Origin of the sequence: Streptomyces sp. NPDC048417, from assembly GCF_040651615.1 — a bacterium.
GTDB lineage: Bacteria > Actinomycetota > Actinomycetes > Streptomycetales > Streptomycetaceae > Streptomyces.
On the sequence record NZ_JBEZKI010000021.1, the window covers coordinates 78,650 to 136,320 of the forward strand.

Consider the following 57,671-nt stretch of genomic DNA (forward strand, 5'->3'; position numbering starts at 1 on the left):
CGTTGGTGACGTGGTGACGTGGTGACGTGGTGACGTGGTGACGTGGTGACGTGGTGACGTGGTGACGTGGTGACGTGGTGACGTGGTGACGTGGTGACGGAGGCGGTCGAAACGTGCGGGAAGGCGGTCATTCCCCAGTTAGCCCGGGCACCACGGCCCGGTGGATGACCCCCCACGCTGACGACCACCTATGGCCCCGGCCCTGCGCACCGGCTCGATCTCGGAAGCCCGGACAGCGCCACGAACTGAGCACCGGGACACGGGCCGGGTCCACTCCGCGCACCTTCGGGCACGGGCCACCGGAATTGATCTGCGACACTGGTAAGGCCATGCCTAAGCCCGGAGAACTTACTTTTGTCGCGCCGCGCGGAGCCAAGAAGCCGCCGCGGCATCTTGCTGACCTCACGCCTGCCGAGCGCAAGGACGCGGTGGCCGAGATCGGTGAGAAGCCGTTCCGCGCCAAGCAGCTCGCGCAGCACTACTTCGCGCGGTACGCGCACGAGCCCGAGCAGTGGACGGACATCCCGGCCGGCTCTCGTGACCGGCTGCGGGACGCGCTGTTCCCCGAGCTGATGACCGTCGTCCGGCATCTGTCGACCGACGAGGGGACGACGCGCAAGACGCTGTGGCGGTTGTTCGACGGCACGCTCGTCGAGTCCGTGCTGATGCGCTACCCGGACCGGGTGACCATGTGCATCAGCTCGCAGGCGGGGTGCGGGATGAACTGCCCGTTCTGTGCGACCGGGCAGGCGGGCCTCGACCGGAATCTGTCCACCGCGGAGATCGTCCACCAGATCGTGGACGGGATGCGGGCGCTCCGGGACGGGGAGGTGCCCGGCGGTCCGGCGCGGCTCTCCAACATCGTGTTCATGGGGATGGGCGAGCCGCTCGCCAACTACAAGCGGGTCGTCACCGCCATCCGGGCGCTGACCGACCCGGCCCCGGACGGGCTGGGTCTCTCGCAGCGCGGGATCACCGTGTCGACGGTCGGGCTCGTGCCGGCCATCCACCGGTTCGCCGACGAGGGCCTCAAGTGCCGGCTCGCGATCTCCCTGCACGCCCCCGACGACGAGCTGCGCGACACCCTCGTCCCCGTGAACACGCGGTGGAAGGTGCGCGAGGTGCTCGACGCCGGGTTCGAGTACGTCGAGAAGAGCGGGCGGCGGTTGTCGATCGAGTACGCCCTCATTCGCGACATCAACGACCAGGCGTGGCGAGGGGACCGGCTGGGCCGCCTGCTCAAGGGCAAGCCCGTGCACGTCAACCTCATCCCGCTGAACCCGACCCCGGGCTCGAAGTGGACCGCCTCCCGGCCCGAGGACGAGAAGGCGTTCGTCGAGGCGATCGCCGCGCACGGTGTGCCCGTCACCGTCCGGGACACCCGTGGTCAGGAGATCGACGGAGCCTGCGGTCAGCTCGCGGCCACCGAGCGGTAATCTGAGGGCCGTAGGTACATCTTCATATTCCGACAGGGGAGCGCCACAGCGCTGAGAGTGCGGCAATCGGGCCGCAGACCCTCTGAACCTCGCCCAGGTCATTCTGGGTAGGAAGTTCGGTCATCACTCAAGCTGTTGCGCCCTGTCCGCACACCGCGGGCAGGGCCGCGTCTCTTCCTGGTCCACCCCAGGAGGAAATCACCAGTGCACACAAGGACCTTCTTGGCCGCGGCCGTCGGGCTCGGTCTCGTCACGCTGTCCGCGTGTTCGTCGTCGTCGGGTTCCGAGGCCGACTCCAAGACCGTCACCCTGGTCAGCCACGACTCATGGGCCGTCTCCAAGACCGTGCTCCAGGACTTCGAGAAGCAGTCCGGCTACAAGGTGAACGTCCTCAAGGACGGCGACGCCGGCCAGGCCGTCAACAAGGCGATCCTGACCAAGGACAACCCGCAGGGCGACGTCTTCTTCGGCGTCGACAACACCCTGCTCTCCCGCGCCCTCGACAACGGTCTCTTCCAGCCGTACCGGGCCAAGGGCCTCGACCAGGTCGGCACGGACTACCAACTCGACGCGGGCAAGCACCGGGTCACCCCCATCGACTACGGCGACATCTGCGTCAACTACGACAAGGCCTACTTCAGCAAGCACAAGCTGACCCCGCCCGCCTCCTACGCCGACCTCGTCAAGCCGCAGTACAAGAACCTCCTCGTCACCGAGAACGCGGCCACCTCCTCGCCGGGGCTGGGATTCCTGCTCGGGAGCGCCGCCCAGTACGACGACGGCTGGCAGGGCTACTGGAAGAAGCTCAAGGACAACGGCGTCAAGGTCGTCGACGGCTGGGAGCAGGCCTACGACGAGGAGTTCTCCGGCTCGGCCGGCGGCAAGAAGGCGAAGGGCGACCGTCCGCTCGTCGTGTCCTACGCCTCCTCCCCGCCCGCCGAGGTCATCTACGCCGACCCCAGGCCCAGCACCGCGCCCACCGGAGTAGCGACCGGCACCTGCTTCCGGCAGATCGAGTTCGCCGGGCTGCTGAGCAACGCCAAGAACACCAAGGGCGGCAAGGCGCTCGTCGACTTCCTGGTCTCCAAGGAGTTCCAGGAGGACATGCCGTTGAACATGTTCGTGTACCCGGTGGTCAAGGGGGCCGCGGTGCCCGCCGAGTTCACGAAGTACGGTCCCGCCGCGAAGGACCCCGAGACCATGGCGCCCGACAAGATCGCCGCCAACCGTGACCAGTGGGTCAAGACGTGGACGTCACTCGTACTCAAGTAGCACGTACGCAAACAGCTCGTGCGCAAGCAGCCGCCAGGCGCGGGAGCGTGGCGCGGCTCGGCCTGATGGCCGTGCCCGTCGCGTTCTTCGCCGTCTTCTTCGCGTGGCCGGTCGTGGCGATCGTCACGCGCGGGCTGAAGGTCGACGGGGTGTGGCGGTTCGGGCGGATCGCCGACGTCGTCGGCGGGTCCGACATCCGGCACGTCCTGTGGTTCACCACCTGGCAGGCGCTCGCCTCCACCGCGCTCACCCTGCTGGTGGCGCTGCCGGCCGCCTATGTCTTCGCCCGCCTGGACTTCCCGGGCAAGCAGGTGCTGCGGGCCGTGGTGACGGTGCCGTTCGTGCTGCCGACGGTGGTGGTCGGTACGGCGTTCCTGGCGCTGGTCGGCCGCGGCGGACTGCTGGACGGGCTGTGGGGCGTACGACTGGACACCACCGTCTGGGCCATCCTGCTCGCGCATGTCTTCTTCAACTACGCGGTCGTCGTACGGACCGTGGGCGGGCTGTGGGCCCAACTGGACCCACGGCAGGAGGAGGCCGCGCGGATGCTCGGCGTCTCGCCGGTGGGCGCCTGGCGGAAGGTCACCCTGCCCGCGCTGGCGCCCGCCGTGGCCGCCGCCGCGCTGATGGTCTTCCTGTTCACCTTCACGTCCTTCGGCGTGGTCCAGATCCTCGGCGGGCCGACCTTCTCCACCCTCGAAGTGGAGATCTACCGGCAGACCTCCGAGATCTTCGACCTCTCCACGGCCGCCGTCCTCACGATCGTGCAGTTCGTCGCGGTCGGCGCGATCCTCGCCGTGTACGCGTGGACGGTACGGCGGCGGGAGAGCGTGCTGCGGCTGGTGGACCCGTCGGTGACGGCACGCCGGCCGCGCGGCGCCGGGCAGTGGGCGCTGCTCGGCGCGGTCCTCGCCACCATCACCGTGCTCCTCGTGCTGCCGCTGGCTGTGCTGGTACGGCGGTCGCTCGACGGGGGGTTCGGCTACTACAGGGCGCTGGGCGACGCCGACGGGGGCACCTTCCTGGTCGCGCCCGTCCAGTCGGTGGTCAATTCGCTCGAATACGCCGTCGCCGCCACCGCCATCGCCGTGGTGATCGGCGGGCTCGCCGCCGCCGCGCTGGCCCGGCGGGACGCGGGGCGGCTGGTACGGGGCTTCGACGCGCTGCTGATGCTGCCGCTCGGGGTGTCCGCGGTGACCGTCGGGTTCGGGTTCCTGATCGCCCTCGACAAGCCGCCGCTGGACCTCAGGCAGTCCTGGATCCTGGTGCCACTCGCCCAGGCACTGGTCGGGGTGCCGTTCGTCGTACGGACCATGCTGCCCGTGCTGCGTGCCGTGGACGAACGGCTGCGGGAGGCGGCGGCCGTGCTCGGGGCCTCGCCGTGGCGGGTGTGGCGGGAGGTCGATCTGCCGATGGTGCGGCGGGCGCTGCTGGTCGCGGCCGGGTTCGCCTTCGCGGTGTCGCTGGGGGAGTTCGGGGCGACCGTGTTCATCGCGCGGCCGGACAACCCGACGCTGCCGGTGGCCGTGGCGCGGTTGCTGTCCCGCCCCGGTGATCTCAACTACGGCCAGGCGATGGCCCTTTCCACGATTCTGATGGTGGTGTGCGCGGTGGCGCTGCTGGTGCTGGAGCGACTGCGGACCGACCGGACGGGGGAGTTCTGATGGCACTTCTCGAACTGGAGCAGGCCACCGTGCGGTTCGGCGGGCGGGCCGTGCTCGACGCCGTGGACCTCCAGGTCGCCGAGCACGAGGTGGTGTGTGTGCTCGGGCCCAGCGGGAGCGGCAAGTCGACGCTGCTGCGGGTGGTGGCGGGGCTGCAACCGCCGGACACGGGGCGGGTGCTGCTCGACGGGCAGGACCAGACGCGGGTACCGGCCCACCGGCGGGGGGTCGGGCTGATGTTCCAGGACCATCAGCTGTTCCCGCAGCGGGACGTGGGCGGGAACGTGGCCTTCGGGCTCCGGATGCGCGGCGACGGCAAGGGGCAACAGGCCGAGCGTGTCGGCGAGTTGCTGGAACTGGTGGGGCTGCCGGGGGCCACCCGGCGGGCGGTGGCCGGGCTCTCCGGCGGTGAGCAGCAGCGGGTGGCGCTCGCGCGGGCGCTGGCGCCCCGGCCCCGGCTGCTGATGCTCGACGAACCGCTGGGACAGCTCGACCGCTCGCTGCGGGAGCGGCTGGTGGTCGAACTGCGGGAGCTGTTCGGCAGGTTGGGCACGACCGTGCTCGCGGTCACCCATGACCAGGGTGAGGCCTTCGCGCTGGCCGACCGGGTGGTGGTGATGCGGGACGGCCGGATCGCCCAGTCCGGCACGCCCCTCGATGTCTGGCAGCGGCCGGCCGACGAGTTCGTGGCGCGCTTCCTCGGCTTCGGCAACGTGGTCCCGGCGACCGTCGAGGGCTCGGCCGCGGTGACGCCCTGGGGGAAGCTGCCGCTGCCCGAGAACGCGCCTCAGGGGCCGCGCACCGTACTGGTACGGCCCGCGGGCGTACGGCTCGTGGCGGCCGACGCGGGGCTGCCCTGCACGGTGACCGCCCGCACCTTCCAGGGCACCCATGTCACCGTCCACCTCCAGCCCCAGGACGGCCCGCGCCTCGAGGCGGCCTGCGCGCTGCGGGAGGCCCCGGAGGCCGGGGACGCGGTGGGCGTCGAGTTCGACGCGGCGGAGACCGTCGTACTGGACTGAGGCGTACAGGACTGAGGCGTACAGGACCGAGGCGTACAGGACCGAGGCGTACAGGACCGAGGCGTACAGGACTGCGGCCTACTGGGCCGAGGCTCTTCAGGACACGGCCGAGGCCCGTCCCCCGGGGATACGGGGACGGGCCTCGACGGTGTACGAAAGCGGTGTACGAAGGCGGGTGCGTCAGCTTCCGCTGTTCGCCCCACGACGGCGCATGCCGAACCACACGGCGCCGCCGCCGACCACGACCAGCGCGCCCGCGACGCCGGCGATCAGACCGGTGTTCGAGTTGGCACCGGTCTCGGCGAGGTTGGACTCACCGACCGCCGGGGACGGGGCGTTGTCCGACGCGCCCGCCGGAGCGGTGCTGCTGCTCTCCGAGGCCGACGGAGTCGGGGAGTCGGACTCGGCCGGGGTGGACGCGGACTCCGACGGCGACGGCGTGGCCGACTCCGACGGGGAGGGGCTGGAGCTCTCGTCGGACTTGCAGGCGGTCGACGGGGTCGTCAGGTTGGGCGTGATGTCCCTGTCGATGTGGATGTTACCGCTGTCGACCTTGACGCGGACGCGGTACGTCGCGTTGGGCGCCCAGTCCTCGGAGAAGGTGACCTTCGTACCTTCCTTGGAGCCCTTCACGGACTGCGCGTCGCCGACCTGCTTCGCGTCGGCACCGTTGCTCTCGAGGAAGACGCTGATGGTGGCCGGAGTACCCGAGGCGTCCTGGTCGGTGACCGTGATGACACCGTTGGAGCCGTCGCAGGTGGCTTCGGCGGAGAACTCGGAGATGTTGCACGCGAAGGCGCTGCTGGAGACGCCCAGGGCCAGCGCCGCGGACGCGGAGGCAACACCCAGGATGCGCACGGAACGACGTGCACTGCGGCGGGATATGGACACGTTTGTCCTTAATGAGTGCATAACTGCGGGGGGCTTGTGGGGGAGTTGACGCAACGCGAGGTGAGGCATCAGCAACCCCAGGAGGCTCACAGGTCTATAAGTGTGCCGTAAGTAGTGTCAATGCATATGCGGTCCACGGGCGTTGACTTTGCCTGCTTATTAATTGCTGAGACGTTTCAGTGCTTCAGAAGCCTGCTCGATCCGGTCAACCAGGGCGATACGGGACGCCATCGGCCGGTCCTGGGCAAGCGCGGTCAGCAGCTGCCAAGCCGGCAGCCACTCGCTCCAGTGCGCCTCGTTCACGAGCACCATCGGGGTCGGCTCGCCCCGTGACTCGTAGTAGTTGGGCGTCGCGTTGTCGAAGATCTCCTGGACGGTCCCGGCGGCGCCCGGCAGGAACACCACACCGGCGTTGGAGCGGGCCAGCAGGCCGTCCTCACGGGTGGCGTTGGCGAAGTACTTGGCGATGTGCGCGGCGAAGGCGTTCGGCGGCTCGTGGCCGTAGAACCAGGTGGGGATGCCGACCGACGGACCGCCGTCCGGCCAGCGCTCGCGGACCTCGAAGGCGGCGCGCGCCCAGTCGGTGACGGACGGCCGGAACGACGGCGCCTTGGCGAGGAGTTCCAGGGCCTCCTCCAGCATCCCGTCGTCGAAGGGGGCCGCGTACGCGCCCAGGTTCGCCGCCTCCATCGCGCCCGGGCCGCCGCCGGTCGCCACCGTGAACCCGGCCCGCGCCAGCTCCCGGCCGAGCCGGGCGGCACCGGCGTACTCCGCCGTGCCGCGCGCCATCGCGTGGCCGCCCATCACGCCCACCACCCGGGCGCCGACGAGGAGTTCGTCCAGTGCGTCGGAGACCGCGTCGTCGTGGATCGAGCGCAGCATCGAGCCGAATATGTCGCCGTCAGCCTTGGTCTGCTGGAACCAGGCGTACGAGCGGGCGTCCGGGGTCGCCTCGTAGCCCGCGTCGAGCGAGTCGAACAGTTCGTCGGGCGTGTAGACGAAGGCGCGGTAGGGATCGAAGGGGAGGTCCGGGACCGGCGGGAACACCAGGGCGCCGGACGCCCCGGCCCGGGCGGCGGCCTCGGGGGACATCGGGCACCCGAGGAAGACGGCGCCGGTGGTGTCGGTGGTCAGCAGGACGTCCGTACGGCCCGTCAGATCGACGGCCTGGACGCGGTACTGGGCGAGCGTGCCGTGCGCGGCGACGACCTCGTCGAACTCGGCGAGGGACTCGATCTCACGGTCGCGGGCGGCCCGGTGCTGCGGCGCGGGCCGGGGCTGCGGGGGGTTCGGCTGGGCGGGTGTCGGATGCACCCGCCCACTGTAGGTGTCAGCCCAGGACTGCCGCGGGGCCGTCCCGCATGCCCCTCGCTGCCCAGAGACGGACGTCTCTGGGCAGCGAGGGGCGATCAGTGGTGCTGGGCCGGCGTCACAGCAGCTGCCGGTTCAGCGCGTCGGCCTCCTCGGGGGTGAGGGCGTAGTTCCAGGCTTGGACGTGGCTGACGGCGCCGGATACGAAGTCGGTGGCTGCGCCGTTGTACTGGCTTCGGCCGACGGTGAAGGCACCGGAGGAACTCCAGGAGGTGGCACCGGTGACGGTGGCCGCGAGGACGCCGTTGACGTACAGCTCGGCTGTCTGGGTGGTGGCGTCGTAGGTGCCGAGGAGATGTGTCCAGGTGCCCGCGGTGGCGCCGGCGGCGTAGGCGTTCCAGAAGCCGGCGCCGGCGGTGTCGCTCTTGCTGAGGCTGAACGACCAGCCGGGGGTGCCGTTGTAGGTGTCGTTGTACTGGAGCATGAAGGGGCTGGTCTGGCTGCCGTCCTGGGCGGCGATGGTGGCGTTGTGGTTGGGCAGGGAGGACAGGTCGACCCACGCGGAGACGGAGTAGCTGCCGGTCGTGTTCAGCGCGCTGGTGCCGGAGGCGGCGTAGCCGCTGGTCCCGTCGAGGCTCAGCACCTCACCGTGGGTGGCGTCGGAAGTCCAGGTGGTGCCGCCGCTCAGGGTGAGCGGATTGTTGCCCACGGTGGGATCGGGCATCGCGTAGGCGGTGTCGGTGGGCGCGGTGTCGTTGGCGAAGGTGTAGCCGTCGCCGTCGTCCAGGTTCCAGGTGTTGTGCGGCGAGTCGTAGGCGCCGACGATGGCACCGATGCCCGCCGGCTTCGGGTTGACGTGGTCGAAGCTGTCCGCGCCGGGCGCCAACTTCTCCTCGCCGTTCGTGGTGTCGATCGTGGCCAGGGCCGAGTCGATGTCGGTGACGAAGACGGGCGGGGTGTCCCACCATCCACCGAGGTTGTAGCTGCGCAGCCAGTCGTTCACCGCCGAGCGGTACTGATCGACGGTCGTGGTGCAGGGGTCGTTCACAGGGGACGACGTCGATGAGCCGCCGCCCGTGTAGCCGTCGCACGGGGTGAGTGTGCTCACGGTCGTGCCTATGCCCCAGGCGGTCAGCTGCTGTACGAGGGCCGTGTAGCCGTTGGTCTCCAGGTCGACGTCTGTGCGACCGCCTTCGAGTACGTCTTCGAGTCCCTCGTAGAGGAGGACGCTGTTCATGCCGGGCTGATCGAGCAGGTCGCGGTCGATCCGGGACAGGAGCGAGGGGCCGGTGGTGGGGGGAGTGCCGTCGGCGTAGTCGCTCATGATCTGGTTCGAGGAGATGCTTTCGGTGATTTCGCCGTAGGACCGGCCGCTGGAGGCGTCGGCGCGCTGCAGCACGTCGTCGGTCTGCGTGCCGCTCGGGAAGGAGTTGGCGCGCGGTATGTCGATCTCGCCGTTCCCGACGATGCCGAGGGTGGCGGCGCCGGCGGTCGTGACGTCGACGCCGGTGAGCAGGTCCGTGACCGGGGTACCTCCCCACTTGGAGGTGGTGAACGGGGTCCCGGTCGTGTTGGCGGTGTTGTCGCCGGTGCCGGGGTCGGCCAGGTACTCGAGCCCGGAGTCGGCCAGCGAGTGCCCGACGATCGCGGTGATCGAATTCGTCAGGTAGTACGAGACGAGCAGGAATCTGTTCCGGGTCACGGTGAAGGGCAGCGGGTCGCTGTAGATCATGCCGCCGGCCGGCACGGTGACGCTCTGGCTGCCGGAGAAGGTCAGCGAGGTCGGGGTGGAGACGGGCACCGACGAGGGCTCGGCGGGATTGGGCGTGGTGTCGGACGACGTGGCGACGGTGGCGTGTCCGATGGCCAGCTTCGAGGACCCCAGCGCGTTGTCGAGCTTGATCCGCACGGTGTTGCCCGAGACGGAGGGGCGCAGCGCGATCCGGAAGGTCTGGTTGCCGTACGGCCCCATGGAGCCGTCCTCCCCCTCGATGGGGCTGGCCCAGGCGCCGGTCCAGGTCTGGCCGCTCGGTGCGGCCACGCTGGTGCCGTTGGACTCTGCCGTACGAGCCGTGGTGTTGCGCGTCGCGAGGGAGAAGATGTGCAGCGAGGGCGTGTGGTTGCCGATGCGGTTGCCGACGTCGGGCAGGGTGACTGACGCGATGGTCCTGGCCGGGTCGAGGGGCACGGAGAACGCGTACAGGCGCCGCTTGCTCGCGGTCTGTCCGCTGGGGTTGTTGCGGTGCGGAAGGATCACCGCGGCGATCGAGTCGTCAGCGACCGTCCAGCCGGGCACGGTCAGGGCGTACGAGGCGGAGGTGCCGTCCGTGTAGTTGATGGTGCCGGTCGCGGCGCACGGCCCGTCAGGTGTGGTCCCGGTGAAGCAGTAGCTGCCGGTCACGGAACTTCCGGCGGGCACGTACGGCGCTGTCGCCTGGCCGTCGATGGCGCCGGGGTCGGTGGCGTTGGAGTACGAGGACGAGGCCAGGAACTCCAGCGCGTTGCCGGAGCCGCTGTAGGTGACGGTCTGGTTGGCGGCCAGCACGTTGTCCCTCTGCCCGGACCCGAAGGCGGGCAGCGTGAACGTGGCGCCGTCGACGGTGACCTTCCCGCCGGAGGTCCAGCCGACGTTGTTCAGGTCGGTGGCGGAGTAGCTGCCGCCGGTGCCGTCCATGTCGGCCTGCGACGGGGTGGCGTCGGCGCTGATGCCGGTGTTGTTGTAGCAGGCGGTCAGGCTCGTGCAGGTGGTGGCGGTGTGGCCCGTGGCCAGGAAGCGGTACGGGTGGGTGGCGGAGAAGTCACCGGCCGCGTCGATGGCGTAGACGTACAGGGTGTGCGGGCCGGGCGCGTACGGAGTGACGGTCACCCTCGCCGCGTTGCCGCTGGCGGGGACGGTCTGGGAGGCCGCCGGGGTGACGGTGGGGTCGAGTCCGACGTCGAGCGAGTAGACGAACTTCGTCGCGCTGGCGCCGCCGCTCGTGGCCACGTCGAAGGTGCCCGCGGTGCCCGCCACCGCACCGGCCGCACCCCCGTTGTCGGTGTCGGGGTAGAGGCTGTTCTCCGAGGTGACGGTCGGCTCGTCGGGGGCGGTGGGCTGGGCGACGAAGTGGCAGATCGAGGAGTAGGCGGAGGTGTCCTCGCCGTCGGTGACCTTCGCCTGCCAGTCGACGATCTTTCCGTTCGTCAGGGCGCTGGTGAAGCTGGAGGGCAGCGAGAAGGTGGCGAAGCTGCCGCTGGCGAGGTTGTCGCCGCTGAGCCCGGTGGCCTTGGTGGTGGAGCCGTCGACCCAGTACTGGAAGGTGGTCCGCAGCTTGTCGCCGTCACCGTCGCTGACCTTGGCCTTGAGCACCGGCGGGGTGGAGGCGACGGTCTTGCCCATGTACGGGTACGGGGAGGTGGTGTCGCAGCCCGCCGAGTGCGCGCCGGACACCGCGGACATGGTGCTTACGGCCGGCACGCTCGGGATGGTGTTGTAGAAGATCTCCAGGCTGGGGTTGTCGGTGAAGCGCGAGAAGCCCGACGCGCTGTGGGAGCTCTCGGCGGAGTCCTCCTTCAGCGTGACGGCGAAGGTGGAGGAGTGCCCGGCCGCGTCGGACCTGATCGGGGTGAGCACGTTCAGCCCGTGGGTGACGTCGCCGTTGGACGGGCAGAAGGTGGGGTTCCAGGCGCGGGCGTACGAGGCCGAGGTGGAGTAGCTGTTGAAGCCGGGCCGGTTCGACCAGTCGGTCCCCTTGCCGAAGCCGCCGGACCAGTGCAGGTCGACGGTGTAGCTGCTGGAGCAGGAGGCGGAGTAGACCTCGGTGGCGTTCACGGTCGCGGTGTCGATGTGCGCCCCGTACAGGGTGGAGGACAGCTTCCACTGGTACAGCGCGTGCTCGCTGCCGGCGGCGCAGTCGCCCTCCGACCAGCCGTTGTAGCCCACGCCCAGCCGGCCGGAGTCGGACAGCGCGTCGGTCTTGTCGTAGAACGAGGTGTTGGGGCAGCCCTGTTTGATCTCGTCGAAGTGCGGGGCGGCCGGGTCGTACGGGTGCCAGTTGAACGTCGGGTCCACGTACACCGGGAACACGGTCCTACCGCCCCTCAGCAGCCGCGTGTCCGGTGTCAGGGTGAGCGCGTTGGCGGATGCGTGCAGGGCGACCGGCGCCTGGCGGGCGGCCAGTCCCGGATGGGCGGCGTCCGAGGCGTCCGCCGCGACCTTGGCGCCCGCGGTCCTGCGAGCACTGCTTCCCGTGGGCCGCAGGGTGGTGTCGGAGTCCCACATCTGCGCGGCCGGGGCGTCCATCACATCGTGGCCGTGGGTGTCCAGCAGGCTCAGCCCGCCGTCCGGGGCGCCGCGCAGCCGGCCTCCCCTGACCGTGGTGCCCAACTTCAGGGCCTTCAGCGCGGGATCGGCGGCCGCCGACCTGTTCTTGACCACCAGGGTGTCGGTGAACCCTCCGGCCTCGGTCGGCGCCACCACCAGGTCCACACCGGGAAGGACCGAGCGGTACGTGGCCGTGGTGCCCTTCACGACCGGGGCTGGCAGCCGTCCGGGCCAGGCGACGGACACGGTCGTGTCCCCGTAACGGGTGCTGACCAGCGGAGCGTTGCCGCCCGCGGAGAACGAGACACTGCCGTACGCGGTCGCGGTCGGTGCCAGGCGTCCGCCCGCGGCGGTGTGCAGCCGAAGGTCCACGGGCACCCAGCGGCCGTTCCGCTCGGTGCGTACGGGCTTGGGGTTGCTGTCCAGTTCGAAGCCGCCCTCGGGCAGCGCCCGCACCTGCTGCACCGGACTCGTCAACGCACCGACAGCGACCTTGCTCCCGCTCCGCCGCGCGGCAGCGCCGGCCCGCTCCATGGCCCGGCGCTCCGCCGGGGTGGGACCGAAGCCGTCCGGCAGCGTGGGGAGGTCGGGGTCCTTCACCGGATGACTGGCCCGTACGGCTCCGGGCTTGCCCGGCGGAGCGCCGCGACTGGCGGAGACTGCCTGCGCGGGCACGACGCCGACCGCGACGGCCAACGCCACAAGTCCGGTCAGTGTGGCCCGTCGTGCGCGGGACGATCTATGGCGGCCGCCGCGCATGCGGTGAAGTGGCATGAAGAATCCTTTGGTTGCTGATCCCGAGGGACAGCAGTCGAAAGTAGGAAGTGCCACCCCCTTCCGACCAGTGGAGAAGAGACCAGGATTGAGCGAACTTGACTGCAATACCGCCCATTTTCGATCTCATGGATTTCTCAAAGAAATGCCCATGAACAGGTTCGCGTGATCACGTCGGTATCGCCGCCGGGATACGTTCCCGCTCGTTTCGAACAGACAGCGGCAGCACAGGCGATGTGCGGGGGGCGGGACCGTGACAGGCACCAGAGCGTGGGCGATACCGGCCATAAGACCAGGACGCGGCGGGCAGTTCGGACGCGGCCGCATCGTGGCACTCGTGGCCGCCGTACTGGCACTCTCCCTGCCGGGTACGGGCCCGCTGGCGGCGGCAGCCACTCCCCGGCACGCCCCGACCCCGCCGCGCTCCAAGCCCGTTGCCGTGCACCCGGTGCACTCGCACTACCGTGCACCCCGGCACATGCCGGCCTACCGGACCCCGAAGGTCGGCTGGCCCGCCGGCACGGCCACCCTCGCCGTTCCGCAGACGGGCGGCAGGACCGCGGGCTCGCTCCCGGTACGGATCGGGCGAGCCGGCCACAGCGGTGCCCCCGCCCGGGTCCAGGTCCGGCTGCTCTCTCACCGGTCCGCCACCGCCGCGGGCGTGCGCGGCGTGCTGCTGAACCTCAGGAGCACCGCCCCCACCGCCGGTGCCATGGCCAGCCCGACGGGCGGCAAGGTCGCGGTGAGCCTGGACTACTCCGCGTACGCGGGAGCGTTCGGCGGCGACTTCGCCTCCCGCCTGCGCCTGGTGCAACTGCCCGCCTGCGCACTGACCACCCCCGAGGTCCGCTCCTGCCGCACCCAGACGCCGCTGGTCTCCCACAACGACACGCGCGGCCACACCCTGCACGCCGACGTGAATCTGCCGGGCGCGCGGACCACCGGCTCCCGGCAACTCACCGCGCCCGAAGCCGAGGCGGCCGCGCTGCAGACCCAGGGCGCGGTGCTGGCGGCGACCTCGGACAGCGGCGGCGGAGGCGGCGACTTCTCGGCCACCTCGCTGAGTCCGTCCGGTTCTTGGCAGGCCGGTGGCAGCTCCGACGCCTTCGAGTGGTCGTACCCGATATCCGTCCCCGGCGTGCCCGGCGGCATGGCGCCGAAGCTCGGGCTGAGCTACAACTCCCAGGCGGTCGACGGTCTCATCTCCTCCACCAACAACCAGGCCTCCGTCGTCGGTGACGGCTTCGGCCTCCCGGCCAGTTTCGTCGAGCGCTCGTACAAGTCCTGCAACGAGAACCCCGCGGGCAGCACCAAGACCCGGGACTACTGCTGGTCGGACGACAACCAGCTGACGCTCTCGCTCAACGGCCAGACGTCCACGCTCATCAAGGACGACAAGACGGGCACGTACCACCCGGCCGGCGACTCCAACGAGAAGGTCGAGTACCTCACCGGCGCGAACAACGGCGCGCAGAACGGTGAGTACTTCCGGGTCACCACCGACGACGGCACCCAGTACACCTTCGGCCTCGACGAGCTGCCCGGCTGGGCCACGGGCAACACCAAGACGAACTCCGTGCTGACCGAGCCCGTCTACGCCACCGCGTCGGGCCAGCCCTGCTACAACGCCACGTTCTCCAGCTCCTGGTGCCAGCAGGCCTACCGCTGGAACCTGGACTACGTGAAGGACACGCACGGCGACGTGATGTCCTCCTTCTACACGGTCGACACGGCCTATTACGCGCGCGATCTCGGCACCACCGCGAACACCCCGTACAGCAGGGACTCCCGCCTCACCCGCATCCAGTACGGCCAGCGCGACAACTCCGTCTACACGACCAGCCCCGCCGCACAGGTCAACTTCACCTACAACGGCCGCTGCAAGACGTCCGCGACCGGCTGTACGACCTCCACGCTGTCCTCGTCGACGGCCACGGACTGGCCGGACGTCCCGTACGACCTGAACTGCGCCAGCGGCGCCTCCTGCAGCGTCAACTCGCCCACCTTCTGGTCCGAGTACGAACTGAGCACGGTGCAGACGCAGGCGCTGTCCGGCACCACCGAGACCAACGTCGACAAGTGGGACTTCACGTACTCGTTCCCGGCGACGGGTGACTCGACCTCTCCGGCGCTGTGGCTGTCCACCCTGGTGCACACCGGCCAGGACACCACCGGCGGCGGCTCCACCGCGCCGATCGCCATGAAGCCCGTCACCTTCACCGGCACACCGCTGTCGAACCGGGTGAACGTCACCAACGGCTACCCGCCCATCACCCGCCACCGGCTCAACACGATCACCACCGAGACCGGCGCGATCATCAACGTCGGCTACTCCGCGCCCGACTGCGCCTCCGGCACCCCGTCCGACCCGAGCACCAACACCAAGCGGTGCTACCCGGAGTACTGGACGCCCACCGGGCAGACCAGCCCGGTCATGGACTGGTTCAACAAGTTCATCGTCACCGGCGTCACCCAGCAGGACCCCACCGGTGGCGGCGTCAACGACACCATCGCCACCCACTACACCCCCATCGGCGGCGGCGCCTGGCACTACGACACCAACCCGCTGACGAAGTCGTCGCAGCGCACCTGGAACCAGTGGCGCGGCTACCAGGGCATGACGGTCACCACGGGTACCGCCCCCGATCCCGTCACGCAGACCGACACCACGTTCTTCCGCGGCATGGACGGCGACACTCTGCCCGGCGGCGCGACCCGCTCGGTGAGCATCACGGACTCGCGCGGCGACGCCCCGGTCAAGGACTCCAACCAGTTCGCCGGCCAGACGTACGAGTCGATCACGTACAACGGCAGTGGCAGCGGCAAGGTGGTCAGCGACGCCGTCACCACCCCGTGGACGTCGGCCGCCACCGCCACCCACGTGGTCTCCGGGCTGCCCGACCAGCAGGCGTTCCTCACCGGCGCCGCGGACAGCAAGGTCTACACCCCGCTGACCGCCGGCGGCACCCAGGTGACCGAGACGGCCTTCACCCATGACGCGTACGGTCGCGTCACCAAGACCGACGACCGCGGCGACGTCTCCACCACGGCCGACGACCTGTGCACGACGACCAGTTACGCGGACAACACCGCGAAGTGGATCCTGGACACCGCCGACGAGGTCCGCACGGTGTCCGTCGACTGCGACACCACGCCGACACTGCCGAAGGACGCGGTCTCCGACACCCTGACCTTCTACGACCTCTCCACCACCCTGGGCGCGGCCCCGAGCGTCGGCGACCCGACCTCGACGCAGAAGGCCACCTCCTACACCGGTTCCACTCCCGTCTACACGACGATGGCCAGCAGCACCCTCGACCAGTACGGGCGCCCCGTCACCTCGACCGACGCCGACAAGCGCACGGTCCGCACCACATACGCGCCGACGACCGGTGCGGAACCGACCTCCATCACCGAGACCGACCCACTCGGCTACGCCACCGTCAAGACCTACGACCAGGTGCGCAACCTCCCGCTGTCGGTGACCGACCCGGCCGGCTACAAGGCCTCCGGCACCTACGACGCGCTGGGCCGCCTCACCCAGGTCTTCAACCCCGGCATCACCTCGCCGGTCACCAAGTACGTCTACACGCTGAGCAACACCGCCCCGTCGACGATCGCCACCCAGTCGCTCAACGACGACGGCACCTACCGCAGTGCCACCATGCTCTACGACGCGCTGCTGCGGGTGCGGGAGACCCAGACCCCCACGCCCGACGGCAGCCGGGAGGTCAGCGACACCGTCTACAACACCATCGGCCAGGTGGCCAAGACGGCCAGCCCGTACAACGCGAGCGGTGCCCCGGACGGCACCCTGGTCCAGGCGCAGGACGGCCAGATCCCCTCGGAGACCGGCTACACGTACGACCGAGCGGGCCGTAGGACGGTCGCCACCGCGTACAAGCTCGGCTCCGAGACCTGGCACACGACCACGGTCTACGGCGGCAACTTCACCACCACGATCCCGCCGTCCGGCGCCACGGCCCAGAGCCTGCTGACCGACGCCCGCGGCCGTGTCACGGACCTGTACGAGTACCACACCGGTGCGGCCGCCGATCCGGTGAACGACACCGCCTCGGACTACTCGGACACGAAGTACACCTACTACCCGGACGGGAACCGGGCCTCGGAGACCGACGCCGCCGGCAACACCTGGTCCTGGAAGTACGACCTGCTCGGCCGGCAGACCTCCGCCTCCGACCCCGACAGCGGCACGGGCACCACGGCCTTCGACGACGGCGGGCTGGTGCTCAACACCACCGACTCGCGCGGCAAGCAGGTCTCGTACAGCTACGACGGCGACGGACGCAAGACCGGCGCGTACGACACCACCGGAGGCGTCGCCCAGTCGACCGCGAACCAGATCGGCGCGTGGACGTACGACACCCTCAAGAAGGGCATGCCCACCGCCAGCACCTCCTACCAGATGGGCACCGGCAGCCCCTCGGTCACCACGACGGCCCTGGCGTACAACTCGCTGGGCAAGGTCGCCGCGGAGAAGACCACCCTGGCGAACCTGCCGGCCGACGAGGCGGCGCTGGCCCCCGCCGCCGGCTACACCACCGGCTACACCTACAAGCCGACCGGGTCACTGGCCACCGAGGCCGACCCGGCCGAGGGCGGTCTGCCGGCCGAGACACTCACCACCGGCTATGACACGGTGGGGGAGCCGACCAGCCTCAGCAGCAGCGGCACGAACGCCTGGACCTACGTCAGCGCCGTCGGTTACTCCGAGTCGGGCCAGCTGCTGCAGTACACCTTCGGCCCCTCCACCGACTGGGTCGCGCTGTCCCTCGGCTACGACGAGCAGACGGGCGCGCTGACGGACGCCCAGACCACGGACTCCACGAGCGGCACCGTGGTGGACCACACGCGCTACACCTGGGGCGATGCGCGGATCTCCAAGGGCGCGGGCCTGCTCACCGCGGTCAGCGACGCACAGGACGGCGGAGCCGTCACCGACACCCAGTGCTACGCCTACGACTACGCCGACCGGCTGAACAGCGCCTGGACCGCCACCGACGACTGCGCCGCCGTCCCCACCGCGGGCGCGAGCAGCACCGTCGGCGGCCCGAACCCGTACTGGCAGAGCTGGACCTACACCGCCGACGGCCTGCGCAAGACGCAGACCGACCACGCCACCACCGGCACCACCGCCGACGACACCACGACCACCTACAACTACCCGCCCGCCGGCTCCTCGACCGACCAGCCGCACACCCTCACCAGCACCACCGCCACCGGCCCCGGCGCCGCCGCGAACACCGCCTCGTACACGTACGACACGGCGGGCGACACCCAGAGCATCAGCGGCGGTGCGGCCGGGAAGCAGGACCTCACCTTCAACGACCAGGGCAAGCTCGCCACCGACACCACCAGCAGCGGCACGACCAGCTATCTGTACGACGCGGCCGGCGGTCTCCTCCTGCGCACCGACCCCGGCAAGGCCACGCTGTTCATCGCGAACGCCCAGATCGTCGAGGACACGACGACCCACACCCTCTCGGGCACCCGCTACTACTCGGTCGCCGGCCACACCATCGCGCAGCGCTCCAGCTCGGGCGACATCCAGTACCTCATCCCGAACCGGCAGGGGACCGACACCCTCGCCGTCGACTACCAGACCCAGTCCGTCACCCGCCGCCAGTACCTGCCCTTCGGCCAGACTCGCAGCGGCTCCGCGAGCACGTTCCCGAACGGCACGGGCTTCGTGGGCGGCACCCCGGACCCGGCGACCTCGCTGGTCAACCTCGGGGCCCGGGAGTACGACCCGTACACCGGCCGGTTCCTGTCGGACGACCCGGTGTTCGAGTCCATGGACACGAACGAGCTGCCCGGCTACGACTACGCGGGCAACGACCCCGTGACCCTGTCCGACCCGACCGGCGAGGACAACTGGTGGGCCGACCCCACGATGAATGTGCCGGTCACGCCGGACGCCCCGCCGATCTCGCAGAGCCTCGCCGACGAGCAGGGCTTCGGCAGCCTGTGCAACGCGCACAACTGCTCGAACTACCACCCGCATCCCGTCTTCATCTCGCCCCACTTCGGCTTCAGCGCGAACACCCCGAACATCAAGCAGCTGGCCGCGGCGTTCGCGAAGGAACTGAAGACGCACTACGACAAGATGTTCGACCCCCGTGCGGCGACGTACAAAATGCCCGACAAGCTGCTCACGTACGGCACCGAGGTCGGCACCTGGGACGACGTGTGCAAGGGGAAACCGGGCCTGTGCTCCAAGTCGTTCGCCGATGAGGTGAGCGGGCTGCACGCGGCACTCGACAAACAGGCCAAGGCGAACGAACGCGGCACCATGTGCATGTTCTTCGGTGAGTGCCACTGGTGGAAGGTGACGGCGGCCGGTGCCCTCTACTTCCGCACGATGCGTGCCGGGGCGGACGGAAAGCCGATGCTGGGCAACTCCGGACGCACCCTGGGAGGCCGGGCAGCGGACTATGAGGACAATCTGGACGAGGACGGGAACATCGTCGTCGACGACGACGGAGGCACGCCCCCGGGTCTCTCGACCACCCAGGACGATCTGATGAAGATGCACTACTCGAGACGGCCGAACTGGCTCCCGGGCGGTCAGTCCAAGGACCCGCTCTGGGCCATCAAGGGCAATGTGCTCTCCTCGCGCGGGCTGGACGCGCGGCCGGAAAGCGATAACAGGTTCCACGTCATGCTCGGGCCGGACGAGAACGGCGTGTCACCTGACGAGTACAACGCGCGGATCCAGTCCACCCAGGGCGACTGGATGGCCGTCGACGCCCAGTCCATGGAGGAGGTCCAGGCGTTCCTGACGGAAGTCGAAGGCATGGAAGAGTAGCGGCGCCGGGCAGACCGCCCGGTCGGACCCATGGGTGGTGAGGACTTGGTCTGGAGACTGGAAGACGGCATGGAGCTCAAGGATGTGCTGGCCGACTGGCTCGACGATGACGTCGCGGCGTACCGGCTCGGTGTCTTTCTGGGCGTCTTTCCGCGTGACCAGAAGTTCTCCTCGGTGAAGCGGATGTTCTGGATCGACGGATATCCGCTGGGAGACATGCTGTTGGACATTCTTGACCGCATGGCGCAGGCCGGAGTGCTGCTCAAGAACGAGGACGACGTGCAGTACAAGTGGAATCCGGCGCCGATCGACCTGTCGTGAAGGCGTCGTGAGCCGCATGGGCCGGGCTCGTCCGCTCGGCCCATGCCAGGCACAGGGATTCCGCTTTGCGGGCTCAGCCCTGGACCGCCGCCGGGTCCATCCACACGACCTCCCAGCTGTGGCCGTCCAGGTCCTCGAAGGAGCGGCCGTACATGAAGCCCTGGTCCTGGACGTCGTCGTTCGCCGTGCCGCCGGCCGCGACCGCCTTCTCCACCAGCTCGTCGACCTTCTCGCGGCTCTCCGCGCTCAGACAGATCAGCACCTCGCTGGTCTTCGTCGAGTCCGCGATCTCCTTCTTCGTGAAGTCGGCGTAGCGCTGCTTGCTCAGCAGCATCGCGATGATCGTGTCGCTGATCACGACACAGGAGCAGTCGTCGGTGCTGAACTGCGGGTTGATCGCGTAGCCGAGCTCCGTGAAGAACTTCCGCGACGCGGCGACGTCGTTGGTGGCCAGGTTCACGAAGATCATCTGCTGGTACATGGGGTCTCTCCCTCGAGTGTCGTGCCGTTCGGCGGGATAGACCGCGGGGTGCTTCGAAAGTCATCGGTGGTCTCGCGTTCCTGTGCCGCGACTTTCGAACGGCCTCTCAGCGCGCGAGGGGCAGCGCGGCGAGGTCGGCGACCAGCAGGGTGAGAGGGACGAAGAGGGCCAGCAGGGCGCCGGAGCGCAGGGCCGCGGCGCTGCGCAGCACCGTGGCCGGGGCGCCCAGGCGGAGCAGGGCCCGGGTGGTGTCGGCGCGGGACTGGCGGGCCTCCACGGCGGCGGTCAGAAGCGTGGCCAGCGCGCAGCCGGCGACCACGACACCGCCGAGGGTGGTGAGCGGGCCGAAGGCGAGGGTGTCGCCGTCGTCGTAGAGCGTGAGGGCCGCGAAGGCCGCCGACGCCACCGCGCAGACGACGCCGAGGGGGCGGCCGATGCGGGTGGCCTCCGCCATCAGGACACGGCCGGCCAGGAGACGGAGGGCGCCGGGGCGGGCGGTCTGGAGGAGGCGGCCGCAGAGGTGGGTGAGGCCGGGGGCGGCGAGGATCAGGCCGAGGGCGGTGAGGGTCCAGCCGGCGAGGGCCCCGACGGGGCCTACGGCCAGGCCCCCGGGGAGGGTGGTCACCGGGGTGGCTTCGGTGGCGCCTGCGTAGGACTCCACGGCGAGGCCCGCGGCGAGCACGGCGATGCCCCACGGGAGGCCGGTGGGGGACTTCGCGACCCCGAACAGCTCGGGGACGTCCGCGGGGGCCGGGAGGGGGGGTTCGCCTGCCGGCGCTTGCGACGTGCCTTCCCCGGTGGGGGCGTCCGCGGCGGCTGCCTGTGCCGTCTTGGTGGCGCGGCCGGCCGTGGTCGGCGGTGTCGGCCGGGGCGAGGTTGCGAAGAGGCGGGCGCCGAATCGGCCGTACGTTCCGAACGTCTCCCGCCCTGGCTTGGAGGCGTAGGCCCCGAAACGACCGTAGACACGCGCCCGGCCCGCCGGGCCCCGCAGGTCCCTCGGGCGGAGGGTCACCGCCACCGCCGTGGACGCGAGCACCGGGAGCACGGCCAGGAGCGTCAGGGCCGCCGGGACGGGCAGGGACCGGTTCGCCGCCAGGAAGTCCTTCGCCGCGCCGTCGAAAGGCATGCCCGTGAGGTCGCCGCGCAGGTGGAGGAAGACCAGGAGGGCCAGCACCGAGCCCAGGGTGCAGGCCAGGGCCGTGTTCAGGGCGGCGATGGCCATCAGCCGGGCCGGACCCAGGCCCAGGGCGGACAGGCCCGGGCGCGGTTTGGTGCCGGGGTCGGTGCGGGCCACCGCGATCGCTAGGTACACCGTGGCGGCGAGCGGGATCGCACACCACGACAGGCGCAGCAGGGCGGCCGTGGAGTGGGTCGGGTGGACCATCGCGTAGCCGAGGGCGGACAGCAGCAGGAAGCCCGTGCCGGCGGCCGCCGTGGTCACCAGGAGGCGGCGCAGGTGGACGGCCGGGCGGGCGGCGCGGGTCAGACGGAGAGCGAGCACTCGGCCCGGCCCTCCGCTTCGGGGACCGGCGGCAGGTGGACCGTGTTCACCCGGCGCCCGTCCAGGAGCGAGACCTTGCGGTCGGCCAGGGCGGCCGTTTCCGCGTCGTGCGTGGCCAGGACCACCGTGATGCCGTGCGAGCGGGCCGCCGTGGTGAGGGTGCGCAGCACGTGGGCGCGGTCGGCGCGGTGCAGCGGTGCCGTCGGCTCGTCCGCGAAGAGGATCGTGGGGGAGGGGGCGAGGGCGCGGGCGATGCAGACGCGCTGGCGTTCGGCCTGCTGGAGTTTCGCGGGGTGGCTGCGGGCCTTGTCGCCGACGTCGAGGCGCTCCAGCCACTCCAGTGCGGCCACCTTGGCCCGGCGGCGGCCGGTGCCACGCAGCATCAGGGGCAGGGCGGTGTTCTCCCAGACGTTCAGCTCGGGGACCAGCGTCGGCGCCGGGTCGATCCAGCCGAAGCGGTCGCGGCGGAGCCGTTCACGGGTGAGCGGGCCCATCCGGTGTACGGCCGTGCTGTTGAACCAGACCTCGCCGTGCTGCGCCGGGACCAGACCGGAAAGGCACCTCAGCAGCGTGGTCTTGCCGCTGCCGCGCGGCCCGCTGACGGCGAGGATCTCGCCCTCCCGTACGCCGAGCGAGACACCGGCGACACCGGGCGAGCCGTCCGGGTGGCAGAAGTGCAGGGAGCGTGCCCACAGCACGTCGTTGTCCGGCGGGGCCTCCATGGGCGTACACCTCGGTTCTGATCCGTTTTCCCGCATCCGATCCCCCGTCCGGGGGAACGAAGGCTGGGCCGATCGGTCACGTGCACGCTAGGCAGGTCGGCGGGCCGAGCCCGGACAGCACACGGCCCCGGGCCGCCGTTCTCACTCGAACGGACGGCACCGGGGCCGGATCGGACCGCTGATCCGATGATCAGAGCTTCGTCCACGCCTCCGTCAGCGTGGCGCGCAGGATCTGCTCGATCTCGTCGAAGGTCTCCTGGTTGGAGATCAGCGGCGGGGCGAGCTGGACGACCGGGTCGCCGCGGTCGTCGGCACGGCAGTACAGGCCGTTGTCGAACAGGGCCTTGGAGAGGAAGCCGTACAGGACGCGCTCGGTCTCCTCGTCGTTGAAGGACTCCTTCGTGGCCTTGTCCTTGACCAGCTCGATGCCGTAGAAGAAGCCGTTGCCGCGGACGTCGCCGACGATCGGCAGGTCGTGCAGCTTCTGGAGGGTGGACAGGAACGCGCCCTCGTTGTCGAGCACGTGCTGGTTGATGCCCTCGCGCTCGAACAGGTCGAGGTTGGCCAGGCCCACGGCCGCCGACACCGGGTGGCCGCCGAAGGTGTAGCCGTGCAGGAAGGTGTTGTCGCCCTTGTAGAACGGCTCGGCGAGCTTGTCGGAGATGATGCACGCGCCGATCGGGGAGTAGCCCGAGGTCATGCCCTTGGCGCAGGTGATCATGTCCGGGACGTAGCCGAACTTGTCGCAGGCGAACATCGTGCCGAGGCGGCCGAAGGCGCAGATGACCTCGTCGGAGACGAGCAGCACGTCGTACTGGTCGCAGATCTCGCGGACCCGCTGGAAGTAGCCGGGCGGGGGCGGGAAGCAGCCGCCCGCGTTCTGGACGGGCTCCAGGAAGACCGCGGCGACGGTGTCCGGGCCCTCGAAGAGGATCTGCTGCTCGATCTGGTCGGCGGCCCAGCGGCCGAAGGCCTCCGGGTCGTCGCCGAACAGCGGGGCGCGGTAGATGTTGGTGTTCGGCACCTTGTGCGCGCCCGGGACCAGCGGCTCGAACGGCGCCTTGAGGGCCGGCAGGCCGGTGATGGACAGCGCGCCCTGCGGGGTGCCGTGGTAGGCGACCGCGCGGGAGATGACCTTGTACTTGGTCGGCTTGCCCTTGAGCTTGAAGTACTGCTTGGCGAGCTTCCAGGCGGTCTCCACGGCCTCGCCGCCGCCGGTGGTGAAGAAGACCTTGTTCAGGTCGCCGGGGGCGTAGTCGGCCAGGCGCTCCGCCAGCTCGACGGCCTTCGGGTGGGCGTACGACCACACCGGGAAGAACGCCAGCTCCTGGGCCTGCTTGAAGGCGGTCTCGGCGAGTTCCGTGCGGCCGTGACCGGCCTGGACCACGAACAGACCCGCGAGACCGTCGAGGTAGCGCTTGCCCTTGTCGTCGTAGATGTAGGTGCCCTCACCCCGGACGATGGTCGGGACGGGGGAGTTCTCGTACGAGGACATGCGGGTGAAGTGCATCCACAGGTGGTCGTACGCGGTGCGGCTGAGGTCCTTCTCGGTCACGGTTATCGGGTTCCCCACATGTAGGTCTGCTTCTTCAGCTTCAGGTAGACGAAGCTTTCGGTGGAGCGCACGCCGGGCAGTGCCCGGATGCGTTTGTTGATGACGTCCAGCAGGTGGTCGTCGTCCTCGCAGACGATCTCCGCGAGGATGTCGAACGAGCCCGCGGTCATCACCACGTACTCGACTTCCGACATGGCGGTCAGCGCGTCCGCGATCGACTCGACATCGCCCTCGACGTTGACGCCGACCATCGCCTGCCGGCGGAAACCCACGGTGAGCGGGTCCGTGACGGCGACGATCTGCATCACGCCCTGGTCCAGCAGCTTCTGGACGCGCTGGCGCACGGCCGCCTCCGACAGGCCGACGGCCTTGCCGATCGCGGCGTACGGCCGGCGGCCGTCCTCCTGGAGCTGCTGGATGATGGCGAGGGAAACGGCGTCCAACTGGGGAGTGCCGTTCCTGGACTCGCGGGACGAGTCCCTCTGGTCTGCGCTTCGACTGGCCACGACCTCACTGTGCACGACGTCTCGACGGTTCCGCAAGGCCGCATCGATGAAATTCGTTGTTTGGGGTGCCCGGTATTGCGGATTTCGCAGACGCGGCGGCCGTGGGGGTGTTGAAAACGTGGGATCTCGGATTAGTGTGGGTGTCTCAGTCAATGGACACCCGAACTTGGAGGGCCGGCAGTGAGCACCGAGCTGCGTCGTCTGCGCAATTACATCGACGGTGAGTTCCGGGACGCCGCCGACGGACGGACCACGGAGGTGGTCAACCCGGCGACGGGCGAGGCGTACGCGACGGCGCCGCTGTCCGGAGCGGCGGACGTCGACGCGGCCATGGCGGCCGCCGCCGCGGCCTTCCCGGCGTGGCGGGACACCACACCCGCCGAGCGCCAGAAGCACCTCCTGAAGATCGCCGACGCGTTCGAGGAGCGCGCCGAGGACCTCATCGCGGCCGAGGTGGAGAACACGGGCAAGCCCATCGGGCTCACCCGCTCCGAGGAGATCCCGCCGATGGTCGACCAGATCCGCTTCTTCGCTGGCGCGGCGCGGATGCTGGAGGGCCGGTCGGCCGGCGAGTACATGGAGGGGTTGACCTCCATCGTCCGCCGCGAGCCGGTCGGCGTCTGCGCGCAGGTCGCGCCGTGGAACTACCCGATGATGATGGCCGTGTGGAAGTTCGCCCCGGCGATCGCGGCGGGCAACACGGTCGTGCTGAAGCCGTCGGACACGACGCCGGCGTCGACCGTCCTGATCGCGGAGATCATCGGCGGGATCCTGCCGAAGGGTGTCTTCAACGTCGTCACCGGCGACCGTGACACCGGCCGTCTGATGGTCGAGCACCCGACCCCGGCGATGGCCTCCATCACCGGTTCCGTGCGCGCCGGCATGTCGGTCGCCGAGTCCGCGTCCAAGGACCTCAAGCGGGTCCACCTGGAGCTGGGCGGCAAGGCGCCGGTCGTCGTCTTCGAGGACACGGACATCGCCAAGGCCGTCGAGGACATCTCTGTCGCGGGCTTCTTCAACGCCGGCCAGGACTGCACGGCCGCCACCCGCGTGCTCGTCCAGGAGTCCATCCACGACGAGTTCGTCGCCGCGCTCGCGAAGGCCGCGGCCGAGACGAAGACGGGCCAGCCGGACGACGAGGACGTGCTGTTCGGGCCGTTGAACAACCCGAACCAGCTGAAGCAGGTCTCCGGCTTCATCGAGCGGCTTCCCGCCCACGCCAAGGTCGAGGCCGGCGGTCAGCGGGTCGGTGACAAGGGCTACTTCTACGCCCCGACCGTCGTCTCCGGGCTCAAGCAGGACGACGAGATCATCCAGAACGAGGTCTTCGGACCGGTCATCACCGTCCAGTCCTTCACGGACGAGGACCAGGCCACCGAGTGGGCCAACGGCGTCGAGTACGCGCTGGCTTCCTCAGTGTGGACCAAGGACCACGGGCGGGCGATGCGGATGTCCAAGAAGCTGGACTTCGGCTGCGTGTGGATCAACACGCACATTCCGCTGGTCGCGGAGATGCCGCACGGCGGGTTCAAGAAGTCCGGGTACGGCAAGGACCTGTCGGCGTACGGGTTCGACGACTACACGCGGATCAAGCATGTGATGACGTCGCTGGAAGGCTGATTCTCTCGGCTGCGGCTGCGGCTGCGGCTGCGGCTTCAGCTGAGGGCGTGGCTGCGGGCGTGGGTGTGGCCGCAGGGGCGTGGGGGCTGGTCGCGCAGTTCCCCGCGCCCCTTTGGGTGGGTTGCGCTGCCCGGGGTTGGGAAGGCCCCCCGGTGACCGGGCGCGTAACGCCGTGTTGACCTAGGCCATCGACAAGGTGTCCGGTCCGCGTCAGGGGGCTCGACGCAGCGTCGATTGCCCGGCATCAGGTATGCGCGACATGCTTCAGGTGTGCCCCAGACCTCTCCTCGGACGCCCGCGCTCTCCCGTCGCTCCCTGCTGCGCGCGCTCGGCGGCACCGCCGCACTCGGCGCACTGGCCGGCTGTGGGGTGCCCGCCGCCTACGTCAAGGCCGGCGACCGCACCGTGACCGACCTGTCGGCCCAGGACCACAGGCTGGTCTTCGCGAACTGGCCGCTGTACATCGACGTCGACGACGACAACCCGAACAAGCGGCCCACCCTCGACGCCTTCGAGAAGCAGACCGGGATCTCCGTCGACTACATCGAGGAGATCAACGACAACGACGAGTTCTTCGGCAAGATCAGCCCGGCGCTGATGAACCACCAGTCCACCGGACGGGATCTGATCGTCATCAGCGACTGGATGTGCGCGCGGTTCGTCCGCCTGGGCTGGGTCCAGAAGATGGACCGCGCCCACCAGCCGAACGTGGCGAAGTACCTGGACCCGCTGCTCCGCTCGCCCGCCTTCGACCCGGGCCGCCTGTACACGGTGCCGTGGCAGTCGGGCATCACCGGCATCGCGTACAACCGCAGGAAGCTGGGCCGCGAGATCCGGCACGTCAAGGACCTGTGGGCGAGCGACCTCAAGGGCCGGGTGACCCTGCTCTCCGGCCTCGACGAGGCGTTCGCGCTGCTGATGCAGGGCAACGGCGTGGACATCACCAAGTGGACGGCCGACGACTTCTACGACGTCTGCGACGAGGTGGAGAAGCAGGTCGCCCGGGGCCAGATCCGCCGCTTCACCGGCAACGACTACACCAAGGACCTGGTCAGCGGCGACGTCCTGGCCTGCCAGGCGTACTCCGGTGACGTCATCCAGCTCCAGGCCGACAACCCCGACATCCGCTTCCTCGTCCCGGAGGAGGGCGCGGAGCTGTGGTCGGACTCCCTGATGATCCCGGACCGCGCCGACCACAAGGCCAACGCCGAACGCCTCGTCGACTACTACTACGAGCCCGAGGTCGCCGCCGAGCTGGCCGCCTGGGTCAACTACGTCTGCCCGGTCCCGGCGGCCCAGCAGGTCCTCGCCGCCTCCAAGGACAAGGACACCGCGGCCCTCGCCGAGAACCCCCTGATCTTCCCGAACACGGCGATGCGCAGGCGCCTCGCCATCGCCCGCGACATCACGTCGACCGAGCGCGTGGACTTCGCGAAGCGGTGGAACAAGATCGTGGGGCTGTAGGGCGCCGCGGCACTTGTGTGACGAGGATCCTTGGTTGGCACAGAAGAGGGCTGGTTGACACCGGTCGGACGTTCGATCCGCAGACCAGCGCGCCGACGGGCAGGCTGGGCGCCCACCGCCCTCCGGGGAGCGGAACCTGAGGTTTGCCGCAGAGGCGCCGGGATTCTGTCGGTCGCAGGCCTGGGACGGTGCGGCGTAGCGTTCCAGTAACTCCCTTGCCCGGGCTCAGGGTTACCGCGCGACGTGCGTGGGAGTCGGGAAAAGTTCTCGCATGGTTCTGGGGATTCGGTCACGGGAACGGAAAGATCGGGGGGCTCACTCGGCGCTCGCGAACAGGTCGGGCGCCGCTCCATGCGATGGGAGACCGATCAACGTGTTAACTCCGGTGCGGAACAGAGTACGGACGGCCGCGCTCGCGCTCTCGGCCGTTACGGCCCTCGTCTTGGGCGCGACCACCACGACCGGCGCGGCAGCGGCCCCCGCTGCCGCGAAACAGGGACCGACCTCGGTGGCGTACGTCGAGGTGAACAACAACAGCATGCTGAACGTCGGCAAGTACACCCTCGCCAACGGCGGCGGCAACGTCTTCGACGTCGCCGTGATCTTCGCGGCGAACATCAACTACGACACGGGTACGAAGGCGGCGACCCTGTACTTCAACGAGAACGTGCAACGCGTCCTCGACAACGCCGCCACGCAGATACGGCCGTTGCAGCAGAAGGGCATCAAGGTCGTCCTCTCGGTACTCGGCAACCACCAGGGCGCGGGCTTCGCCAACTTCCCGTCCCAGCCGGCGGCGTCGACGTTCGCGAAACAACTGTCGGACACCGTGGCCAAGTACGGCCTCGACGGCATCGACTTCGACGACGAGTACGCGGAGTACGGCAACAACGGCACCGGCCAGCCCAACGCCAGCTCGTTCGTGTACCTGGTGTCGGCACTGCGCGCCAACATGCCGGACAAGATCATCAGCCTCTACAACATCGGCCCGGCCGCGTCGCGCCTGTCCTACGGCGGTGTCGACGTCTCGTCCAAGTTCGACTACGCGTGGAACCCGTACTACGGCACCTGGCAGGTCCCCGGCATCGCACTGCCCAAGTCGAAGCTGTCGCCGGCGGCCGTCGAGATCGGCGGGACCTCGCAGAGCACGGCCGCCGCCCTCGCCACCCGCACGGTCAGTGAGGGGTACGGCGTCTATCTGACGTACAACCTCGACGGCGCCGATCGCAGCGCCGATGTCTCCGCGTTCACCAGGGTGCTGTACGGCAGTGACGCCCACTACACGCCGTAGGCCGACCGCACTCCCCGGCGTCCGGTGCCCCCTCGGGGCTTGCCGCATCCCGTAGGGCCGCGCCTCGGGCAGGCCACGCTTTCGACAACGATGTCGGAGGCGTGGTCGCCATGGGTACCGTGACCTGCGCGGCACCAAAGTGCCGACTGTCACTCTGGTTCTGCGCTTCCGGCCGCTGAAGCTGGTTGGCATCAGCGCAGGTCACGAACGTTGCCCGATGTCAACGAGCAATCTTCGTCACAACAGGTGCGACGAGGATTTTCGACCGGCACAAAAGAGCGACGGCCGGCATCAGGATCAGCGTCGCCTCTCAGCCAGGCTGCCGCCTTCTGCTCGGAGAAGCCGACGGGCTGGAGGCTGCGGCCCGGACCGGAGGGGCTCGATCTCATCACCGAACCGGTGATCGGCGAACCGGTCACCAGCGCCGCGCCCGTGCCCACGACGAGTCGGCCGCGGGCTGTTCCTGGTCGCCCGGCTCGCCGAGCGCCGGAGGTGTGGACCGAGCGCCGGTGCTCGGAAAGCACGACGTCCGGCCTACCCGATGAACGGCACGGCCGACACCTCCGGCGGCAGGTTGAGCGGTGTGACCACCTGGATCGCCGAGGGGAGGGTCGGACCGTCGTCCGGCAGGGCCTTGTTGGCCCGCATGATGGCCTGGCAGGAGCGGCGCACGTCCTGGCGCAGGTCGTGGTGGAGGACCGCGGACAGGCGGCGCTCCCGCAGCAGGCGGGTGTTGTCGTGGTCGAGGTCGTGCGCGATGAAGACCGTGCATGTCCTGCCCAGGGCATCGAAGGCGTCCAGAGTGGCGAGGTTGCCGCCGCCCATGGAGTAGACGGCCGTGATGTCCTCGTCGCGCTTGAGGGATTCCAGCACCAGATCGCGCTGCGTCGCGTCCAGGCCGTCGCTGTCCGTGACCTCCACCAGGGACCGCTTGGGAGCGCCCAGGCGCATCGCGCTGCGGAAGCCCATCTCACGCTCCTCCTCGCCACGGAAGGAGCCCCGGCTGATGGTGGTGAGCACGTTGCCGGGGCGGTCGCCGAGCCACTGCTCGAGCAGGTAGGCGGCGGTGGCCCCGGCCGCGCGGTTGTCGATGCCGATGTAGGCCTGACGTGCACTGTGGGGCAGGTCGGTCACCAGGGTGACGACGGGGATGCCGGTCGCGACCAGCCGTCCGACGGCGGCCGCGATCTCGGGTACGTCGGGGGCCTTGAGGATCACGCCCTGTGAACCGCGCTTGGCGATCTTGTCCAGGGTGCCGGCCAGGTCCTCGGGCGGGCAGGTCTCGCGGAAGTGGAAGCGTGAGCGCACGACGGCGGGATGCAGGGAGGGCAGTTCGGCCTCCAGCGCCTCGCGTATGGCCGTGGAGAACCGCTCCGGCGTCTGCATCACGATGTCGATCATGAAGGTACGGCCGCCGATGCGGACCTGGGTCTGCTGGCGGTCCAGGTCCTTGATCGCTTCCTGCACCTCCCTGATGGTGCTCTCCCGCACATTGCCCCGCTGATTGAGGACGCGGTCGACCGTGGCCGTGCTCAGCCCGGCCTGACGAGCGATTTCCCTGATCGGATAGGGGTGGCGCATGACGGTTCCCCGAGGGTGATGATGGACTTTTGATGTGGCGCTGAGGATTGAATGATGGGTTGAGGTTCTCAAGACTGACAGAAAGACAAGCACTGCGAAAGGACCCGGATGTCCTCCAAAGCCACCGCGGAGCGGACCTGGCTGACCGAGGCCGACTGCGATCTCGACTCGTTCCGCTCGCTCGTCGAGCGGGAGACCGACACCGCGGACTACTCCTCGGCGGAGCGCGTGGATCAGAACGTGCTCGTCTACGACAGCGGCCGGCTCCGCCACCTCACCGTCACCCCGGACGGCCGGCGCGACGTGCAGAGCGAGCTGATCCGGGCGCTGCTCGACGGACCCGGCATCGTCGTCCTCAAGGGCGCCTTCGCCGATCCGGACGTCGTCGAACGGGCCACCGAGGCCTTCACCGCGCTGATCGAGGAGGAGCGCGCGAGCGGTACCGCCCGCGGCGACCACTTCGCCAAGCCGGGGGCCAACGACCGGGTCTGGAACGCCCTGGACAAGATGGCCGTGCGGGCGCCGGAGGCGTTCGCCGACTACTACGCGAACGACATGCTGGCACTGATCGCCGAGGCCTGGCTGGGCCCCGCCTACCAGGTGACCTCGCAGGTCAACGTCGTCAACCCGGGCGGGGCCGCGCAGAGCGTGCACCGTGACTACCACCTGGGCTTCCTCACCCAGGAACGCGCGGCCGCCTACCCGGCGCACGTCCACCGCCTGTCCCCGGTACTGACGCTGCAGGGCGCGGTGGCCCACTGCGACATGCCCGTCGAGTCCGGCCCGACGCTGTACCTGCCGCACTCGCAGAAGTACGAGCCCGGCTACCTCGCCTGGCGACTCCCGCGGTTCGTCGAGTACTTCGACACCCACCACGTCCAGCTGCCGCTGGACAAGGGCGACGCGGTGTTCTTCAACCCCGCGCTCTTCCACGCAGCCGGGCACAACCGCTCGACGGGCATCCGGCGCATGGCCAACCTGCTGCAGATCTCCTCCGCCTTCGGGCGCGCGATGGAGACGGTGGACCGCGAGGCGATGGCCGCCGCCCTCTTCCCGGTGCTGCTGCGCCGCAAGGCCGAGGGTGTCTCGCAGGACTGGCTGCGCCGCGTGGTCGCCGCCACCGCCGAGGGCTACCCCTTCCCCACCAACCTGGACCTCGACCCCCCGGTCGACGGTCTTGCACCGCCCTCCCCGGCGGACACCGTCTGGCAGGCCGTCGTCGAGGGCTGGGCCCCCGAGCGGCTGCGCGAGGAACTGCAGGCGGCCGCCAAGCGCCGCCACAGCTGAAGGGAACACCGCAACTCATGGGACTGCTTGAGGACAAGGTCGTCCTCGTCAACGGCGGCAGCCAGGGCGTCGGCGCGGGCATCGTGCAGGCGGCCGTACGGGAGGGCGCGAGCGTCGTCTTCACCGGCCGCCGGGCCGAGGTCGGCGAGAAGCTCGCCGCGGACACGGGAGCCCGCTTCGTACGCGCCGACCTGGCCGATCCGGCCCAGGCGCGCGACAGCGTCGTACACGCCGTGGACGCTCACGGGCGTATCGACTGCCTGGTCAACGCGGCCGGGCTGACATCGCGCGGCTCGCTGCTCGACACCACGCCGGAGCTGTTCGACCAGCACATGGCGATCAACCTGCGGGCGCCGTTCTTCGCGATGCAGGCGGCGGTGGCCGACATGAGGGGCCGCACGGCGCCGGGCACCATCGTCAACATCATCTCCAACTGCGCCCACGGCGGGCCGGCCTTCCTGGCGGCGTACTCCGCGGCCAAGGCGGGACTCGCCGGGCTGACCCGCAACGCCGCCCACGCCCACCGCTGGGACAAGATCCGGATCAACGGCCTCAACATCGGCTGGACGGACACCGAGGGCGAGGACGCCACCCAGCGGGCCTTCCACGGGGCGGGCGACGACTGGCGGGAGAAGGCCGCCGCGGCCCAGCCCATGGGCAAGCTCGGCCAGGTCGACGAGATCGCCGACTTCGTCGTCTTCCTGCTGTCCGACCGCAGCGGGGTGGTGACCGGTTCGGTCATCGACTGGGACCAGATCGTCTTCGGCGGCCAGGACTGAGCCGCTCCGTCGAGGAGAAGGAAAGAAGATTCGCATGCGTATAGGGATCATGGGACTGGGCCGGATCGGCGCCTTCCATGCGGAGACCCTCGCCGGGCTGGACGCGGTGGACTCTCTGGTGGTCACCGACCCGGTGGCCGCGGCCACCGCCTCGGCCGCCGAGAGGTTCGGGGCCACCGCGGTGGACTCTCCCGAGGCGGTGTTCGCCGCCGGCGTCGACGGTGTCGTCATCGCCGCCGCGACCGACGCGCACCCCGAACTCATCCTGGCCGCCGTCAAGGCGGGCGTTCCGGTCTTCTGCGAGAAGCCCGTGGCCCGTGGCGTCGAGGAGAGCCTGGAGGTGCTGCGCGCGGTGCAGGGCAGCGGTGTCGAGGTGCACATCGGCTACAACAGGCGCTTCGACGCGGGCTGCGTGGCCGCGCGCCGGGCCGTGGTCAGCGGCGAGCTCGGCGACCTGCACACGGTCCGCTCGACCACCCTGGATCCCGCGCCGCCGCCGCCCGCCTACGTGGCCGTCTCCGGCGGCATCTTCCGCGACTGCAGCGTCCACGACTTCGACATCGTCCGGTGGGTGACGGGCCGCGAGGTGGTCGAGGTGTACGCGACCGGCGGCAACCGGGGCGCCGACTACATCCGTGAGGCGGGCGACGTCGACACGGCGTCCGCCCTGCTCACCCTGGACGACGGCACCATCGCCGTCATCTCCAACTCCCGGCACAACGCCCGCGGTTACGACGTGCGACTGGAACTGCACGGGATGAAGGACAGCATCGCGGTCGGTCTGGAGGACAAGCTGCCGCTGCGCTCCGTCGAGCCGGGCGCCACCTTCCCGGCCGGGACACCGCACCACTTCTTCATGGACCGCTTCACCGCCGCCTACCGCGCCGAACTCACCGCGTTCACCGAGGTCGTGGCCGGCACCCGTACCTCCCCCTGCACGGTGGCGGACGCCATCGAGGCGAGCTGGATCGCCGAGGCGTGCACCCTCTCGCTCCGCGAGCACCGGCCCGTACGGCTCGACGAGGTGCGCAAGGGATGACGAACGAACCTCTGCGGATCGGCGTCCTGGGCGCCGCGCGGATCGCCGAACTGTCGATCGTGGGGCCCGCTCGTGCGGGCGGCCACCGCCTGGTCGCGGTGGCCGCCCGCGACCGGGGCCGGGCCGAGGCCTTCGCCGCCACGCACGGCGTGGAGCGGGTGGCCGGTTCCTACGCCGACCTCGTCGCCGACCCGGAGATCGAGGTCGTCTACAACCCGCTGGCCAACAGCCTGCACGGGCCGTGGAACCTGGCCGCTCTCCGGGCCGGCAAGCACGTCCTCACCGAGAAGCCGTCCGCGAGCAACGCGGCGGAGGCGGCCGAGGTCCACGAGGCCGTCGCCAAGGTCGGCACGGTGTTCATGGAGGGCTTCCACTACCTGTTCCACCCGGTCACCCGGCGCCTGCACGAGCTGCTGGACAGTGGGGAGTTGGGCGACCTCCGGCATGTCGAGGCCATGGTCGCCATGCCCGCGCCCCCGGACAGCGACGTGCGCTGGTCACTGCCGTTGGCCGGCGGTGCGCTGATGGACCTCGGGTGCTACAGCCTGCACGCGTTGCGGACGCTCGCGCCGTGGGCCGGTGGCGCGCCCCGGCTGGTGGCGGCGCGTGGCGGGGAGAAGGCCGGCGCCGCGGGCCTCGACGAGTGGCTCTACGCGGACCTGGAGTTCCCCGGCGGGGCCACCGGCAGCGCCAACTGCCACATGGCGTACGACAGGTTCCGGATGAGCTGCCGTGTCGTGGGCACGCGCGGCGAGGCCACGGCGACGAACTTCGTGCAGCCGCACCTGGACGACCGGGTGGTGGTGCGCACGGCCGCCGGGGAGCGCACCGAGGAACTCGGCCGCCGGTCGTCGTACACCTTCCAGCTGGAGGCCTTCGCGGCCCACCTGCGGGAGGGCGCACCGCTGGTTCTCGACGCGGACGACGCGCTGACCACCATGCGTCTCATCGACGCGTGCTACCAGGCGGCCGGATTCCCCCTCCGGCCGCGTACGGTGCTTCCGGCCACCGGCTGAGAAGCGGCGGACACGGGAGAGGGGCGGTACCGGACCGGTACCGCCCCTCTCCCAATTGTGCGGGCGCCGCCTACTTGTACAGAGCGGGCCGCTCGATCAGCTCGACCCGGACACGCCGCCCCTCCCGCTGGGACAGCACCCCGGCCTCGCACACGGCCGCGGCCGCATAGCCGTCCCAGACGCTGGGCCCGGTCGTCTCGCCGCGCCGCGTGGCGTCCGCCCAGGCCTGGACCTCGCGGTCGTAGGCGTCCTCGAAACGCTCCAGGTAGTCCGGGGTGACACGGCCGCCCCAACGGCCGTCGGCGGTCAGCCGCGGGCCGTGCTCGTCGTCGATGCGTACGACGCCCCGCTCGCAGACCGCTTCGGCCTGCACCTGGTAGCCGTAGCCGCAGTGGCCGAAGATCTCGACGTCGACGAGGGCACCCGACTCGGTTTCGAAGAGCACGAGCTGAGGGTCGCTCATCCCCTCGGGGGCGTACGACGTCGGGGCCGGCTTGTGCACGGTGACCGCCGTGATCTCCTGGTCGAGGAGCCAGCGGGTCACGTCCATCTCGTGCACCACCGAGTCGTTGATCAGCATCTCCTCGGTGAACCACGACGGCATGGCCGGATTGCGGTGCCGCTGGTGCAGCATCAGCGTCCGGCCCAGCTCCCCGCTGTCCAGGAGCCGCTTGAGCTTCGTGTACTCGGCGTCGTACCGCCGCATGAAGCCCACCTGGACGCGTCGGTGGCCGAGCTTCTGTTCGGCCTCCACAACGCGCAGGGCGGAGGCCGCGTCGGGGGTGAGCGGCTTCTCGCACAGCACGGGCAGGTCACGGTCGAGGGCTTCGAGCAGGGCCGCCTCGTGGGCGGGCCCCGGGGAGGCGATGAGGACGGCGTCCACGTCCTGCGCCGCCATGGCCGCGGCGGGTTCGGTGTACGCCGTGCAGCCCTCGATCGCGTCCGCGAGGGTCCTGGCGCGCTCCGCATCGATGTCGACGACGGCGGTCACGCGAGCTCCGCTGACGACATGGTGCAGTCTGCGGACGTGGTCGGCGCCCATCCTGCCGGTGCCGACGACGGCGACGCCGAGTGCTCGCTCAGATGGCATGTTCTGATGTCTCCGTGGTGGGTGAGGTCAGCCGGCCTGGGGTGCGCCGACCTGGAGTTCGTCCGCTTCGGGGAGCTCTTCGACGTCGACTCCGCGGACCTGGGACAACTCGTGCTTGAGCGCGGCGAGTTCGGCGCCGCCGGCCATGTGGTTGGTCAGCTCGTCGAGCGTGATCTCGCTGCGGGAGGCGCTCAGTTCGAGGGTGCCCAGGCGCAGCACGCTGAAGTGGTCGCCGACCATGTAGGCGTGGTGCGGGTTGTGGGTGATGAAGATGACGCCGAGGCCGCGGTCGCGGGCGGCGGCGATGTACTTCAGGACCACGCCGGACTGCTTGACGCCGAGGGCGGCGGTGGGCTCGTCGAGGATGAGGACGCGGGCGCCGAAGTAGACGGCACGGGCGATGGCCACGCACTGGCGCTGGCCGCCGGAGAGCGTGCCGATGGGCTGTTCCAGGTCGTCGAGGACGATGCCCATCTCGCGCAGCTCGTGGTCGGCGGTCTTCTTCATCTTCTCGATGTCGAGGCGGCGCACGGGCCAGGGGCCCTTGGTCATCTCGGAGCCGAGGAAGAAGTTCCGCCACACGGGCATGAGGGGAACGGTGGCGAGGTCCTGGTAGACGGTGGCGATGCCCTTGTCGAGGGCCTGGCGCGGGGTGCTGAAGTGCACCGGTTCGCCGTCGACGAGGAAGTCGCCCTCGGTGTGCTGGTGCAGCCCCGAGATGATCTTGATCAGGGTGGACTTGCCGGCGCCGTTGTCGCCAAGGACGCAGGTGACCTTGCCGGGGTGGACGCTCAGGCTCACCCCGTGCAGGGCGCGGATGTTGCCGTACGACTTGCCGGCGCCGCGCAGTTCGACGGTGGCACTGTCCTTGTCCGCGGCACTGTCCGCGGCACTGTCCGCGGCATCGTCCGGGAGGATCGCGCCGTGCGTGCCGGATTCGTTGCTGGATGTCATGGGGTAGGTCACCTCCTGGTCGCCGACTGGCGGACCCACAGATTGATGAGGACGGCGCCGAGCAGCATCACGCCGAGGAAGGCCTTGAACCAGTCCGGGTTCCAGCCGGCGAACACGATGCCCTGGTTGACCATGCCGAACATGAAGGCGCCGAAGACCGGGCCGATCGCGCTGCCGTAGCCGCCGGTCAGCAGACAGCCGCCGATCACCGCCGCGGCGATGTAGATCAGCTCCTGACCCACACCCTCGCCCGACTGCACCGTGTTGAAGGTGAACAGCTGGTGCATCCCGACGAACCAGGCACCCACACCGACCAGCATGAACAGGGAGATCTTCGTGAAGGTCACCGGCACGCCGACCGCACGCGCGCTCTCCTTGTTGCCGCCCACCGCGAAGATCCAGTTGCCGTACCGGGTGCGCAGCAGCACCCAGGTGGCCAGTGCGGCGAAGACCAGCCAGTAGAACACGGTGATCTTCACCTGGACGCCACCGATGTCGAACGAGGAGGCGAAGATCTTCTGCGCCTGGCCGAAGCCGTCCATGTCGCTGATGTCGTCGGTGGCGACGTTGCCGGTGACCAGCTTGGTCACGGCCAGGTTGACGCCCTGGAGGATCAGGAAGGTGCCCAGCGTGACCAGGAAGCTGGGCAGGCCGGTCCTGACCACCAGCCAGCCGTTGAGGAAGCCGATCGCCAGCGACACGATCAGCGCCACGATCACGCCGGCCCACACGTTCAGGGTGAGCTGGTAGCTGAGCATCGCGGCGGTGAGCGACGAGCTGATCACCGCGACACCGGACGACAGGTCGAACTCACCGCCGATCATCAGCAGCGCCACCGGCAGCGCCATGATGCCGATCGTCGACGACTGGTACAGCACCGTGGCCATCGAACTGCCGTCGCGCACCGGCGGGGCGGCGATCAGGAAGAACACGTACACCGCGGCGGCACCGAGGAAGACACCCACCTCCGGACGCGCCAACAACCTGATGGCCAGAGGCCGTTCAGATGTGCGGCCGTCCTTTTCGTGCGTCGGGGGGGCCGGCGACGGGGTGTCCGTCGCCGGAGCCGTGGTCTGGGTCATGGTCATCACCGGGTGCCCTTCGCGGCGTATGCGGCGACCTTGTCGACGTTGGTCTTGTCGACGATGGCCGGGCCGGTCAGTACGGCCTGCTCACCGCCGCCGCTGTAGTTTCCGTTGTTCTTGTAGAGCCACAGGGCGTCGACCGACAGGTAGCCCTGCAGGAAGGGCTGCTGGTCGACGGCCCACTGGATCTTTCCGGACTGGATGGCGCCGACCGCGTCCTTGTTGAGGTCGAAGGTGGCGAGCTTGGCCTTGCTGCCCGACTCGGACACCGACTGTTCGGCGGTGAGTGCGATCGGGGCGGCGAGGGTCGCCACGAAGTCGATGGAGCTGTCCTGCTGGAGCTTGGCGGTCAGGGTCGACTTCACGGACGGCATGTCGGTGCCGTTGACGTAGAGGATGTCGGTCTTGCCGGAGAAGGTCTTCTTCAGTCCGTCACACCGCTGGGTGAGGCCGATGTTGCCCTGCTCCTGGACGACACAGACGGTGTGCTTGGCGCCGACCTCGTTGAGCTTCTTGCCGAACGCCTCACCGGCCACCGTCTCGTCCTGCCCGAAGAACTCCAGCAGGCCGAGCTTCTTCCAGTCGCTCACCCCGGAGTTGAAGCCGACGACGGGTATGCCGGCCTGCCCGGCCTTGGCGACGACGCTCTTGAGCGCGTCGGGCTTGGCGAGGGTGGTGGCGATGCCGTCGACCTTCTGGTCGATCGCGTTCTGCACCAGGTTGGCCTGGTTGCCCGCGTTCGGGTCGGAGGAGTAGACGAGCTTGATGTTGTCCTTGGCGGCGGCGGCCTGGGCGCCCTTGCGGACGATGTCCCAGAAGGTGTCACCGGGCGCGGCGTGCGTGATCATCGCGACTGTCATACGGGGAGTGGAGGCCTTGCCGGCCGAGATGTCGGTCCCGGTCTCGTCGGCCTTCTTGCCACCGGAGCCGCTGGAGCATCCGGCTACCAGCAGGGCGGCCGTGGCCGCCGCGGCGACGACGGGGATGACTCTGCGGGAACGGGGCTGGGACGAACGGTCCATCTTTCTGGCACCTCACTGTGCGGCAGGGGGATGGGAAAGGTTCTGCTCTGGGGCCGGCGGGGCCGGCGACGGGGAGTCCGTCGCCGGTGCCGTGGTCGGGGGCATGGCTGTCACCGGGTGCCGTTCGCGGCGAACGCGGCCACCTTGTCGACGTTGGTCTTGTCGACGAAGGCCGGCCCGGTCAGCACCGGCGCCTCGCCGCCGCCGCTGTAGTTTCCGTTCGTCTTGTAGAGCCACAGGGAGTCGACGGACAGGTAGCCCTGCAGATAGGGCTGCTGGTCGATGGCCCACTGGATCTTGCCGGACTTGACGGCGCCGACCGCGTCCTTGTTGAGGTCGAACGTGGCGAGCTTGGCCTTGCTGCCGGACTCGGAGATGGACTGGATGGCGGTCATCGCGAACGGGGCGCCGAGGGTCGTCACGTAGTCGATGGAGCTGTCCGTCTGGAGCTTGGCGGTCAGGGTCGACTTCACGGACGGCATGTCGGTGCCGTTGACGTAGAGGATGTCGGTCTTGCCGCTGAAGGTCTTCTTCACACCGGCGCAGCGGGCCTCCAGGGCGACCTGCCCCTGTTCCATGATCACGCAGACGGTGTGCTTGGCACCGGCCTGGTTGAGCCTGCGCCCGAAGGCCTCGCCGGCGATGGTCTCGTCCTGGCCGAAGTACTGGAGCAGACCCTGCTTCTGCCAGTCGTCGACACCGCTGTTGAAGCCCACCACGGGGATGCCGGCCTGTTCGGCCTTGGCCACCACGCCCTTCATGGCGTCCGGCTTGGCCAGGGTGACCGCGATGCCGTCGACCTTCTGGTCGATCGCGTTCTGCACCAGGTTGGCCTGGTTGGGGCCGCTGGGGTCGCTGGAGTAGATGAGCTTGACGTTGTCCTTGGCCGCAGCGGCCTGGGCACCCTTGCGGATGGTGTCCCAGAAGGTGTCGCCCGGGGCCGCGTGGGTGATCATCGCGACCGTCATGCGCGGGGTGCTCGCCTTGCCGGCGGAGACGGCGGACCCGCCCTCCTGGGCCTGCTTTCCACCCGAGCCGCTGGAGCATCCGGCGACGAGGAGCGCGGCCGCCGCCGCGGCTGCGAGGACAGGGGCGAATCTGCGGGAGCGGGGGTGGGACGAACGTTCCATCTTTCCGGCACCTCACTGTGCGGCTGGGGAGGGGAGAGGCGGCTGATCGGGCGAACACTCCGGATCACATGCCGTTAACACTGCTGTTGCCTATGACGGAGATGGAACCGTCACACCACCCCGGGGTCAACGCTTGTAATGACATCATTTATCCATCAGAGCAAGATGTCAGAACAATTGCTTGACGCTGGTTGCGCACGACCTCTACACCTGAAATGACGGCGCGTCCCGACCTCTTTCCCCGCACCTTCCTGGCGGCGCCGGAACCGCGTGCGCCGCATGCAGGAGAGCCTCGAATGAGCGGCCTTTAGATGTATTACCCACGGGTCGAACGGAACGGATATATATCCGTTACGGAATCGTGTGCCGCCGGAAAGAGGCGAAAGGCCGCCACGCCCGTGTCAGAGTCCGGCACCGAAAGGAAACCCGCACGCGATGCAGCACCTTCACCACTGGATCAACGGCAAGCCCGAAGAGGGTTCGTCCGACCGCTACGGCCCTGTCCACAACCCGGCCACGGGCCATCAGGAGAAGCAGGTCCCCTACGCGTCGGTCGACGACGTGGACGCGGCGGTAGCGGCCGCCAAGGACGCCTACGCGACCTGGGGTCAGTCGTCGCTGGCCAAGCGGACGGAGATCCTGTTCCGGTTCCGGGCTCTGCTGGACGCCAATCGGGACGCGATCGCGGAGCTGATCACCGCGGAGCACGGCAAGGTGCACTCGGACGCGCTCGGCGAGGTGGCGCGCGGTCTGGAGATCGTGGACCTGGCGTGTGGTATCAACGTGCAGCTGAAGGGTGAGCTGTCGACGCAGGTCGCGAGCCGGGTGGACGTCTCCTCGATCCGTCAGCCGCTCGGTGTGGTCGTGGGTATCACGCCGTTCAACTTCCCGGCGATGGTTCCGATGTGGATGTTCCCGATGGCCATCGCGACGGGCAACACGTTCGTGCTGAAGCCGTCCGAGAAGGACCCCTCCGCGTCGGTCAAGATCGCCGAGCTGCTGGCGGAGGCCGGGCTGCCGGACGGTGTCTTCAACGTCGTGCACGGTGACAAGGTGGCGGTGGACCGCCTCCTGGAGCACCCGGACGTCAAGGCCGTCTCCTTCGTCGGCTCGACGCCGATCGCCCGCCACATCCACACCACCGCCTCGGCGAACCACAAGCGGGTGCAGGCGCTGGGCGGCGCCAAGAACCACATGCTGGTCCTGCCGGACGCCGACCTGGACGCGGCGGCCGACGCGGCTGTCTCTGCGGCCTACGGCTCGGCGGGCGAGCGCTGCATGGCGATCTCGGCCGTGGTGGCGGTCGGCGCGATCGGCGACGAGCTGGTGGCGAAGATCCGCGAGCGCGCCGAGAAGATCAAGATCGGCCCCGGCAACGACCCGGCGTCGGAGATGGGCCCGCTGATCACGGCCGTGCACCGCGACAAGGTGGCGTCCTACGTCGCCGGCGCGGCCGCGGAGGGCTGCGAGGTCGTCCTGGACGGCACCGGCTACACGGTGGACGGCTTCGAGGACGGTCACTGGATCGGCATCTCGCTGCTGGACAAGGTGCCCACGTCCGCGAAGGCCTACCAGGACGAGATCTTCGGTCCGGTGCTGTGTGTGCTGCGCGTGGACACCTACGAGGACGGTGTGGCGCTGATCAACGCCTCGCCGTTCGGCAACGGCACCGCGATCTTCACCCGGGACGGCGGTGCGGCCCGCCGTTTCCAGCTGGAGATCGAGGCGGGCATGGTCGGCGTGAACGTCCCGATCCCGGTTCCCGTCGGCTATCACAGCTTCGGTGGCTGGAAGGACTCGCTCTTCGGCGACCACCACATCTACGGCAACGACGGCACGCACTTCTACACCCGCGGCAAGGTCGTCACCACCCGCTGGCCGGACCCGGCCGACGCTCCCGCCGGCGTCGACCTCGGCTTCCCGCGCAACCACTGACCATGTCCGGGCGCCGGAAAGCCGTCGGAGGTACGGCGGTGCTGGACATCGCCATCGACCGCCAGAGCCCGGTACCGCTGTACTACCAGTTCGCCCGGCAGCTGGAGCAGGCCATCGAGCATGGCCTGCTCCTTCCGGGCGCCCTGCTCGGCAACGAGATCGACCTCGCCGAGGGGCTGGGCCTGTCACGGCCGACCGTCCGGCACGGCATCAAGACGCTGGTCGAGAAGGGCTTGCTGGTGCGGCGGCGGGGCGTCGGCACGCAGGTCGCACACAGCAAGGTCAAGCGGCGGCTGGAGCTCAGCAGCCTCTACGACGACCTGGAGAAGGCCGGACGGGAGCCGAGCACGCGGGTGGTGTGCAACGACGTCGTGCCCGCGTCCGCCGAGGTCGCCGCGGCCCTCGGTATCAGGAAGGGTGACAGCGTTGTCAGGCTGGAGCGGGTCCGCTATGCCGAGGGCGTCCCCGTGGCGCTCCTGCGCAACCACCTGCCGACCGATCTGCTGCTGGACCTCGACACGGAGCTGCTGGAGGCCACGGGTCTGTACCGGCTCCTGCGGGCGGCCGGCATCGGCCTGCACAGCGCCCAGCAGACGATCGGCGCGCATGCGGCGACCGCCGAGGCGGGGGAGTGCCTGGGAGAGCCCGCGGGAGCGACGCTGCTCACCATGCGGCGGACGGCGTACAACGCCGACGGTGAGGCCGTGGAGTACGGCACGCACCTGTACCACGCCGAGCGGTACGCGTTCGAGTTCCACCTGTTGATGCGCAGGTAGGGCGGGGTCCGGGCACCCGTGCCGGAGGTGGGAAGCAGGGGTGGCGGGGACGACCGTGGTCTCGTCCCCGCCACCCCCGCCGCTTTTACCTCAGAAGCGCCGCGGCGGTCCGGTACGCCGCCTCCGCGGCCTCCCGCACCGGCAGCACGCGGTGTGCCTCCGAGAGGATCTCCACGCCCCAGGGGCCGTGCCAGCCCGCCGTACGCAGCGCGGCGATGATCCCCGGCAGGTCGAAGGAGCCCTCTCCGCACAGCCGGCGGCGCCGGACGGTGTCCTCGAAGAGGGTGCCGACGGCGTCGCTGTCGGCGTCGTCGAGCTCCACGCCCACAATGCGCGAGCCGGGTACCTTGGCGAGCTCGGCGGGGGGAGTGTGGGCGCGCTCGGTGTGCCAGACGTCGATGATCAGGCCGCCCGCCGGATGGCCGGCGGTCTCGACGAGCCGGAGGCCGTCGTGGACGGTCTTGATGTTGGACCAGGGCAGGAACTCGATCCCGAGCCGGGCGCCCACACCGTCGGCCTGCGCCGCCAGCGCGGCGAACTCCCCGGCCCAGACGTCGAGGTCCCACGGCTGGTCGTCGACGTCAGGCCCGATCTTGAGGTGCCGTGCGCCGAGTGCCTCGGCCGCTCGCAGCAGGTCCTGGCGTACCGCGTCCGACGCGCTACGCCGAGGCCCGTCGGCCCACCAGTCGGTCAGGAGTTCCAGCTCGATGTGGACGAGTCCGTTGTCCTCGAACAGGGTTCGGACGCCCGCGAGTCCGTACTCGCGCTCGGCCTCCACCAGATCCGAGTACAGCAGCCCGAAGCCCTTGAAACCGGCAGCGCCGGCGGCCTCCACCCGCTCCCGCAGGTTCAGGGGGCTCCGCTTGTCGTCCAGGTCGGGAGCGGTGTCGCCGGCGGTGGTCCAGCAAGTGGCCAGCAGATCCTCAGTATCCATTTCCCGCATTCCTAGTCTTCCCGCGATTTCTTAGCTGCATCGATACACCGAACAGAATGTGTGCGGGGCGAGCGAAAGGCCCTGCACGGCGAATGGAACTCCGAGATCGGTCACCGGATTTCCTCGGCATCCTTGAGTGGCCCGTCCCCGCAGTCAATCCTCAGTAAGCCATCAAAACAACATCATCGACACGTCCGGCAGAGAGGTGCCCGGAGTGGGAGGACGCCCGTGCGGCAGACGCCCCCCGATTCCGGGCGGGGAGGTGGTCCGTATGCGGTTACGCGACGTCTCGCAGCACCGCGCGCAGATGCTCGGCGCTCTCCCACACGTCCTCGACCGGCCCCTTCGCCCGGGGTTCCGCGGTGAGGACGGTGTCCTGCTCCAGGACGTACCAGCCGTCGTATCCGCGCGCGCTGAGGTGAGTCACGATCGCCTGCACGTCGACGTCACCGGCGCCCAGCGGGCGGTACATGCCCTCGCGCACGGCGTCGGTGTACGTGAGGCGGCCCGACTGGACCTTGGCGGCGAGGGAGGCGTCCACGTCCTTCATGTGGGTGTGCGCGATGCGTTCGGGTGCCTGCCGGGTCAGCTCGGCGGGATCCGTACCGCCGATGAGCAGGTGGCCGGTGTCGAGGCAGAGGGAGATCGCCGAGTCCTCCAGGACCCGCCGGACCTCGTCGCCGTTCTCGATCATCGTGCCGACGTGCGGGTGCAGGACCGCGCGTACCCCGCGCTCGGCGGCCAGCGCGGTCAGCCGGTCGAGGTTGGACAGCAGCAGCCGCCAGCCGTCGGCGCCGAGTTCGGGGCGGGAGTCGTAGCCGTCCTGGCCGGTGATGGCGGACAGGACGAGGACTTCGGCGTTCGAGGCGGCGTAGCTCTCCAGGAGCTGCTCCGCCTCGGGCAGCGGGTCGTGTCCGGGGACGTGCAGCAGGAGCGGGGTGAAGCCGCCGACGGCGTGCAGGTCGTGGTCGGCGAGAACCCGGGCCATCGCCTCCGGGGCGGCGGGCAGGAAGCCGTCGGGGCCCATCTCGGTGGCGGCCAGGCCGACCTCGCGCATCTCCTTCAGCACGCGCTCGGGCGTCAACTGGTAGCCCCAGCCGGGCACTTCGCACACGCCCCACGAGATGGGCGCGCCGGCGATCCTGTTGAGCGGTGGGGTGGTCATGCCGTGGCCTTTCGGTGGTTCCAGTCGGGGTCGGCGACAGCGGCCGGGGGCCGGCCTGCGAGGACGTCCGCGACACCGCGGGCGGCGTCGACGAAGGTCAGCGTCATCGCCCGACGGGTCATGCCCATCAGATGCGGGGTGAGCACGACGTCGGGGTGGTCGAACAGCGGGTGGTAGAGGGCCGGCTCGGGGTCGAACACGTCCAGTCCGACGCCCGCCAGCCGGCCCGACTCCAGGGCGGCCAGGGCGGCGTCCGCGTCGAGCAGACCGCCCCGGCCGCAGTTGACGAGGATCGCTCCCGGCTTGACGCGGGCCAGGAGTTCCGCGTCGACGAGGTGCCGGGTGTCCTCGGTGAGCGGGGCGTGCAGGGTGAGCACGTCGCTCGACTCGACGAGTTCGCCCAGGTCGGCGCAGGCGAACTCGGACGGCACAGGAGTGAACGGGTCGTAGGCGAGGGTCCGCATCCCGAACGCGGCGGCGAGTTCGCCGACCCGGCGGCCTATGCGGCCGTAGCCGACGATCCCGATCGTCGCGCCGTCCAGGTCGCCGACCGGCACGGTGCTCCGCTCGGCCCAGCTGCCGTCCCTGACCAGCTCGGTCAGCGGTTGCAGCCGCTTGGTCAGGTGCAGGGCCATGGCGAAGACGCCCTCGGCGACCGCACGGCTGCCGCTGTTCGGGGTGATCACCACGGGGATCCTGCGGTCGGAGGCCGCCGCCACGTCGACCAGGTCGACGCCGACGCCGGTGCGGGCGATGACCCGCAGCCTGGGGGTCCGCCGCAGGAGGTCCTCGTCGACACGCCGGTCGGCACGCACGATGGCGCCTTCGGCGACCGCGAGGTCCTCGGGGGTGGGGTCGGTGACGAAGGTGACCCGCTCGCCGAGGACCGGGGCCACGGTGTCGGCGTCGACCGGGCCTAGGGCCACCACGACATGATTGCTCATACGATCAACTCCGCACCGGATGGCCGAAGTTCGCGCCGGGCACCGCGAGCACCGACTGCCAGGAGCCGCTCTCCGCGGAGGCGGCGGCCGCCGCGATCACCTCGGCGACGGCGTGCGCGTCCTCGATCGTCGAGTTGTGGTGCTCGATGCCGGCCACGGCGGCGAGGAACTTCTTGGCCTCGATGACCTTCAGGTCGTCGTAGCCCATGCTGTTGCCGGGGCCGGGCTGGAAGCTTGCGTAGTCGCCCATGTGGCCGTTGCCGAGCACGGTGGTGTAGCCCTGGTCGGGGCCGCCGCGGCCGAGGGCGACGCGCAGCTCGTTCATGCGCTCGAAGTTCCAGGTCACCGAGCCGTCGGTGCCGTAGATCTCGAAGCCGATGCCGCACTGCGGGCCGACGATGACGCGGGACGCCTCCAGGGTGCCGACGGCTCCGCCGGTGAAGCGGACGAGGGCGGCGGTGTAGTCGTCGTTCTCGACCTGGGCCATCTCGCCGTCCTCGATCACCGCGAAGTGCGTCCCGGAGCCCATGGGCAGGATGGGGCGCTCGGTGTAGACGGTGCTGGTGAGGGCGGCGACCTCGTTGATCGGGGACACGACGTAGCTGACGAGGTCCACGACGTGGCTCATCAGGTCGCCGAGCGCGCCGTGTCCGGCCAGGTCCCGCTTGAAACGCCAGGACAGGGCGCCCTTGGGCTCGGAGGCGTAGCCGGAGAAGAAGGTGGCGCGCACATTGGTGATACGGCCGAGTCCGCCCTCGGCGATCAGCTGGCGGGCCCGCTCGACGGCGGGGGCGTGCCGGTAGTTGTAGCCGATGGAGGTGGCCACCTGGGCGGTGCGGGCGGCGGCGGCGACCTCGGCGGTCTCCTCGGCGCTGCGCCCGACCGGCTTCTCGATCCAGAACGGCTTGCCGGCCTTGGCGGCGGCGATGCCGATCTCGTGGTGCAGGATGTTCGGCGCGCAGATCGACACGACCTCGACGTCCGGGTCGTCGAGAACGGCACGGTAGTCGGTCGAGGCCTTCTCGTAGCCGAGGACGTCACGGGCGTAGGCCGCGCGGTCCTCGGCGGTGTCGGCGGCGTGCACGAGTCGGGGCTTGATGCCCAGCTCGGGGTAGACGGAGGGCAGCGCCTGGTAGGCGCGGCTGTGCAGCTTGCCCATCCAGCCGACGCTGATCAGTCCGACGCCGATCTCGCGTGCGGCGCCCGGGGTGGTGGGGGTCATCTGTGTCTCCTGAGGTCTCTAGGCCCGGGCTTGGTCCAGCGCGCCGGCGAGGGCGGCGGCGAGCAGGGTGGAGTCGGAACCGATGCCGATGAACGTCCAGCCCTCGGCCCGTTTGGCGGCCGCGGCCGCGCCGTCGGGGACAAGGAGCCCGCACGCCTTGCCGTGGTCGGCGGCCGCCTTGCGGACGCGCTCGAGCGCCTCCCGGTAGACCGGGGCGCTGAACTGGCCCGGCACACCGAGGTCGTGGCTGAGGTCGCGGGGGCCGACGAACAGCACGTCGACGCCGTCCAGGGCCGCGATGGCCTCGACCTCGTCCAGCGCGCTCGCCGACTCGATCTGGACCACGCCGAGGATCTCGCCCTCGCGGTCCAGGGCTGCGGGGTCGAGCCCGAAACGGCAGGCCCGGTTGTAGGTGGCCACGCCCCGATCCCCCGCGGGCGGGTACCTCAGGTGCCCTATCGCCTCTTGGACTTCGGCCGCCGTGTCGAGGCGCGGCAGCATCACCCCGGCGACGCCGAGGTCGAGGACGCGGCCGATGCGGATCCGGGCCGCGGACTCGACCCGTACGACGGTCGGCACCCCGTAGGCCGCCGCGGCGGGGACGGTCGTACGGACCTGCTCCTCGCCTCCGGCACCGTGTTCGAGGTCGAGCAGCACCCAGTCGGCTCCGGCGGCGGCGCACACCTCGGCGGAGACCGGGGAGGCGAGGCCGACGAACGTGCCCAGAGTGGCCTCGCCCGCCGCCAGTCGGGCACGCAGGCGGCCGTGGTCAAGGGGAGAGAGATTCATCCGTACCACCTCTGGGACGCCAGGCCTTCCTCGTACTCACCGCGCAGCTGGGCCACGGTCTCCTGCTCGGAGACCTCGGCCGGCGCCACGTCCCACCACACCCCCGCGCCGGGCAGATCGGCGTGCGGGATCACGGGGACGACGAGGACGACGGGACCGTCGTGGTCGCGGGTCGCGTCCAGCGCGGCGCGCACCTCGTCGGCGGTGGTGGCGCGCAGCGCACGGGCGCCCAGTCCCTCCGCCGTCTTGACGAGGTCGACCTGGAGGTAGTCGCCCTCGAGGCGAGCGGGCTTGCCGGAGCCGATCTCCAGGCTGCCGTCGCGGTAGCGGAACTCGTTGCCGAACTCGCGTCCGTTGCGGCCCATCTGGAGCCGGTGGATGACCTGGTAGCCGTGGTTCTCCGGGATCACGATCGTGACCGGGAGCTTCTCCTGTGCGGCGGTGACCAGTTCGGTCGGCGCCATCAGGAAGGTGCCGTCGCCGAGCAGGGACAGCACGCGCTTCGAGGGGTCCGGCTCGGCGAAGCGGACGCCGAGCGCGGCGGGCAGCTCGTAGCCCATGCAGGAGAAGCCGAACTCCAGGTGGGCGAAGCGGCCTTCGGTGGCGTCCCACACCTTCTGCAGGTCACCGGGCGGACCGCCGGCGGCGGCGATGATCGTGTCGCCGGACCGCGCGTGCTCCTGGAGCAGACCGATCAGCTGGCCCTGGGTGAGGACCGCGTCGGTGTCCCGGACGACGTCGGAGTCGTCGGCCAGCGACGTGAAGTCGAAGGCCGTGTCCGGGTCGAGCGCGGCGGCACGCTGCTGCTGCCACCGCTCGTCGAGGGCGCGCGCCTTCTCCTGCCAGGCGGCCGACGTGCTGGTGCCGTCCGCGCGTACGGCGTCGGTCAGCGCGGTCAGGGCCCGCTTGGCGTCGGCCACGATCCCGGTCGCGCCCAGGCGCCCCGCGTCGTGCACGTTGACGTTGATGCTCGCGAACCGCACGTCCGGGTTCTCGAAGACGGAGTGCGAGGCGGTGGCGAAGTCCGTCAGCCGGGAGCCCACGGTGAGCACCAGGTCGGCTTCCCGCGCCAGGGTGTTGACGGCCGGAGTGCCCTCCAGGCCGATGCCGCCGAGCTGCCACCAGGCGCGGCGCTGGACGGCGCCCTTGCCGGCGAACGTCTCCGCGACGGGGATCCCCGCCGCCTCGGCCAGCGCCTCCAGCTCCTCGCCGGCACCCGAGTACACGACCCCGCCACCGGCGATGATCAGCGGCTTCTCCGCCTCGGCGAGCAGCCGGGCCACCGCCGCGACCTCGTCGGCGTCCGCCGCCGGGCGGCGGATCGGCCAGTCGCGCTCGGCGAAGAACTCCGCCGGGTAGTCGTAGGCGTGGGACTGGATGTCCTGCGGGAGCGAGACGACCACCGCGCCGGTGTCCACGTCGGTCAGCGCCCGCATCGCCGCGGGCAGCGCGGTCAGCAGCTGCTCGGGCCGGGTGATCCGGTCGAAGAAGCGGGAGACGGGCCGGAAGGCGTCGTTGACGGAGGTGTCCGCCTCGACGGGGTGCTGCAACTGCTGGAGTACGGGGCCCTGGTGGCGGGTCGCGTAGGTGTCGCCCGGCAGCAGCAGCACGGGCAGCCGGTTGACGGTGGCCAGGCCCGCGCCGGTCACCATGTTCAGGGCGCCCGGGCCGATGGAGGCCGTGACGGCCAGTGTCGCGTGCCTGCGCTTGGCCTTGCCGAAGGCGGTCGCGATGTGGACGAGCGCCTGCTCGTTGCGGCCCTGGACGAAGGGCAGTCGGTCGCTGAGCTGGTCCAGGGCCTGGCCCAGCCCGGCCACGTTGCCGTGCCCGAAGATGCCCAGCGCGGCCGGTATGAGGCGCTGGCGGTGGCCGTCGGCCACGGAGTACTGCTGGGAGAGGTAGGTGACGACGGCTTGGGCGACGGTGAGGCGCACCGTGCGCTGTCGCGTCCGGTCAGTCATGAATCGGCTCCTGATCGGGGAGGTGTACGGGGACGCGGCCGGTCACCAGGGGCGGCCGTGCAGGATGATGGTCTTGACCTCGGTCATCTCACTGACCGCGGCGCGCGGGCCTTCCTTGCCGTAGCCGCTGCCCTTCAGACCGCCGTACGGCATCAGGTCGGCGCGCCACAGCGGCGTCCAGTTGATGTGGACGGAACCGGCGTCGATCTCCCGGATGGCGCGGACCGCGCCCGCGATGTCGGAGGTGAAGATGCCGGCGCCGAGGCCGTAGGCGGTGCCGTTGGCCTGCGCGATGGCGGACTCCCAGTCGGCGGCCGTGCTGACGGCGACGGCGGGCCCGAACAGCTCCTGCTGGCTGAACGGCGACGCGGGATCCACGTCGGCGACGACGGCGGGCCGCACCACGGCTCCGTCCCGCTCGCCGCCGGTCAGGACGCGCGCCCCGTCCGCGCCGGCCTGGGCGATGGCCCGCTCGACGCGCTCCGCCTCGGTGGCGGTGATGAGGGCGCCCATCTGTGTCTCCGGGGAGGCGGGGTCGCCGGTGCGGATGGCCTCGACCTTGGGCACGAGGGCGTCCAGGAAGTCACCGGTCACGGCCGGATGGGTGATGACCCGCTGGACGGAGATGCAGACCTGTCCGGCGTTGACGTACCCGCCGGCGGCGACGGCGCTCGCCGCCGCCTCGATGTCGGCGTCGGGCAGCACGACCACCGGGCAGGAGGCGCCGAGTTCCAGGGACAGTTTCTTCACCCCGGCGACCCGGGAGATGTGCTCGCCGGTGGCCGTCGAGCCGGTGAAGGAGATCTTCCGGACCCGCGGGTCGGTGACCAGGGCGTCGCCGAGCACCGAGCCCGAGCCGACGAGCACGGACAGCACGCCTTCCGGCAGGCCCGCGTCCACGAAGCACGCGGCCAGTTCCAGGGCGGTCAGCGGGGTGCTGGTGGCCGGCTTGAGGATCACCGCGTTGCCGGCGGCCAGGGCCGGGGCGAGCTTGTGCAGGACCAGCAGGGCCGGGTAGTTGAACGGCGTGATGGCCACGACGATCCCGCAGGGCTGGCGCAGCGTGAAGCCGACCTTGTCCTGCCCGGTGCCGCGGTTGGCGTCCAGCGGCAGCGTCTCGCCGTAGAGCTGGGTCCCCTCGAAGGCGGCGAGCCGGATCAGGTCGCCGGAGCGGGACGCCTCGCCGGTGGCCTCGGTGATGGTCTTGCCGGACTCCGCGCTGATGGTCTGTGCCGTCTTCGGGGCCCGCTCGTCGGCGAGTTCGGCGGCGCGCAGCAGGATGCGCATCCGCTCGTGGGCGGGGGTGCGGCGCCACACCGCGGCACCGCGCTCGGCCGCGGCCAGCGCGGCCTCCACGTCCTCGGTCCCGGCGAGCGCCACCGTGCCCACCGCCGAACCGTCGAACGGGGACCTGACCTCCCGGGTCTGCCCGGTTCCCCTGGCCGTCTGCCACCGACTGCCGATCAGCAACTCCACGGGCGCCATTGCCCTCTCCCTTCAGGAAACCGTCAGAACAAGGCCGTGGTGAACGCGAAGATCGATGCCGCACGGCCCACGGCCAGGCCGTTTACGTGCTCGCAACGCTAGGTTCGCGAAGGGAGTTACTGAAGCCCTCAAATCAATCATTTACCCATCATCAAGACCGTCATTTCTTCATCATCGCGCGGACCGGACACACGTCTGCCCTACCGTCGGAACATGGATCGGAACATGGACACGTCTCACGCGGCACCCCCCTCCATCGCCTTCATCGGCCTCGGCATCATGGGCGGCCCGATGGCGGCCAACCTCGTCCGTGCCGGGTATCAGGTCACCGGCCACAACCGCAGCCGCGCGGCGGTGGACCGACTCGTCTCGGCGGGCGGGCGCGGTGCGCAGAGCGTCGCGGAGGCGGTGGCCGACGCGGACGTCGTGATCACCATGCTCCCGGCGGACGCCGAGGTCACCGAGGTCGTCCTCGGTGAGGGCGGCGTACTGGCGCACGCCCGCCCGGGAACCTTGCTCATCGACATGAGCACCGTCGGCCCGCCCACCGCCACGGCACTCGCCGAGGCGGGCCGCGAGCGCGGCGTGCGGGTCCTGGACGCACCCGTCTCCGGTGGCGAGGCAGGCGCGGTGGAAGCCGTCCTGTCCATCATGGCCGGCGGCGACGCGACGGACTTCGAGGCGGCGGCACCTGTCTTCCGCGCCCTCGGTACCACCGTCGTACACGTCGGCCCGCACGGCGCGGGCCAGACCGTCAAGGCCGCGAACCAACTCGTCGTCGCCGTCAACATCCAGGCCCTGGCCGAGGCCGTGGTCTTCCTGGAGAAGGCGGGCGCCGATCTCCCCGCCGCACTCGAGGTCCTCGGCAAAGGCCTGGCCGGTTCGACCGTGCTGAACCGCAAGAAGGACAACATGCTCGAGCGGAGCTTCGCCCCCGGCTTCCGTATCGACCTGCACCACAAGGACCTCGGCATCGTCACCGACACGGCCCGCGACCTCGGCGCGATCCTGCCGACCGGCTCCCTGGTCGCCCAGCTCCTGGCGTCCTGCCGGGCGAACGGGGACGGAGGCCTGGACCACTCGGCGCTGCTGCGGGGGGTCGAGCGCCTCTCCGGGCCGCGGACCGGCTGAACTGGTGAACAACCGCGGGACAGGGCGAGTTGGCGATCTGTCAGGTGAAGGGAGCCGACGGCTCAGAAGCAGCGGCCGCCCGTCGGCACCGGCAGCGCGACGTGCTGCGGCTGACCCGTCCCCGACCCACCGGGGCGCCGGCGGGCCGGGTCAGCCGCGGCGTGCGGTGGCGTAGGCGCGCTCCAGCTCCGCGACCGTGGTCAGGAAGTCGGCGCCCGCCAACTTGTGCAGCGTGTCGGTGGCGAGTTGGTCGAGGGTGGTCCACAGGTCGGCGAGCGGCTCGCGGAGCGCCTCTCCGCCCTCGGTGAGTGAGACCACGAAGGCCCGGCGGTCGTGCTCGGCGCGGGCCCGGGCGACCAGGCCCGCGTCCTCCATGCGGCGGATCGACCGCGAGACCGTGGAGTGGTCGAGCCCGACCGCCTGCTGCAACTCGGCCTGGGTCTGGCCGTCCCGGTCGAAGAGCCGCATGAGGATCAGTTCCTGGCCGGGGTGCAGGCCGAGCCTGAGGAGGAGTTCGGCGCCGTAGCCGTGCAGCTCGCGGGCGAGCGCGAAGAGCCCGAAGCTGACCGGGGCGCGCTCGACGAGGCTGGGTCGAGGCATCACCGGGTCGGGCTTCGCGGCTGGCATGGCGCTCCTCGTCTGGCGGGCGATGGGGGTGGAATCTCCTCGCCCGGGCTGCTGCCTGGGCTGGGAATACTTTAGTCGCAGCGGGTGTTGGAGCGCGGTCCCGCAGGGTTGCCACTCGACTGGAGCCGGTCCGGCTCGACGGGAAGATTGCTTGCGCGCGCAAGCTATTCGGGGCTACCGTACTTGCGTTGCACCGGGCGGGAACCGAGGGGGCGGCTCGCCCCGGCCCTCCTGGAACTGTTCCGAAAGGAATCGACATGTCATCCAGCTCCGAATCCGGAACCGACCGCCGTTCGTTCCTCGCCAGAGTCGCCGCGGCCACCGCGGTGCCGGCGGCGGCGGCCCTGGTCGCCGGGGGTACCGCGACGACGGCCTCGGCGGCCACATCCCGTACCTCGTCCGCCGGTTCCTCCGGCGCCGGTCTGCCGGACTACGCGCCGGTGCCCGCGGGATCCCTCGGCCCGGCGGTGAACAGCCAGGGCTACTACGTCGGCCGGGTGAAGGACAACCTCTACTGGGTGACCGACGGCGACTACCAGGCCGCCTTCCTCACCACCCGCGACGGCGTGGTCCTCTTCGACGCGCCGCCCACCATCGGCCACAACCTCCAGCGTGCCGTCGACGAGATCGCCGCCGCCAACGGCACCAGCAACAAGGTCACCCACATCGTCCACTCGCACCACCACTCCGACCACGTCGGCGCGTCCGGGCTCTTCGGCCGTCACGTGGTGCGGATCGGCCACGAGGAGAACCGCAGGCTGCTGCGGCGCGACAACGACCCCAACAAGCCCGCGCCCGAGATAACGTTCGCCGACCGCTACACCCTGCACGTCGGCGGCGAGCGGGTGGAACTCGCGCACCACGGCAGCAACCACTCGCCGGACAACATCTACATCCGGTTCCCGCACCACGACGCGCTGATGCTGGTCGACATCAACATCCCGGGCTGGGCCCCGTTCGGCGCGCTCAACTTCAGCGAGGACATCCAGGGTTACCTCGCCGCTCCGGCCAAGGCGCTCTCGTACCCGTGGAAGTACCACATCGCCGGTCACATGGGACGGCTCGGCAAGCGTGCCGACGTCACGGTGCACCAGCAGTACATCGACGACCTGACCGCGTCGCTCAAGCAGGCGCTCGGGAGCGTGGACTACGGGGTCTACGCGGCGAAGTACGGGAACAACATCTGGGCTGTCGTGAAGACCTGGCTCGACGAGGTCTGCCGGCAGGCGGCGGCCCCGGTCGCGGCCAAGTACACCGGGACGCTCGCGGCCGCCGACGTCTTCACCGAGAGCAGTGCCTTCTCGCTGGTGGAGTCCCTGCGGCTGGACCTCGGACTGGGTAGCGCCATTCACGACTGACGGGTTTTCGCGGATTCTGGTAATTGCTTACGCGAGCAAATAAGAACGGTGCGGTACGTCGGGGGCCCGGGGTGGCGGCCGACGTACCGCACCGGCGTATTCACAGAAGGCGGCACCATGGAATTCGGCATCTTCGGCGTCGGCGACCTGACCCGCGATCCGGTGGACGGCACCCGTGTCTCGGAGCACGAGCGCATCAAGGCCATCACCCGGATCGCGGAACACGCCGAGCAGGCGGGATTCGACGTCTTCGCCATCGGCGAGCACCACAACCCGCCGTTCGTGAACGGGTCGGTGACCACCCTGCTCGCCCACATCGCGGCCCGGACCTCGCGCATCACGCTGTCGTCGGCCACCACGCTGATCACCACCAACGACCCGGTGAAGATCGCCGAGGACTACGCCATGCTCCAGCACCTGGCGGACGGGCGGGTCGACCTCATGCTGGGCCGGGGCAACACCGCCGAGGTCTACCCCTGGTTCGGGCAGGACGTCCGTCTCGGCATCCCGCTCGCCGTCGAGAACTACGCGCTGCTGCGCCGCCTGTGGGACGAGGAACAGGTCGACTGGGAGGGCAGGTTCCGTGCCCCGCTGGCCGGATTCACCTCGGTACCGCGCCCGCTCGACGGCGTACCGCCGCTGGTCTGGCACGGCTCCATCCGCAGCCCCCAGATCGCCGAACAGGCCGCGCGCCACGGCGACGGGTTCTTCGTGAACAACCTCTTCATGACCACCGAGTACTTCGCCCAGTTCGTCGACCTGTACCGCGAGCGGTGGGAGCACCACGGGCACGGGCCTGCCGACCGGGCGATCGTCGGCGCCGGGGCCGCGCTGTACGTCCGCCCCAACTCGCAGGACGCCTTCCGGGAGTACGAGCCGTACTACAACGCGCATCCCGTCCTCTCCAGCAGCGGCCCGCTCGCGGAGGCCGCGCGCACCACCGGCGCGCTCGTGGGCAGCCCGGACCAGGTGATCGAGCGCACCCTCTCCTTCCGGGAGCACTTCGGCCCGTACCGGCGGCAGTTGTTCGGCGTCGACATGGGCGGCCTGCCGGAGCGCGTCACCCACGAGCTGATCGACCTCGCGGGGCGGGAGGTACTGCCCGTCCTCAGGCGGGAGACCGCCATCGACACCACCATGACCAGGAGCACCTGATGCCTGAGAACTCCACCACACCCAGGGTCGCCGTCGTCGTGGGCGGCGCCGGGGCCATCGGCGGCGCCATCGTGCGCGAGCTGACCGGGACCGGACATGTCGTACGGGTCCTGGACCGGGCCGGCGACATCGTCTGCGACCTGTCCAGCGCCGAGGACGTACGGGCGGCGGCGCGCCGCGTGCTGGCCGAGCACGGGCGGTGCGACGTGCTGGTGCACGCCGCCGCCACCACCGGTCTGCAGGAACTGGAGAACGTGGACCTGGACGCCTGGCGCCGGGTCCAGGCGGTCAACGTGGAGTCCGCGCTGCTGCTGATCCAGGCGTTCGTGCCGGGGATGCGGGAACGCGGCTTCGGCCGGATCGTGCACATCGTCTCCGACACCTTCTGGAAGCCGCCGAGCCCGGACCTGCTGGCGTACGTGACCAGCAAGGGCGCGCTGATCGGCCTCACCCGGTCGCTCGCCGCGTCATTGGGGCGGTACGGGATCGCGGTGACCGGCGTGGCGCCGGGCCTGACCCGGACCGCGTCCACCGCGTACCAGCCGGACGCCGCCTTCGAGGCGTCGCAGGCCGGCCAGGCGCTGCCGCGTGCGCTCACGCCCGAGGACGTGTCGGCCACGGTCGGTTTCCTGGCGAGCGCCGCCGCCGAGGCGCTGACCGGCCAGATCCTGACCGTGGACGGCGGAAACCTCTTCACGTGAGACGCCCCCCTTGACTTATGTGGCCAGCCAAGTAATTATGTGTCTAGCCACATTATGTGGCCCACTTCGCGACAACATGATGGGAACGAACCATGACTGAGACCCTTGCCGCCGCCGACCTGGTGCGGCGTAGCCTCGACACCTTCCTCGCCAAGGACATGAAGGCCTGGGCGGACCTGTGCGACGAGAACGTCGTCGTCGAGTTCCCCTTCGCCCCCGAGGGCAGCCCCACCCGGCTGGAGGGTAGGGCCGCGGTCTACGAGTACCTGCGCGGCTACCCCGACCTCATCGACGTGCAGCAGATCACGTCGGCGACCATCCGAGGCACCGACGACCCGGACACGGCCATCGCCGACTGGACCGTCACCGGCCGGGTCCTGGCCAACGGGAACCCGTACGACATGAGTTACGCGACGTTCGTGACGTTCAAGGACGGCAAGATCGTCAAGTACCGCGAGTACTGGAACCCGCTCGCGTTCATCAAGGCCCTGGGCGGCGAGAGCTTCTAGGGTCTGTCTGACAATCGCCGTCGTCGCCCGGCGGGCGGCCTCACGGCGTCACGTGCATGGCGTCGTGAGGCAGATGGGAATTGTCAGACAGGCCCTAGGCTGCCGGGCGGATCAGCCCCGACTCGTAGGCGAACGCCACCGCCTGCACGCGGGCGCGGGCGCCGATCTTCGCGAGGACGTTGCTGACGTGGGTCTTCACGGTGGTCGGGGCGATGGACAGCCACTGCGCGATCTCGGCGTTGGACCAGCCGGAGGCCACGGCGACCAGAACATCGCGTTCGCGTTGGGTGAGGGCGCCGAGCCCCGAGGTGCGGGGGAGGGGGCGGACGGTGTGCTGCTGGCGGACGGCGTCGATGAGCGCGCGGGTCAGACCGGGCGTGATGACGGCGTCCCCGGCGGCCACCACCCGGATGGCCGCGGTCAGTTCGGCCGGGTCGGCGTCGTTGAGCAGGAAGCCGCCGGCGCCCGCGCGCAGGGCGGCCCAGGCGTCCGCCTCCTGGTCGGCCGCGGTCAGCACCAGGACCCCGGGGGCGGGGGCCTCCTCGCCGGGGAACCCGGGGGTGCGGGTCGCCCGGCGGGCGGGGCGGGCGATGTGCCGGATGCTCTCGATGCCGGCCGCCCCGGACAGGTGGCTGTCCATGAGGACGACGTCCGGGCGGAGTGCGGCGCTCGCACGGATCGCCTCGTCCCCGTCCGCCGCCTCCCCGACGACCGTCAGGCCGGGCTCGGCGGCGAGGAGCATGCGCAGGGCGAGGCGCTGGAGGGATTGGTCGTTGACGACGAGTACGGAGACCATGCCTGTCTTCTCCATGCGAGGTCCGTTCCGTGAACGAAACTGTTTCGTTCACATGCTACGCCTGGATCCGCCGCCTCGGGAGAGTGGGTCTGCTCAGTGGGTTCCGCTCTCGGCCGTGCTCTCTGGGCCGTGCTCTCCCGGCCGTGCTCAGCCCTGCTTGAGCGCGGCCATCGCGATCCGCTGCGCCACCGGGTTCATGTCCTCGCCCTTGGCGTCGGTCGAGTCGACCGAGTAGAC

At 70.1% G+C, this 57,671-nt stretch carries 44 protein-coding genes and 1 riboswitch (1 of these 45 cut by a window edge); of the genes, 20 read left to right on the top strand and 24 right to left on the bottom strand.

What is annotated here, in order from left to right; genetic code table 11:
* Positions 1 to 329: 329 nt before the first annotated feature.
* The 4 genes from rlmN to AB0D59_RS30755 all read left to right on the top strand — a co-directional run bounded on the left by rlmN (position 330) and on the right by AB0D59_RS30755 (position 5,394).
* Entirely contained in the window at positions 330 to 1,436 is a 1,107-nt protein-coding gene (gene rlmN, locus AB0D59_RS30740; protein ID WP_362572205.1) for a 23S rRNA (adenine(2503)-C(2))-methyltransferase RlmN, read from the top strand.
* 24 nt (positions 1,437 to 1,460) lie between these two features.
* Positions 1,461 to 1,568, top strand: a riboswitch (TPP riboswitch).
* 72 nt (positions 1,569 to 1,640) lie between these two features.
* Positions 1,641 to 2,708 carry a thiamine ABC transporter substrate-binding protein gene (locus tag AB0D59_RS30745; protein WP_362572208.1) on the top strand — a complete coding sequence of 356 codons (1,068 nt, stop codon included), beginning with the start codon at positions 1,641 to 1,643 and terminating at the stop codon, positions 2,706 to 2,708.
* A gap of 65 nt (positions 2,709 to 2,773) precedes the next feature.
* Positions 2,774 to 4,372, top strand: coding sequence for an iron ABC transporter permease (locus AB0D59_RS30750; protein WP_362572482.1), 1,599 nt, complete (start codon positions 2,774 to 2,776; stop codon positions 4,370 to 4,372).
* On the top strand, positions 4,372 to 5,394 hold the full coding sequence (locus AB0D59_RS30755; RefSeq protein WP_362572211.1) for an ABC transporter ATP-binding protein: 1,023 nt from the start codon (positions 4,372 to 4,374) through the stop codon (positions 5,392 to 5,394). Before AB0D59_RS30750 ends, AB0D59_RS30755 begins: the two co-directional genes overlap by 1 nt.
* Positions 5,395 to 5,574: 180 nt before the next feature.
* On the opposite strand, the gene AB0D59_RS30760 is transcribed toward AB0D59_RS30755, so the two are convergent.
* From AB0D59_RS30760 to AB0D59_RS30770, 3 genes are all read right to left on the bottom strand, one after another.
* Complete coding sequence (locus tag AB0D59_RS30760) at positions 5,575 to 6,285, bottom strand: LAETG motif-containing sortase-dependent surface protein (protein WP_362572213.1); 711 nt, start codon at positions 6,283 to 6,285, stop codon at positions 5,575 to 5,577.
* Between the two features lie 159 nt (positions 6,286 to 6,444).
* The gene (locus tag AB0D59_RS30765) at positions 6,445 to 7,599 is read right to left on the bottom strand and encodes an LOG family protein (RefSeq protein WP_362572215.1); all 1,155 of its coding nucleotides are present in this window, start codon (positions 7,597 to 7,599) and stop codon (positions 6,445 to 6,447) included.
* A gap of 115 nt (positions 7,600 to 7,714) precedes the next feature.
* Positions 7,715 to 12,601: a LamG-like jellyroll fold domain-containing protein gene (locus tag AB0D59_RS30770; protein ID WP_362572218.1), complete on the bottom strand. Its 4,887-nt coding sequence runs from the start codon at positions 12,599 to 12,601 to the stop codon at positions 7,715 to 7,717.
* 325 nt (positions 12,602 to 12,926) lie between these two features.
* On the opposite strand from AB0D59_RS30770, the gene AB0D59_RS30775 reads away from it, so the two are divergent.
* Positions 12,927 to 19,502: an RHS repeat-associated core domain-containing protein gene (locus AB0D59_RS30775; protein ID WP_362572220.1), complete on the top strand. Its 6,576-nt coding sequence runs from the start codon at positions 12,927 to 12,929 to the stop codon at positions 19,500 to 19,502.
* 69 nt (positions 19,503 to 19,571) lie between these two features.
* Positions 19,572 to 19,823, top strand: a complete 252-nt coding sequence (locus tag AB0D59_RS30780; protein ID WP_362572223.1) for a hypothetical protein — start codon at positions 19,572 to 19,574, stop codon at positions 19,821 to 19,823.
* A 73-nt stretch (positions 19,824 to 19,896) separates the two neighbouring features.
* Here the strand turns inward: AB0D59_RS30780 and AB0D59_RS30785 are convergent, their stop codons facing one another.
* The 5 genes from AB0D59_RS30785 to AB0D59_RS30805 form a co-directional block, all read right to left on the bottom strand.
* The gene (locus AB0D59_RS30785; RefSeq protein ID WP_362572226.1) at positions 19,897 to 20,304 is read right to left on the bottom strand and encodes a VOC family protein; all 408 of its coding nucleotides are present in this window, start codon (positions 20,302 to 20,304) and stop codon (positions 19,897 to 19,899) included.
* A gap of 106 nt (positions 20,305 to 20,410) precedes the next feature.
* Entirely contained in the window at positions 20,411 to 21,805 is a 1,395-nt protein-coding gene (locus AB0D59_RS30790) for a hypothetical protein (RefSeq protein ID WP_362572229.1), read from the bottom strand.
* Positions 21,787 to 22,527: an ATP-binding cassette domain-containing protein gene (locus AB0D59_RS30795; RefSeq protein WP_362572232.1), complete on the bottom strand. Its 741-nt coding sequence runs from the start codon at positions 22,525 to 22,527 to the stop codon at positions 21,787 to 21,789. Before AB0D59_RS30795 ends, AB0D59_RS30790 begins: the two co-directional genes overlap by 19 nt.
* A 190-nt stretch (positions 22,528 to 22,717) precedes the next feature.
* On the bottom strand, positions 22,718 to 24,100 hold the full coding sequence (locus tag AB0D59_RS30800; RefSeq protein WP_362572235.1) for an aspartate aminotransferase family protein: 1,383 nt from the start codon (positions 24,098 to 24,100) through the stop codon (positions 22,718 to 22,720).
* Positions 24,085 to 24,603: an Lrp/AsnC family transcriptional regulator gene (locus tag AB0D59_RS30805; protein WP_089098474.1), complete on the bottom strand. Its 519-nt coding sequence runs from the start codon at positions 24,601 to 24,603 to the stop codon at positions 24,085 to 24,087. The genes AB0D59_RS30800 and AB0D59_RS30805 overlap by 16 nt, the downstream gene beginning before the upstream one ends.
* Before the next feature lie 165 nt (positions 24,604 to 24,768).
* Here AB0D59_RS30805 and AB0D59_RS30810 point away from each other — a divergent pair, with 165 nt between their 5' ends.
* The 3 genes from AB0D59_RS30810 (at position 24,769) to AB0D59_RS30820 (ending at position 28,963) form a co-directional block, all read left to right on the top strand.
* Positions 24,769 to 26,208: a gamma-aminobutyraldehyde dehydrogenase gene (locus AB0D59_RS30810; RefSeq protein ID WP_362572238.1), complete on the top strand. Its 1,440-nt coding sequence runs from the start codon at positions 24,769 to 24,771 to the stop codon at positions 26,206 to 26,208.
* A gap of 270 nt (positions 26,209 to 26,478) precedes the next feature.
* Positions 26,479 to 27,672: an extracellular solute-binding protein gene (locus AB0D59_RS30815; protein ID WP_362572241.1), complete on the top strand. Its 1,194-nt coding sequence runs from the start codon at positions 26,479 to 26,481 to the stop codon at positions 27,670 to 27,672.
* A 373-nt stretch (positions 27,673 to 28,045) separates the two neighbouring features.
* Positions 28,046 to 28,963 carry an endo-beta-N-acetylglucosaminidase H gene (locus AB0D59_RS30820; RefSeq protein WP_362572244.1) on the top strand — a complete coding sequence of 306 codons (918 nt, stop codon included), beginning with the start codon at positions 28,046 to 28,048 and terminating at the stop codon, positions 28,961 to 28,963.
* 534 nt (positions 28,964 to 29,497) lie between these two features.
* Here the strand turns inward: AB0D59_RS30820 and AB0D59_RS30825 are convergent.
* Positions 29,498 to 30,544, bottom strand: coding sequence for a LacI family DNA-binding transcriptional regulator (locus AB0D59_RS30825; protein WP_362572247.1), 1,047 nt, complete (start codon positions 30,542 to 30,544; stop codon positions 29,498 to 29,500).
* A 108-nt stretch (positions 30,545 to 30,652) separates the two neighbouring features.
* Here AB0D59_RS30825 and AB0D59_RS30830 point away from each other — a divergent pair, with 108 nt between their 5' ends.
* Genes AB0D59_RS30830 through AB0D59_RS30845 form a run of 4 tightly spaced genes read left to right on the top strand, consistent with a single transcriptional unit; the run spans position 30,653 to position 34,665 of the window.
* A complete protein-coding gene (locus tag AB0D59_RS30830) occupies positions 30,653 to 31,831 on the top strand; it encodes a phytanoyl-CoA dioxygenase family protein (protein ID WP_362572249.1) in 1,179 nt (392 codons plus the stop codon).
* 17 nt (positions 31,832 to 31,848) lie between these two features.
* Positions 31,849 to 32,610, top strand: coding sequence for an SDR family oxidoreductase (locus tag AB0D59_RS30835; RefSeq protein ID WP_362572252.1), 762 nt, complete (start codon positions 31,849 to 31,851; stop codon positions 32,608 to 32,610).
* A gap of 34 nt (positions 32,611 to 32,644) precedes the next feature.
* Positions 32,645 to 33,649, top strand: a complete 1,005-nt coding sequence (locus AB0D59_RS30840) for a Gfo/Idh/MocA family oxidoreductase (RefSeq protein WP_362572255.1) — start codon at positions 32,645 to 32,647, stop codon at positions 33,647 to 33,649.
* Positions 33,646 to 34,665 carry a Gfo/Idh/MocA family oxidoreductase gene (locus AB0D59_RS30845; protein WP_362572257.1) on the top strand — a complete coding sequence of 340 codons (1,020 nt, stop codon included), beginning with the start codon at positions 33,646 to 33,648 and terminating at the stop codon, positions 34,663 to 34,665. Before AB0D59_RS30840 ends, AB0D59_RS30845 begins: the two co-directional genes overlap by 4 nt.
* Before the next feature lie 70 nt (positions 34,666 to 34,735).
* On the opposite strand, the gene AB0D59_RS30850 is transcribed toward AB0D59_RS30845, so the two are convergent.
* The 5 genes from AB0D59_RS30850 to AB0D59_RS30870 all read right to left on the bottom strand — a co-directional run bounded on the left by AB0D59_RS30850 (position 34,736) and on the right by AB0D59_RS30870 (position 39,946).
* On the bottom strand, positions 34,736 to 35,755 hold the full coding sequence (locus tag AB0D59_RS30850; RefSeq protein WP_362572260.1) for a Gfo/Idh/MocA family oxidoreductase: 1,020 nt from the start codon (positions 35,753 to 35,755) through the stop codon (positions 34,736 to 34,738).
* A 27-nt stretch (positions 35,756 to 35,782) separates the two neighbouring features.
* Positions 35,783 to 36,709 carry an ATP-binding cassette domain-containing protein gene (locus tag AB0D59_RS30855; protein ID WP_362572263.1) on the bottom strand — a complete coding sequence of 309 codons (927 nt, stop codon included), beginning with the start codon at positions 36,707 to 36,709 and terminating at the stop codon, positions 35,783 to 35,785.
* A gap of 8 nt (positions 36,710 to 36,717) precedes the next feature.
* Entirely contained in the window at positions 36,718 to 37,797 is a 1,080-nt protein-coding gene (locus AB0D59_RS30860; RefSeq protein WP_362572267.1) for an ABC transporter permease, read from the bottom strand.
* Positions 37,797 to 38,816: a substrate-binding domain-containing protein gene (locus AB0D59_RS30865; protein ID WP_362572269.1), complete on the bottom strand. Its 1,020-nt coding sequence runs from the start codon at positions 38,814 to 38,816 to the stop codon at positions 37,797 to 37,799. The genes AB0D59_RS30860 and AB0D59_RS30865 overlap by 1 nt, the downstream gene beginning before the upstream one ends.
* 110 nt (positions 38,817 to 38,926) lie before the next feature.
* Complete coding sequence (locus AB0D59_RS30870; protein WP_362572272.1) at positions 38,927 to 39,946, bottom strand: sugar ABC transporter substrate-binding protein; 1,020 nt, start codon at positions 39,944 to 39,946, stop codon at positions 38,927 to 38,929.
* Positions 39,947 to 40,381: 435 nt separating this feature from the next.
* On the opposite strand from AB0D59_RS30870, the gene mmsA reads away from it, so the two are divergent.
* Together mmsA and AB0D59_RS30880 are read left to right on the top strand one after the other, a co-directional pair.
* The gene (mmsA, locus tag AB0D59_RS30875; RefSeq protein ID WP_362572275.1) at positions 40,382 to 41,881 is read left to right on the top strand and encodes a CoA-acylating methylmalonate-semialdehyde dehydrogenase; all 1,500 of its coding nucleotides are present in this window, start codon (positions 40,382 to 40,384) and stop codon (positions 41,879 to 41,881) included.
* A 2-nt stretch (positions 41,882 to 41,883) separates the two neighbouring features.
* Positions 41,884 to 42,657: a GntR family transcriptional regulator gene (locus AB0D59_RS30880; RefSeq protein WP_362572278.1), complete on the top strand. Its 774-nt coding sequence runs from the start codon at positions 41,884 to 41,886 to the stop codon at positions 42,655 to 42,657.
* Positions 42,658 to 42,742: 85 nt separating this feature from the next.
* On the opposite strand, the gene AB0D59_RS30885 is transcribed toward AB0D59_RS30880, so the two are convergent.
* From AB0D59_RS30885 to AB0D59_RS30915, 7 genes are all read right to left on the bottom strand, one after another.
* Positions 42,743 to 43,591 (bottom strand): sugar phosphate isomerase/epimerase, encoded by an 849-nt coding sequence (locus AB0D59_RS30885; RefSeq protein WP_362572281.1) that lies wholly within the window; start codon positions 43,589 to 43,591, stop codon positions 42,743 to 42,745.
* 277 nt (positions 43,592 to 43,868) lie between these two features.
* A complete protein-coding gene (locus tag AB0D59_RS30890) occupies positions 43,869 to 44,756 on the bottom strand; it encodes a sugar phosphate isomerase/epimerase (RefSeq protein WP_362572284.1) in 888 nt (295 codons plus the stop codon).
* Positions 44,753 to 45,700: an NAD(P)-dependent oxidoreductase gene (locus tag AB0D59_RS30895; RefSeq protein ID WP_362572287.1), complete on the bottom strand. Its 948-nt coding sequence runs from the start codon at positions 45,698 to 45,700 to the stop codon at positions 44,753 to 44,755. The genes AB0D59_RS30890 and AB0D59_RS30895 overlap by 4 nt, the downstream gene beginning before the upstream one ends.
* 4 nt (positions 45,701 to 45,704) lie before the next feature.
* A complete protein-coding gene (locus AB0D59_RS30900) occupies positions 45,705 to 46,922 on the bottom strand; it encodes a Gfo/Idh/MocA family oxidoreductase (protein WP_362572290.1) in 1,218 nt (405 codons plus the stop codon).
* An 18-nt stretch (positions 46,923 to 46,940) separates the two neighbouring features.
* The gene (locus AB0D59_RS30905; protein ID WP_362572293.1) at positions 46,941 to 47,711 is read right to left on the bottom strand and encodes an aldolase/citrate lyase family protein; all 771 of its coding nucleotides are present in this window, start codon (positions 47,709 to 47,711) and stop codon (positions 46,941 to 46,943) included.
* Positions 47,708 to 49,672, bottom strand: a complete 1,965-nt coding sequence (gene iolD, locus AB0D59_RS30910) for a 3D-(3,5/4)-trihydroxycyclohexane-1,2-dione acylhydrolase (decyclizing) (protein WP_362572296.1) — start codon at positions 49,670 to 49,672, stop codon at positions 47,708 to 47,710. Before iolD ends, AB0D59_RS30905 begins: the two co-directional genes overlap by 4 nt.
* A gap of 42 nt (positions 49,673 to 49,714) precedes the next feature.
* Positions 49,715 to 51,157, bottom strand: coding sequence for an aldehyde dehydrogenase family protein (locus AB0D59_RS30915; RefSeq protein WP_362572299.1), 1,443 nt, complete (start codon positions 51,155 to 51,157; stop codon positions 49,715 to 49,717).
* A 225-nt stretch (positions 51,158 to 51,382) separates the two neighbouring features.
* Here AB0D59_RS30915 and AB0D59_RS30920 point away from each other — a divergent pair, with 225 nt between their 5' ends.
* Positions 51,383 to 52,288 carry a 2-hydroxy-3-oxopropionate reductase gene (locus AB0D59_RS30920; protein WP_362572302.1) on the top strand — a complete coding sequence of 302 codons (906 nt, stop codon included), beginning with the start codon at positions 51,383 to 51,385 and terminating at the stop codon, positions 52,286 to 52,288.
* A 150-nt stretch (positions 52,289 to 52,438) separates the two neighbouring features.
* Here AB0D59_RS30920 and AB0D59_RS30925 read toward each other — a convergent pair whose 3' ends face one another.
* Positions 52,439 to 52,915 (bottom strand): MarR family transcriptional regulator, encoded by a 477-nt coding sequence (locus AB0D59_RS30925; protein ID WP_362572305.1) that lies wholly within the window; start codon positions 52,913 to 52,915, stop codon positions 52,439 to 52,441.
* Between the two features lie 257 nt (positions 52,916 to 53,172).
* Between AB0D59_RS30925 and AB0D59_RS30930 the strand changes: the two genes are divergently transcribed.
* From AB0D59_RS30930 to AB0D59_RS30945, 4 genes are all read left to right on the top strand, one after another.
* Positions 53,173 to 54,273 carry an MBL fold metallo-hydrolase gene (locus AB0D59_RS30930; RefSeq protein WP_362572308.1) on the top strand — a complete coding sequence of 367 codons (1,101 nt, stop codon included), beginning with the start codon at positions 53,173 to 53,175 and terminating at the stop codon, positions 54,271 to 54,273.
* A gap of 117 nt (positions 54,274 to 54,390) precedes the next feature.
* Positions 54,391 to 55,428, top strand: coding sequence for a CE1758 family FMN-dependent luciferase-like monooxygenase (locus tag AB0D59_RS30935; protein WP_362572311.1), 1,038 nt, complete (start codon positions 54,391 to 54,393; stop codon positions 55,426 to 55,428).
* Entirely contained in the window at positions 55,428 to 56,129 is a 702-nt protein-coding gene (locus AB0D59_RS30940; RefSeq protein ID WP_362572313.1) for an SDR family oxidoreductase, read from the top strand. Before AB0D59_RS30935 ends, AB0D59_RS30940 begins: the two co-directional genes overlap by 1 nt.
* 92 nt (positions 56,130 to 56,221) lie before the next feature.
* Positions 56,222 to 56,638 (top strand): nuclear transport factor 2 family protein, encoded by a 417-nt coding sequence (locus tag AB0D59_RS30945; RefSeq protein ID WP_362572316.1) that lies wholly within the window; start codon positions 56,222 to 56,224, stop codon positions 56,636 to 56,638.
* Positions 56,639 to 56,732: 94 nt separating this feature from the next.
* Here the strand turns inward: AB0D59_RS30945 and AB0D59_RS30950 are convergent, their stop codons facing one another.
* A complete protein-coding gene (locus AB0D59_RS30950; RefSeq protein WP_362572485.1) occupies positions 56,733 to 57,434 on the bottom strand; it encodes a response regulator transcription factor in 702 nt (233 codons plus the stop codon).
* A 147-nt stretch (positions 57,435 to 57,581) separates the two neighbouring features.
* Positions 57,582 to 57,671: the 3' portion of a serine hydrolase domain-containing protein gene (locus tag AB0D59_RS30955; protein ID WP_362572319.1), read on the bottom strand. It continues 1,080 nt past the right edge of the window; the window shows 90 of its 1,170 coding nt (coding positions 1,081–1,170); the start codon falls outside the window, past its right edge; it ends in the stop codon at positions 57,582 to 57,584.

Coding starts and splice junctions, on each gene's coding strand:
- rlmN (WP_362572205.1), top strand. CDS start 330: ATGCCTAAGCCCGGAGAACTTACTTTTGTCGCGCCGCGCGGAGCCAAG.
- AB0D59_RS30750 (WP_362572482.1), top strand. CDS start 2,774: ATGGCCGTGCCCGTCGCGTTCTTCGCCGTCTTCTTCGCGTGGCCGGTC.
- AB0D59_RS30755 (WP_362572211.1), top strand. CDS start 4,372: ATGGCACTTCTCGAACTGGAGCAGGCCACCGTGCGGTTCGGCGGGCGG.
- AB0D59_RS30780 (WP_362572223.1), top strand. CDS start 19,572: ATGGAGCTCAAGGATGTGCTGGCCGACTGGCTCGACGATGACGTCGCG.
- AB0D59_RS30785 (WP_362572226.1), bottom strand. CDS start 20,304: ATGTACCAGCAGATGATCTTCGTGAACCTGGCCACCAACGACGTCGCC.
- AB0D59_RS30795 (WP_362572232.1), bottom strand. CDS start 22,527: ATGGAGGCCCCGCCGGACAACGACGTGCTGTGGGCACGCTCCCTGCAC.
- AB0D59_RS30825 (WP_362572247.1), bottom strand. CDS start 30,544: ATGCGCCACCCCTATCCGATCAGGGAAATCGCTCGTCAGGCCGGGCTG.
- AB0D59_RS30830 (WP_362572249.1), top strand. CDS start 30,653: ATGTCCTCCAAAGCCACCGCGGAGCGGACCTGGCTGACCGAGGCCGAC.
- AB0D59_RS30835 (WP_362572252.1), top strand. CDS start 31,849: ATGGGACTGCTTGAGGACAAGGTCGTCCTCGTCAACGGCGGCAGCCAG.
- AB0D59_RS30840 (WP_362572255.1), top strand. CDS start 32,645: ATGCGTATAGGGATCATGGGACTGGGCCGGATCGGCGCCTTCCATGCG.
- AB0D59_RS30845 (WP_362572257.1), top strand. CDS start 33,646: ATGACGAACGAACCTCTGCGGATCGGCGTCCTGGGCGCCGCGCGGATC.
- AB0D59_RS30850 (WP_362572260.1), bottom strand. CDS start 35,755: ATGCCATCTGAGCGAGCACTCGGCGTCGCCGTCGTCGGCACCGGCAGG.
- AB0D59_RS30855 (WP_362572263.1), bottom strand. CDS start 36,709: ATGACATCCAGCAACGAATCCGGCACGCACGGCGCGATCCTCCCGGAC.
- AB0D59_RS30860 (WP_362572267.1), bottom strand. CDS start 37,797: ATGACCATGACCCAGACCACGGCTCCGGCGACGGACACCCCGTCGCCG.
- AB0D59_RS30865 (WP_362572269.1), bottom strand. CDS start 38,816: ATGGACCGTTCGTCCCAGCCCCGTTCCCGCAGAGTCATCCCCGTCGTC.
- AB0D59_RS30870 (WP_362572272.1), bottom strand. CDS start 39,946: ATGGAACGTTCGTCCCACCCCCGCTCCCGCAGATTCGCCCCTGTCCTC.
- mmsA (WP_362572275.1), top strand. CDS start 40,382: ATGCAGCACCTTCACCACTGGATCAACGGCAAGCCCGAAGAGGGTTCG.
- AB0D59_RS30880 (WP_362572278.1), top strand. CDS start 41,884: ATGTCCGGGCGCCGGAAAGCCGTCGGAGGTACGGCGGTGCTGGACATC.
- AB0D59_RS30885 (WP_362572281.1), bottom strand. CDS start 43,591: ATGGATACTGAGGATCTGCTGGCCACTTGCTGGACCACCGCCGGCGAC.
- AB0D59_RS30890 (WP_362572284.1), bottom strand. CDS start 44,756: ATGACCACCCCACCGCTCAACAGGATCGCCGGCGCGCCCATCTCGTGG.
- AB0D59_RS30895 (WP_362572287.1), bottom strand. CDS start 45,700: ATGAGCAATCATGTCGTGGTGGCCCTAGGCCCGGTCGACGCCGACACC.
- AB0D59_RS30900 (WP_362572290.1), bottom strand. CDS start 46,922: ATGACCCCCACCACCCCGGGCGCCGCACGCGAGATCGGCGTCGGACTG.
- AB0D59_RS30905 (WP_362572293.1), bottom strand. CDS start 47,711: ATGAATCTCTCTCCCCTTGACCACGGCCGCCTGCGTGCCCGACTGGCG.
- iolD (WP_362572296.1), bottom strand. CDS start 49,672: ATGACTGACCGGACGCGACAGCGCACGGTGCGCCTCACCGTCGCCCAA.
- AB0D59_RS30915 (WP_362572299.1), bottom strand. CDS start 51,157: ATGGCGCCCGTGGAGTTGCTGATCGGCAGTCGGTGGCAGACGGCCAGG.
- AB0D59_RS30920 (WP_362572302.1), top strand. CDS start 51,383: ATGGACACGTCTCACGCGGCACCCCCCTCCATCGCCTTCATCGGCCTC.
- AB0D59_RS30925 (WP_362572305.1), bottom strand. CDS start 52,915: ATGCCAGCCGCGAAGCCCGACCCGGTGATGCCTCGACCCAGCCTCGTC.
- AB0D59_RS30930 (WP_362572308.1), top strand. CDS start 53,173: ATGTCATCCAGCTCCGAATCCGGAACCGACCGCCGTTCGTTCCTCGCC.
- AB0D59_RS30935 (WP_362572311.1), top strand. CDS start 54,391: ATGGAATTCGGCATCTTCGGCGTCGGCGACCTGACCCGCGATCCGGTG.
- AB0D59_RS30940 (WP_362572313.1), top strand. CDS start 55,428: ATGCCTGAGAACTCCACCACACCCAGGGTCGCCGTCGTCGTGGGCGGC.
- AB0D59_RS30945 (WP_362572316.1), top strand. CDS start 56,222: ATGACTGAGACCCTTGCCGCCGCCGACCTGGTGCGGCGTAGCCTCGAC.
- AB0D59_RS30950 (WP_362572485.1), bottom strand. CDS start 57,434: ATGGTCTCCGTACTCGTCGTCAACGACCAATCCCTCCAGCGCCTCGCC.